Genomic DNA, 57,671 nt, shown 5'->3' on the forward strand with positions numbered 1-57,671 from the left:
GCTTTTTTAAATGGGCGAGTTTTGGATGCTGAGACATTAGAACCGGTTGTTTTTGCTACAATACGTATCAAAGGAAAATCCTTGGGAGTCATTTCAAATATGGATGGGAGTTTTAAAATACCTTCTTTTTTCAAAAAGGAAGGTGACACTCTTGAAATATCCTCTATGGGATATGCTTTGACTCCTATTGCACTGTTGGATGTGTCAGATAATATAACCAATATAATCACTGTAAAACCCAATGTGATGAAGTTGGATGAAGTGGTGGTGAAGGCAAAAAAACGTACAAGGGCTATACAAAATCTAAGTGCTGTCAAGATTGTTCAGTTGGCCATTGAGAGTCTGCCTAAAAATCTGCCACAAAATCCATATTCCTATGTAGGATATTATAGGGATTATCAACTTAAAGACAGTAATTATGTAAATCTGAACGAAGCGATATTGAAGATTTTTGATAAAGGTTCGCAAGCAAAGGATTTTGAGACTACCAACGTTAGGATATTCGACTATAGACAAAATACTGATTTTCAAAGAGATTCACTTGGAGCGCTTCCTTACGACTATGAAAACAAAAGGAAAATGATTTCCGGGGCTTTTCTGAATAATTATGGAGGAAATGAATTTGTTATCCTTAGAGTTCATGATCCCATTAGAAATAGGAATGTAAATACTTTTGATTTTGTAAATGTATTGGAGAACGATTTTATAACTCATCATGTTTTTGAAAAAGAAGAGGACGTACTTTTTGAAAATGACAACTTCTATCATGTCTCTTTTAAAAACAAACAGCCATTTAAGGGTTTGGGCGTACAGGGTGATATGTATATTAGTAAAAATAGCTTTGCTATAAGAAATTTCGAATACGCCATTTATTATTCAAAGAAGAAAAAAAGTAAAAAGAAAAAAGGAATTGATGAAGTGCTCTTTGAAACAAAGTTGGAGTACACTCAAAAAGACGGGTTCATGTATTTGAATTACCATTCAATGGATAATAGTTTCAAGGTTGTTTTGCCACCTAAATTCATTGTGGAGAAAGCCGTTTTTAACCCCGTAAAGAAATGTTTTGTTATTCGCTTCAATAATGATCTGAAAGAGAAAGAAGCTTTAAAGAAATCAAATTATAAAGTTTTATTTAAAGGAAAGAAATTGAAGTTTAAAAAACTTGTTTTAATCGGTGATGAAGTACTTCTTTTCCCTGATATGGAAAAAGAACAAAATGTGTTGTTGTATAATGAGATTGAAGCTGTTATGAAAGAAAGCAGTATTTGTGACAATTCATTAAAAATCTATGTAAAAAATCTAAAAGACGTAGATGGAAATGAAATTTATAAAAAAACATATTCCACCAGAAGACAGTTTAGGCAATTTTTTGTTCAACAATTGGAAACAAATGCCATGGCAATTCCTTCGGATACTTCGTTAATGAAGAAAAACGCACCTATTTTTAAGAATCAACCTATTATAAAACCTGATAACTTTGACGACTATTGGATGAATACTCCGTTAAGAAAAACTGAAAACTAAAAAACGCCTTGGGAAGTCCAAAGCGTTTTTATGATCAACAATTAATTTAATTTATACGTCTGCCGTTTTTACCGTTTTTACAATTCTAGCAGCAATTTTATATGGGTCTCCATTAGAAGCAGGTCTTCTATCTTCCAACCAACCTTTCCATCCTTTTTCCACGGTGATAATGGGAATACGGATAGAGGCACCTCTGTCGGAAACACCATAGCTAAAATCATGTATGGAAGCTGTCTCGTGAAGCCCGGTCAAACGTTGGTCGTTAAACTCTCCATAAACTGCAATGTGCTCTGCCGTTACGGGTCTAAAAGCCTCGCAGATTTTCTCATAAACTTCTTTGGAACCACAGGTTCTCAAAGTAGTATTGGAGAAGTTGGCGTGCATGCCGGAACCGTTCCAATCCCCTTTGACCGGTTTAGGGTGGTATTCAATATAGTAACCATAACTTTCTGTCAATCGGTCCAATAAATATCTCGCGATCCAAATTTCATCACCGGCTTTTTTGGCTCCTTTTGCAAATAATTGAAACTCCCATTGTCCACTGGCCACTTCTTGGTTGATTCCTTCAAAATTCAATCCGGCAGCGATACATAGGTCTGCATGCTCTTCAACAAAATCCCTTCCATGAGTGTTTTTTCCACCTACGGAACAGTAGTACATTCCCTGTGGCCCAGGATAACCTCCCACAGGAAAACCTAAAGGTAATTGCGTGGCGGTATCCATAATAAAATATTCTTGTTCAAAACCGAACCAGAAATCGTTGTCTGCATCGTCAATAGTTGCTCTGGAGTTGCTCTCGTGTGCCGTTCCATCTGCATTTAATACCTCTGTCATTACCAAATATCCATCTTTTCTAGCTGGATCAGGATAAATGGCGACGGGTTTCAATAAGCAGTCAGAGGAACCTCCCTCGGCTTGTCTTGTTGAACTTCCATCAAAAGACCATATTGGGCAGTCCTCTAACTTTCCGCTAAAATCTTCTTCAACTTTGGTCTTGCTTCTAAGGTTTGCGGTTGGTTTGTAACCATCCAACCAAATGTATTCTAACTTGGATTTACTCATAATTTTTGGTCGTTATATTTTCGAATTAAAAAGACCATCAAAAATATGTTATTTCTTGTTTTCTATGAATTTTTTAGGGGGTAAATACTGTAATTTTCAACTTATTTTTATTGAACCCTAATTTTAAGTGGGTATTTTACGAAATATTGAATTTATCCTTTTAATTTTGTCAAATTAATAATATTATCATCTGTTATGTCAAATACAAGATTTTCAGCGGTCAAGGAAAGCTATGGAAGAAGCGCAATAGCTATAGAGGAAAAGGGAAGACGGTCAGATCTCTTTGGTACCAATGTCTTCAATGAAAAAAAGATGCTGCAATATTTGACTAAAGACGCTTTGGAAACGGTGAAAGGGGCTATTTTTTCAGGTAAAAAAATTGATCGTAAGATAGCGGACCAAGTCGCTGAGGCCATTAAAGGATGGGCAATCTCCATGGGTGCTACGCATTACACGCATTGGTTTCAACCCCTTACGGGAGCAACAGCTGAAAAGCACGATGCCTTTTTTGATTTATTGACCGATGGTACCGCACTGGAAAAATTTGGTGGGGGACAATTGGTACAACAAGAACCGGATGCGTCCAGTTTTCCAAGTGGCGGCATCAGAAACACGTTTGAGGCACGTGGCTATACGGCGTGGGATCCTACATCACCGGCTTTCATTTATGGAACAACACTTTGCATTCCCACAATTTTTGTATCCTATACGGGCGAGGCTTTGGACAATAAAGCACCGCTATTAAGAGCGTTAGGCGCAATAGATGAGACTGCTACGGCAGTGGCCAGGTATTTTGATAAAACGGTCTCCAAGGTCAGTGCCACTTTGGGTTGGGAGCAGGAATATTTTTTGATAGATAAGGCATTGGCGCATTCAAGACCGGATTTGGTGTTGACGGGAAGGACATTGGTCGGTAATGCCGCGGCCAAGGGGCAACAGCTAGATGATCATTATTTTGGCGTTATTCCAAATAGAGTGCTAAGTTTTATGAGCGATCTGGAAAAAGAATGTACCAAATTGGGCATCCCGGTCAAGACACGCCATAATGAAGTAGCTCCAAACCAATTTGAACTGGCCCCTGTCTTTGAAGAGGCAAATTTAGCAGTGGACCACAATTTATTGTTGATGGATGTTATGGAGAAAATTGCGGACAGGCATTATTTTAAGGTTTTGTTCCATGAAAAACCATTTGCGGGAATTAACGGTTCGGGAAAGCATAATAATTGGTCGTTGGCCACCGATACGGGAGTAAATCTTTTAAGTCCGGGTTCAACACCCATGAAAAACCTTCAATTCTTAACCTTTTTCATCAATACGATAAAAGCGGTGGATACCTATGAGGAAGTGCTGCGCTCCTCTATTACATCTGCTAGCAACGACCATAGATTGGGGGCAAACGAGGCACCACCTGCCATTTTTTCAATTTTTGTAGGCTCACAATTGAGCAATGTCCTTGATGAATTGGAAGGCGTTTCAAAAGGGAAACTGTCACCTGAAGAGAAAACGGAATTGAAATTAAACGTGGTGGGTAAAATTCCTGAAATCCTTTTGGACAATACCGATAGAAATAGAACATCACCTTTTGCTTTTACGGGCAATAAGTTTGAGATGCGAGGTGTTGGGGCAAAGACCAATTGTGCCAAACCTATGACGGTCTTGAACACTATTGTTGCCAAACAATTGAAAGATTTTAAGAAAGAGGTAGATGCATTAATAGATAAAAAGAACCTTAAAAAGGACGAGGCCATTTTTAACGTGCTCAGGGAATACATCAAGTCTTCCAAAAGGATTCGATTTGATGGTGATGGGTATAGTAAGGATTGGGAGTCCGAGGCCAAAAGAAGAAAACTAAGTCACAATAGAAACACTCCGGATGCATTAAATATATTGACCTCGAAGGAAAGTCTTGAACTGTTCCAATCCATGAACGTGATGAGTGCAATTGAAGTGACCGCACGCCATGAAGTGGAATTGGAATCCTATATCATGCACTTACAGATAGAAGGTAGAGTGTACAAGGAATTGATTTATAACCATATTATTCCTGCAGCGGTGGCATATCAAAATAAATTGATTAAAAATGTAACGGGACTAAAGGAGATTTATGGAGCGGCACACAAAGGTTTTTCAGAAGGTCAATTGACGATGATAGAGGAAATTGCCGAACATTTGGTCGAGATCAAAAAAATGACCGATGCCATGACCGAAGCTCGCAAAAAAGCCAATACGCTTAAGGATACTAAAAAGAAGGCAATAGCGTATTGCAATAACGTGAAACCCTATTTTATTGATATTCGTAAGCATTGCGATAAGCTTGAACAATTGATAGATGACCAGTTATGGCCATTGACTAAATACAGGGAGCTGTTGTTTATCAAATAGATTACTGTTAAAACTTTTTGTAATAGTTCTACCCATATGTTGTACATCAATTTCAAGTATTCCGTTATTTTTGCCCAAAATTCAACCCATGTCCTCAGACACCAGTAAAAGATATGCCCAACGTGGCGTTTCCGCATCTAAAGAAGATGTGCACAATGCTATTAAAAACATAGATAAAGGGCTGTTTCCCAAAGCATTCTGTAAAATAGTCCCTGATTATTTAACGGGTGACGATGATTATTGCTTGATCATGCATGCCGATGGTGCCGGAACCAAATCCTCTTTGGCCTATATGTATTGGAGGGAAACAGAGGACATTTCCGTTTGGAAGGGAATTGCGCAGGATGCCTTGATCATGAACATTGATGATTTGATCTGTGTAGGAGCTACGGATAATATTATATTGTCCTCGACCATAGGCAGAAATAAGAATAAAATCCCTGGAGAGGTGCTTTCCGCGATTATAAATGGAACCGAGGAATTAATCTCCGATTTGGCAAAACACGGTATTATAATTCATTCAACCGGTGGAGAAACTGCGGATGTAGGTGATTTGGTTCGTACCATAATCGTGGATTCAACCGTAACCGCTAGACTCAAAAGGAGCAAGGTTATTGACAATGCCAATATTCGGGCCGGAGATGTCATCGTTGGTTTGGCTTCTTTTGGTCAATCTACCTATGAAAAAGAATATAACGGGGGTATGGGCAGTAACGGATTAACATCTGCTCGTCATGATGTATTCTCAAAATATTTAGCGGAAAAGTTTCCCGAGAGTTTTGATGCAGAGGTTCCTGAGAATTTAGTGTATTCGGGCAACGTTAAACTAACGGACGAAGTGCCCGGATCACCTTTGGATGCTGGAAGGTTGGTGCTTTCGCCTACAAGAACCTATGCGCCGATAGTAAAACGAATTTTAGATAAATATTCGAGCACTCAAATACATGGAATGGTGCATTGCAGTGGTGGTGCGCAAACTAAAATTCTCCATTTTATAGATAATCTTCACGTTATAAAAGATAATCTCTTTGAAATTTCGCCTTTGTTCAAATTAATACAGGAACAATCCGGAACGGATTGGAAAGAAATGTACCAAGTATTCAATTGTGGTCATCGTCTTGAGCTTTATGTAAAACCGGAAACGGCACAGGACTTGATAAGTATTTCCAACGAATTTGGAGTAGATGCTCAAATTATCGGGAAAGTAGAAGCTTCCACTTCTAAAAAACTGACCATCAAAAGTGAGTTTGGCACCTTTATTTATTAGAGCATACGATTAGGTCATTTATAGCGTTATTTAAATAAATAAACTTGTTATGGAAAGAAAGCAATTTTTGAAAAGCTTAGGCGCAGGAGCGGCCTTTGCGATTACCTTTCCTTGTCTTGGAGGTTGTTCTAAAGATGGTGATGAAATAGATGGTGATATCGTAAAACAGCCCACCGGTATTGACTTTACGATAGATTTAGATAGTGCCGAAGCTGCTAATTTGGCCAACGATGGAGGATTTATACTTAAAAACCTTGTTGTCGTTGCCAAAAATTTAGAAGGCGAATTTGTTGCGGCCACACAAGTGTGCAGTCATCAACAGTATGATCAAGTACGGTTCGTAAGTGAACAAGGTGGTATTTTTTATTGTGATGTGCATGGTTCAAGATTTGGTCAAGATGGAGCACCATTGAACAGTATATCCAACAGTACACCAAAGCCTATCAGAATTTATAATATAGAACAAGAAGGTAGAATGCTTCGCATTTTTGAATAGTTCTTTAAAGTACCCCTAAACCCTTATCCTTGAAAGCGCAATTTTCCATTTTATTTTTTCTTATATCCATTTTTGTATTTTCGCAGGAATGGGAGGAAACGTATGAGGCTGCCGAGGAAAAGTTGGAAGGTTCCGGTAAAAATTTGTTATTGGTTTTTTCTGGTTCTGATTGGTGTGCACCCTGTATTCGTATGGAGAGGCAATTTTTTGAAACAGCAGATTTTGAAGATTACGCCAATGAAAATCTAATCCTATATAAAGCGGATTTCCCACGGAAAAAGAAGAATCAACTTGCGCCGGATTTGGTCGAGACCAATAAAAAGCTTTCGGAGAAATTTAACCCGAAAAGTTATGTGCCCCTTGTTGTTCTTTTAAACAAAAAACAAGAAGTTCTAGGTGAATTTGGTTATCGGAACAAACCGCCAGCTTATTTTATTTCACTTTTAAATTCTTTTCAAAAGTGAAGCCCTTAATTACATCTATATTTTTTCTTCTATCTATCTTGGCAATAGGTCAAAGTCAAAATTACGTAACGCTCAAAAAAGAACTCAAATTGATGGGTAGTCAATTTGAGATTACAGTAGTTTCCGAAAATGAGGATTTAGGCTACATAAATATTCAGGAGGCCATAGGAGAAATCCAAAGAATTGAGAAGCTGATTTCCTCTTGGGACGAGGAGTCGGAAACGTATCAAATAAATAAATATGCGGGAGTAAAACCTGTAAAAATCTCCCAAGAACTTTTTAAATTGATAGAACGTTCCAAACAAATTTCTGAATTAACGGATGGGGCTTTTGACATTTCCCATGCTTCAATGGACAAAATTTGGAAATTCGATGGTTCAATGACCAATATGCCATCGAATGCCAAAATAAGAGCTTCCGTGGCTAAAGTGGGTTACAAAAAAATCATTTTGGATGCTACTGAAAGTACCGTATTTCTTGAAGAGAAAGGAATGAAAATTTCTTTTGGCGCCATTGGGAAAGGATATGCGGCCGATAAGGCAAAAGAACTTTTGGTTTCCAAACAGGTAGTTGCCGGAATCATTAATGCATCTGGAGATTTGACTACGTGGGGAACTAAAGCAAGCGGCGAAAAATGGCTCATCGGCATAGCCAATCCATTAAGCAAGGATAAAATTTTCTCTTGGCTTCCTATTTTGGAATCTTCCGTAGCTACTTCGGGCAATTATGAAAAATACGTTATCATCAACAATAAGAAATATACGCATATCATTGATCCGAGAACAGGGTACCCGTCTTCGGGAATAAACAGTGTTTCTGTTTTTGCAAAAAGTGCCGAACTGTGCGATGCCTTGGCTACGGCTATTTTTATAATGGGCAAAAATGCAGGGCTCTCACTTATAAATCAGTTGGGCGGTACCGAGGTTATTATCGTGGATAAGGATAATAAAATACATAAGAGCAGTGGAATTTTATTCGATAGTAATCCTTAAATTGGAGTTATGAAAAGTCTAATACTATTCTTCTTAGGTCTCTTATTGTGTACTTCATGTGTTGCCGTAAAAGAATATGACAAGGTTTATTTGAACGATGAGGAAATGCTACTTTCTGCAAGGGGAGCCGAACGTTTTGAGACTAATTTTCAGATATATAGAGAAGCTTCTGCGGGAGCCAACGGAGGCAAATCAGGAGGTGGTTGCGGTTGTAATTAATTTTGGCCTTTGTCCAAAATTACCCTGAGCTTAGTCAGTCTCTTTTAATATCTAATCTAACTGAACACATGTCCAAGGGACTTTCTTTATTTTTTTTCTGCTGTATTGTTTTTTGCTTGAAAGCACAGGATGCCGGCAGTACGGCTTACCAAAAAAGAGTGCTGGAAGCTGCGGAGATTGATTTGCTTTTTAGTTATTATGGTCAAAATGGTAACAATGCGGCCGTGACCGGTGGCGAAGGAACCGAAGAGTTGACGGATGCCACTTCTACAATCGTCGTAAAAATTCCTTTGAATCCTGACGATGTACTGACCGTGGATACCGGAATTTCAGCCTATACTTCTGCTTCAAGTAGTAATGTAAATCCTTTTGACGGGAATCCGGCCAACAATACCAGCCCATTTAGCGCTTCTTCGGGGGCTTCCCGGCAGGATGTTCTGGCCTATTTTAATCCATCTTATCAGCATAGTTCGGAAGATAGAAATTCAATCGTGAGTGCCAATGCCTATGTTTCTTCGGAGTATGATTATTTTTCCATAGGTTTTGGTGCGGGTTATACAAAATTGTTCAATGAAAAAAATACGGAAGTATCCATCAATGGGAATATTTTTTTGGACAAATGGAATCCACAATATCCCATTGAGTTAAGAAATGGATTTTTCGATAACAGAACCACCGGGAACGGAGTTTACTCGCCAAATTTTGTTCCTTTTGAAAATGAGAACCGGAACTCTTATTCCGTCTCATTGGCTTTGTCCCAAATATTGGGCAAAAGATTACAAGCTTCTGTTTTTATGGATTTAGTAAGTCAGCAAGGACTTTTAAGTACGCCTTTCCAAAGGGTTTATTTTGGGGATAGCGAAGATTTCTTTATTGAAGATTTTCAGTTGGCGGACGATGTGGAAAGACTGCCGGACAACAGGTTTAAAATCCCTGTTGGAGCGAGATTGAACTATTTTCTTTCGGATGCTTTTGTAGTCAGGTCTTATTATCGGTTTTATACTGATAATTGGGGAATCAATTCACACACCGCAAGCATAGAGGTTCCCATTAAAATCAACGATTCATTTACCATTTATCCAAATTATAGATATTATAACCAAACCGCCGCAGACTATTTTTTTGAAAAAGAAAACGCCTTATCTACGTTTGATTTCTATACTTCCGATTATGATTTATCCGCTTACAGTGCCAATCAAATTGGATTGGGTTTTCGTTATAAGGATATTTTTACCAAAGCAAGAATTTTTCTGTTCGGTTTAAAGGCGATAGATCTTCGTCTTAATTCGTACAACAGGAGCGATGGGTTAAATGCATTTATCGTTACGTTGGGAACTACTTTTGTGTTGGATTGACTTGAACGGGATTAGTTCAATTATTTGATTGGGCTTTGAGCACATCTCCTCAACTATTGTTTTGGTTTTTTGGACCAGTTTTCAAGATTTCAATCTTTATATTTATTGTAAATTCGCAAGACAAGTGAATAACCCATATGATAGATAAGTTAAACATTGTTAAGCAACGTTTTGATGAGGTTTCCGACCTGATTATCCAGCCGGATATCATTGCCGATCAGAAGCGATACGTGCAATTGACGAAAGAATATAGTGACCTAAAGGCATTGGTCGTTAAACGTGATGAGTACGTGGCGTTGACTAACAATATTTCCGAGGCGGAAGAAATAATTGCCGATGGTAGCGATGCGGAAATGTTGGAGATGGCAAAAATGCAGTTGGAAGAAGCTAAAAGCGCGCTTCCAAAATTGGAGGATGAAATCAAGTTTATGCTTATTCCAAAAGACCCTGAAGATGCCAAGGATGTTGTCGTGGAAATTAGAGCGGGTACAGGCGGTGACGAGGCCAGTATTTTTGCGGGCGACCTTTTCAGGATGTATACCAAATACTGTGAATCCAAAGGTTGGAAAACCAATGTAATCGATTTAAGCGAAGGCACCAGTGGAGGATATAAAGAAATTCAATTTGAAGTAAACGGTGCAGATGTTTATGGAACTTTAAAGTACGAGGCAGGTGTACACCGCGTGCAACGCGTTCCACAAACGGAAACACAGGGTAGGGTACATACCAGTGCCGCCACGGTAATGGTTTTGCCTGAGGCGGAAGATTTTGACGTGCAAATTGACCCAAAAGACGTTCGTATAGATTTTTTCTGTTCCTCGGGTCCCGGTGGACAATCCGTTAACACAACATATTCAGCAGTTCGTTTAACACATATCCCTACCGGATTGGTCGCGCAATGCCAAGATCAAAAATCACAACATAAAAATAAGGATAAGGCTTTCCGGGTTTTACGTTCTAGGCTATATGATTTGGAATTGGCCAAAAAACAGGAAGAGGATGCCGCCAAGAGAAATTCCCAAGTCAGTAGCGGTGATCGTTCCGCAAAAATTCGTACCTACAACTATGCACAGGGTAGGGTAACTGATCATAGAATCGGTCTAACTCTATATGATCTGCAAAATATAATCAACGGAGATATTCAGAAAATAGTTGATGAGCTTCGTGTTGTGGAGAATACGGAGAAATTAAAAGAGGCTTCCGAGATTTTTTAGTGATCGTATATGAAGATTGAAGATTTAATTGCCCAAATCCATGAAAAACAGTCATTCTTATGTATTGGTCTGGATACGGATTTAGAAAAGATTCCGTCTTTTTTACTAAAAGAAGAAGACGCCATTTTTGAATTCAATAAAAGTATTATTGATGCCACACACCATCTTTGTGTTGCCTATAAGCCAAATATCGCATTTTATGAGGCCTACGGAATAAAAGGGTGGAAGGCCCTGGAAAGGACCATTCGTTATCTCAACGAAAACTATCCGGAACTATTCACCATAGCGGACGCCAAACGGGGTGATATAGGAAATACTTCAACAAGATATGCAAAGGCATTTTTTGAAGATTTGGCTTTTGATTCCATCACCATAGCACCTTATATGGGAAAGGATTCCGTAGAGCCTTTCCTATCATTCCATCATAAACATACTATTTTGTTGGCATTGACCTCTAACGTGGGTGCCTATGATTTTCAAACTAAAAAAATAGAGGGTTCGGAACTGTACAAAGAGGTTCTTAAAACCTCATTGACCTACAAAGGTTCAGAAAACTTAATGTATGTTGTGGGAGCCACCAAAGCGGAATATTTATCCGAAATACGGACACTTGTTCCTGATAGCTTTTTGTTGGTGCCAGGTGTGGGAGCCCAAGGAGGTAGTTTACAAGAAGTTTGCAAATACGGCATCACAAAGGACGTAGGTCTACTTATAAACTCTTCCAGAGGAATTATATACGCTTCCAATGAAAAAGATTTTGCTTTGGCCGCCAAGAGCAAGGCCGAAGACATACAGCATCAAATGGCTGAAGAACTTAAAAAATTAGCCTAAGCCTACTTAAACTAGATTTTCAAGCGCTTTTTTTAACTTTTGCGCCTTAAGCTCAAAAAATTCACCTAATTGTGTGTTCGAGTATTTAATATTGGAAGCTTTATCCAAAAAATTCTGATACTGATATTCCAATACGGTGATAGCATCTGCATTCGCAGCCATTGGGGTCACGGTTCCTACTTTACAATATTGCTTTTCCATAGTAATAATTTGTTCTAACAAATATACGTTGAGAATCAAGATTTAGATGTTGCCTGATCAAGCTATACAACTAATAATCAGGTAATTTGTCTTTTTTTTAACAAAAACCTAATGAATCTTTTAAAAATGAGGGATATAGCGCTTAATTTTTAAGCAAATTGATTTAGAATTAGAAAAGATTCAATACATTGCTACTTGCTCTCAAAAAGAGTATAGAGAACACATTGCTAAACTATACCAAATACAAACATCCAAATGCTACATCTTGGGTTACTTTCGTGCATGGTGCCGGAGGTAGTTCCTCTATTTGGTTCAAACAAGTGCGGGAATTCAAAAAACACTTTAATGTGCTTTTGTTGGATTTGAGAGGACATGGCAATTCCAAACCCAACTTAAAAGATGCTTTTGACGAGCAGTATACCTTTGACTCCATAACCAATGATATCGTTGAGGTCATTGATTTTGAGAAAATCGAAAAATCCCATTTTATCGGTATATCCCTAGGAACTATCTTGATTAGGAATTTAGCGGAAAAATATCCCGAAAGAGTGGAAAGTATGATCATGGGCGGTGCTATCATGAAATTGAACCTACGTTCCCAGATTTTAATGCGGCTCGGGGTTTTCCTCAAATCTATGGTGCCATATCTGTGGTTATATAAGTTTTTTGCATTTGTTATCATGCCGAACAGAAATCATAGGGAATCTAGATTGTTGTTTGTAAGGGAAGCCAAAAAGCTATATCAAAAAGAGTTTATACGTTGGTTTAAACTAACCTCTGAAATAAATCCATTGCTTCGGTTTTTTAGGGCGGCCGATATCAAAATACCCACATTATATGTAATGGGCGAAGAAGATTATCTATTTCTCCCTACGATAAAGAAAGTAGCGGACGCCCACGAATACTCCAATTTATTTATCATTGAAAATTGTGGTCATGTTGTAAATGTAGAAGAGCCTAAACTTTTCAATAATATGGTCATCGGCTATTTAAACGGAATGAAATAACATCAAGTCTCAACAACATGCGATATCGAATTTTAGCAGTACTGCTATTAATTATCGGACACTCTGTTTCCGCTCAGAGTGACAATTGTCCTTGTTGCACTGAAAACCATGGCTCCTTTGACTTTTGGTTGGGTACTTGGGAAGTCACCAATGCAAATGGTACAAAAGCGGGGAACAATACCATTACCAAACTACAGCAAGGTTGTATCTTAAAAGAGGAGTGGATAGGTATTGACGGAAAAAACACGGGTACTAGTTTAAACTTCTTCAATCTTAAAACTAAGCAATGGGAGCAATTGTGGGTAGATAACTCAGGAACACACTTGAAGCTAAAAGGTAATAGATCGGGGAATCAAATGATATTGACCTCTGATTCTTTTGAACATAAAGATGGAAACATGTACGTTGATAGAATTACTTGGACCAATAATCCCGATGGTACCGTACGCCAACTTTGGGAAGTTTTACAAGGGGAAAAAGTTGTTTCAGTCGCTTTTGATGGACTCTATAAAAGAGTGAAAGAGTAGTGGAGATAGTAATTGCAGCCCTGAGAGGTATTTATTGATAGCTAATTCAAATAACCACTCTAAAAATAAGACAGAAGTTCTTTTTTTGAAGATTGTCTCAGAGCTGCCTCATAATTACTATTGATTAGATTATTTATTCAAAGAAAGATATGTGCGCCTATATAACGGGTAATACCTATAAACATTTCCTTTTCCGATGATTGTTTACTGAATATTTACGTAAAACGACTGTGTTTTATCAGAATTATCTGGTATTACGTATTTAATTTCAATATAATAAAGGTCAGTCGTGAAGTAGATACCTTTTTATTGTTTACAAAATTGATCCACAATTTATTGGTGATAAAATTAATGTCCGTTCGAGCGTAGTCTAAAACTATTTATCTGTAAAAAGGGTATTTGCTTTAGTATATCTTGGACTTAGCTGCAAGACTCAACCTAACGCTTACCAGAAATGATAAACTTTATTAAGTAGTTACCTGTTGACCCCTATGATTTAAAATTAAATCTCATTGAATAATTGAATTTGGAGAGTACACATATTGTCCCATAAAAAAAGACCGAATGAAGGAACATTCGGTCTTTAGTATTTGGTTTAGCTATACTTAACCACCGTATCCTGGGTTCTGCATCATTAGCTTATTGGTGTCCATCTCTGATTGTGGAATTGGAAATACCAATAAAGGATCATTGTAAGGTAGGTCATCAACATTCCTTTCGGTTCTTTTGATGTCATGAATCAAGAAGCCTTCAAAAGCAAGTTCCAGTTGTCTTTCATTGAAAATCAACTCCTCCGTAAGAGGGCCTGCCAATGGCGCAGCTAAGGAACGGGCTCTTAATGCATTAATTTCGGTCAATGGATCCAAACCAATGGATGTTCCTTCCCTAAAATTACTCTCCAATCGTATCAAATGCATTTCCGCTATTCTGAATGTGGGTATATTTCCAAATTGATTAGTGTATTTTAAAGTAAGTCTACTTTCGTTAACCGGGTTGATATAATTGAAACTAGCTCTTACATCGTTTTCATCATCAAACAAGGCCAAATACCCATCTTCAATAGCAATGTCATCTCCTCTTCCTCCGTCATCTTCAGAGGCATAATGTACTACAAGGTCGTTAAAGCCTGTTTGGCTCGTGACTTGGAATGCAAAAATATCTTCAACACTATCGGTATCATTGTTAAAAGCCTGTCTAAACTCATCATTTAGCGCATGGCCACTATTGGTCAATACATCGTCTGCCGCATCCCTGGCATTGGCATAGTCGCCTTGTTGAAAGTAAACCCTTGCAAGTAACGCCTGTGCTGCATATCTATCAGCATAAAAACCATTGGAAGCCGGTAGAATATCGTAAGCTCTAGCAGCATCTGACAGTATAAGGTCATATACCTCCTGAACGGTATTTCTGGCCGCATCTAAGGGTACTAGATAATCAATAATCCCAGTATTTCTGATTGGAACGCCCGGTTGATCGTTGATTTCCCCAAATTCATAGGGCAATCCAAAGTTCCTGACCAAATCAAAATAGAACAAGGCTCTGAGAAATCTGGCTTCCCCTTCAATTCTATCTCGCTCTGCTTCGCTACTGGTCACCAAATCCAAACGTTCAAGGATTAGATTGGTTTGATTTATACCTTCGTAGGCATTTCCCCAAACATCCCTAACCCATACATTATCTACCAAAAAGTTTTTGGAAAAAGCCTGCCTAGGCTGTACAAAAGTACCGTTCCAGATTACCTGATCCGTGGTGCCAAGGAGATCTACCAATATCTGTAATTGACCTCCGTAAGAATCATCTTGACCGGCTTCCTCATATACACCTACCAATACGCTCACAATATTTTCTTCTGTTGCAAGAGCATTTTCACCGGGTAAGTTATCTATTGGGTCAAATTCAAGCTCGCTTTCACATGCAAAAGCGGCAAAGACTAAAAATGCAATTACTATTTTCTTATATATTTTCATCTTTATGCTTTTTAAAAGTTAATGTTAAGACCAATGGTTACTGTTTTGGCAGGAGGAGCGGAATAAAACGCAATACCCGGTTGTGCAGGACCATTTACATCTATTGTGGATTCAGGATCCCATCCTTGCTCAAAGTTGGTAAACGTAAGCAAGTTTAATCCTGAGACGTAAACCCTAACACTGGAAAGTCCGGTTTTTGCAATGGATTCTCCCGGGATAGTATAGCCTAGTGAAATATTTCGTAGACGTATAAAATCCGCATTATCCAAATAACGGGTTGATCTAGCCGTCCCGTTGGCATCAAACAACCTGGCTTGTGGAACATCTGTTATATCACCTGGCTGTTGCCATCTGTTTAATTGATCTCTTGTTTGGTTATCAAAAAAGTCCCCGTTGGCAGATTCAAAGCGACCGGCATCATTGAAGATACTGGCACCCCATTGTCCCTGAAAAGTAAACGTGAAATCAATATTTTTATAGTTGATGTTACTTGTAAGTCCTGCGGTCCATTCTGGATATGGATTTCCTGCCACAATTCTTTGTGCCTCGTTTGGATTGTTGGTAGTTGTTTTATCCAATGTACCATCCGCATTTTCCGTGTTTAAAAAATACAATGCATCTCCGTTATCGGGATCAACGCCTGCATATTCTATCATATAAAAGGAATTCAGGTTTTCACCTACCCTTAGGATATTTCGTCCTGTTATCACATCGGCATTGTCATTTGCAAGTGCCGTTACTTCATTTTCATTTTTGGCGATGTTGAAATTGGTGGTCCATGTAAAGTTTTCAGTACTCACATTCCTAGTGTTCAAAACAAATTCAACCCCTTTGTTTACAAGCGTACCTGCATTGGTGTTTACCGTTGCGGCACCTGCACTTCCGGGCAAGGGCAGTGCAAATAGCAAGTTGTCCGTTTCTTTATTGTAGTAATCAATTTCACCGGAAATTGCATTGTCAAAGAAACCAAACTCTAGACCAATATCAGTTTGAACGGATTTCTCCCAAGTAAGCTCATTATTTCCGGGTTGTAAGGGAGCTAAACCACCCTGCTTGTTATAGGAAGCACTGGTAAACAAATATCTTGAAGGATAATCCCCAATTTCAGCATTTCCCAATTGTCCCCAACTGGCTCTTAGTTTTAAGAACGAAAGCGTTTCGGATTTGTTAAGGAAATTTTCTTCCGATAATACCCAACCCGCGGAGAATGAAGGAAAAGTACCGAACCTTACGTTGCTACCAAATCTGGACGAACCGTCCCTTCTAACACTTGCCTTAAAAAGATATTTATTGTCAAAAGAGTATGTGGCCCTGGCAAAATAGGAAAGAAAAGTACTTCTTCTCTGTATTCCCGTACCGGAAGTTACTTCTGCTCCGCTACTTACTACCGGGATGGCATCACTCGGGAACAGAATACTGGTAACACTGCCTATTCTTCGGTTTATTTTATTGAATTCCGTACCAAGGACAAAGTTAACATCATGATTTTCATTAAATGTTTTATCAAATGTGAGATAATTACTAAAGATGTAATTCTCAGAATAAATATCCGTTGCGATAGCTTGACCACTAGTTGACTGGAACAGTGCATTAAGCCCATCATAGTCATCCTCCGTTTGTGAAAAGAAATCATAGGCGAAATCAGAATTTATTTTAAGATAATCGGTGAACTTAAATTCACCATAAGCTTTCCCGGTAAGTCTTCTTATAATCGTTTTGAAGAAAGCATTGTCCAAATCGAATAAAAAGTTTCCATACTGCGTACTGGAATTAGGAGTTCCGTCTGGTAGGCGTGTCAATGCCAAGGGAGATTGCGCTATGGCCTGTAAAGGAGTTGAAAAGGCATTATCATTTGAAATACGGTCTATTTCCGCTCTGGAAAAACTTAAGTTCATTCCGGCCTTGAATCTATCCGTCAGCTGATGGCTTAAATTAATTCTTGCCGAAGCTTTTTCCAGTTCATTTCCTCTAATAATACCTGTAGAATTATTATAAGCTCCGGAAAAGAAATAAGATGTTTTGGCATCTGCTCCGGAAACGGAAAAATCTGCGTCCGTTTGGTAACCGTCTTGAAAGGACTCATCTTGCCAATTCGTATCTACCTCACCGGTTCTCCAATCCGTATCGCCAGCATATCTGTCAAATCTAGCTTCCACGAATGCTTGTCCTTCATCCGGAGTGAAAAACGGAGAGTTCCTACCTGCCTCGGTAAACAATTCTACGTATTCCGCCGCATTTAGATATTCTCTTCTGTTTGTAGGTTGGGAAAAACCTTGCGCCAGATTTATGGAGAAACTTGCTTTGCCCTGTTTTCCTCTTTTTGTAGTAATTATGACAACCCCATTGGCACCTCTGGCACCATAAATTGCAGCCGAAGATGCATCTTTTAAAATATCTATGGATTCAATCTCGTTCGCACTTAAAGTTAACAACGGATTTGTTGGTGCCCCGTTACCAGTGGCGTTATTTGCGGCCCCTGGTAGAAATACATCATTATCGCTCAATGGATCCAGTAGCGGAATCCCATCTACAACATACAAAGGCTGGGAATCACCACTGATACTGGCCGCACCCCTAACTCTAATGTTTATACCACCTTCAACTTTTCCATTGGTCTGTGTAATCTGTACCCCTGCAGCTTTACCTACCAACGCGTTTTGAAAGTTTGGATTTTGTACCTCCTTGATATCGTCCGAGGTTAGTTTCGCAACATTGTCCGTAAGGTTTCGCTTGCTTTGTGTTCCATAACCTACTACAATTACTTCCTCTAGTTGTGAAGCGTCCTCTTGCATGGTTACATTGATGATCGAGGTATTTTCTACCTTACGCTCAACTGTTTTTAGCCCTAAATAGGAAAATACCAATGTTTGCCCTTCCGAGACTTGAATGGCATAGTTTCCATCAAAATCTGTCTGAATTCCCTGAGTTGTTCCTTTGACCAAAATATTTACTCCGGGTAAAGGACCTGTTTCATCCGTAACGGTACCTGTTACTGTTTTTTCTTGTGCAAATGCCCCACAAATACCAATTAAGAAGAACATTAACAACCAAGTACATTTTTTTTTCATACGTTAAATTTTAAATGAGTTAGTTATGAAATTATGCATGTAAATAACAACTCCAAAACAGTTTAATTGTTTGAGTTTTAATAATTACGTGGTAAACGAAGTTTATAATTATTTGAAAATTATAATTGTTAAAGAGTTGTTTTACATTAGCTATGTTAATACAAAGTTAATAATTCCTGTTTAAGGGTATGTGTTCTTTTAGAGGAAAAGGGAAATACTTATAAACGTTTACTTATCCGAAGAAAGTTTACGCCTATTTTACCTTTTGTAACAATTCTGGGTAATGGCGTTATATTTTTGATTTATCTTAAATCGGCATTCAGAATTAAAAAAAACAAAAAATAGAGAAGCGGAAATTCATAATCAGTCAAAATAGGAATAGTCTAAATTGATTTAGAGTGGGGCGATTCCTTAAAAGTTCTAAAATGTAAATTGCAGCCCTGAAGTGGTCTGATGACTAATTCAAACGAAACTCTAACAATCAAAATGAAGGATTTAATTGAAGAAAATTTTTTTCAGAGCTGCTTTTACACTAGAAATGTATAAGCCAAAATAACATGCTCTTATTGTAAACTTGGGAAGAGCTTATAAACGTTTACGCTGCCGATAAATGATTACGTGATATTACCGTTAGATGTTCAAGGAGATTTTTTGATATTCGCTGGGCGTAATTTGCGTATCTTTTTTAAAAGCTTTGTTGAACGTAACTTTATTGTTGTAACCCACTTCATAGGCAACATCTATGATATTTAAATTTCTTTGATTGTCCTTTTCAAAGATTTCTTTGGCTTCCCTAATTCTATATTTGTTCACCAACTCGTGAAAGTTCATGTTAAAATGTTCGTTGATGACCTGTGAAGCATTATGTCTAGTGGTGTTCAGGCGAGTTGCCAATTTCTCTAGATTAATGTCGTTTTCTTTATAAATTTTTTCTTCGTCAAATAGATGTATCAAATTGTTTTTCAATTCTTGGGATAAACTGGATGTTAAACCAGATTTTTCATATTTGAAGAAAAGTTTGTCAAAACTAACGGAGCCGTTGAAAACGCTTGGTTGCACATTGGCACTATATCCTATATACATAACCATAAGTGCCATGCAAATAACTTGGGAATGGTATAAATATCCAGAAATAACATTGTTGCTGATTAAAATGCCATAGCCTGCATAACAGATAATGTATGTTATATGGATAATATAAATATTGCGTTGCCAAATTCTATTTTCTTTGCTAAGCCCCTCTTTTTTGTTTTTGGAGGCAATGTATAATTTCCTAATAAAAAATCCGTATGCGACCAAAGAGATGAATTTTAAGCTGACCAATAGAATGATATCTGGAGAATCACCGGGATTATGTCCGTTTTCTATTCTATTCAGCATGAGCTCCAATTTATCACTCGCAGGAAGTGCATAAACGGGGAAGTAGTATATAATGTAGAGTGCAGTGGGTATTAAGTGAATTAAGTCTTTTGCCTTAAACTTATAGCGTTGCGTAATTCTTTTAAAATAGAAATATAGTAACGGTCCATACAAAAAGGAAAAACCGGTAGACATTAAATAGGTATGTGGAAACTGATATTGATAATTTGTAATATTCAGGCAAATGTGAAGAATAAAGAAAGAGTGGATAAAAATAAAACTACTTATCAATATTCTTGCGACTAAATCGACCTTCTTGTTAAAATGGATTACCAATGCAACATAAAAGCCTATTAAGGCTACGTACAAATACATAAAAGACCACAGGCTAAATTTTGGAACATACTTTTTTGTTATCGCTTCAAACTGCGGAGTAGATCTAATGCCATCAAACCAAGAATCTGCCAAAACATCCGTATTGAAATCTAGATTTAGATATTCCTCGATATATTGTATACTTTTTATAGGTCTTTTTAATGCAGAATAGCTCTGCGCTACTTTTTTAAATACATAAGGATTAGGATTTTCCTTGTTCTGTAAGATGCGTTGGTATGTAGCAATGGCTTGTTCGTATTTCCCTACTTCAAACAAATCATCAGCAAGTTCCAAGTTATTATTATCATATAGTAACAACTTGTTTTTAATATTCTTTGAATCAGACTCAAAAGAATATGAAAAAGGCGATGACGCAAGAAGTAAGAACGTGATGAAGATTCTTAGATTTCTCATTAGGTTTTGATTGATGAATTAGCTCTACCGTTAAATTACTTATAAAAAGCTATGACAAATCTTAACAAACTCTTAAAACAGTAAGCCCCGATAATAATTTACCTTATTGATAGTCCGGTTTTATTCCAGAAAAGCAAAGTTAAGGCACAAAAAAACCGATGCTCCCACCGGTTTTTTTAAAACTAACTAACTAACTCAAAAATTACTAACTCAAAATTTTGACTAATATCTTGAAACGGAGATATTTGATGTTTAAAATTTTAACGTAGAATATGATGTAATATTGTTAAAGCCGTAAAAGAAATTTAATCTTGAAGTGAAAATACTTTTCGCAATAAATCCGTGGTTCTAGAAGAAACTTTTGTTCTTATTTCACGTTCTTCTACCGCAATCATCGTATATACACCATTAAGTGCCTCACCGGTAACATAATCGGTCAAATCTGGGTTTACATCGGCAGTCAATGGGATGGCATTGTACCTATTAATAAGGGAAGTCCAAATCTTATCTGCGCCCACTTTTTCAAACGAAGACTGTATTACCGGATTAAACTTGTCATAAAGCTGTGTTCGAGTGGTTTTTACCAAATAATCGGTTGCTGCGCTATCATTCCCTAACAATATGGTTTTGGCATCATTAAACGTCATGCCCTTTATGGCATTGACAAATATTGGCGTGGCCTCCGAGACGGCATCTTCCGCAGCTCTGTTCAACACTCTTAGACCCTCATCGGCCAGGTTTCCCAAACCAATGTCCCGTAATGTATTGTCAACCTTTTGCAGTTCTTCGGGCAAAAGAATCTTAACTAGCTGGTTTTTATAAAAACCGTCGGTTTTGGTCAATTTGCTAACTTGTTTTTCAATTCCTTTATCAAGGGCGGCTTTTAGTCCGTTGGCTATTTCTTCATTTCCAAGTGTTGTGCCGCTAGGTAGTTGGTTCACTACTTGCTGTAGTTCCGTACAGGATGTTGCTATAAGTATTAAAAATATGGCACTGACTTTTTTTATTATTTCCATTTTTCGTTCCGTTATCCGTTTATATTGTCTTTACGAGAAAATAACTGTTTTATTGTTGTAGACCATCGTTTTTCGCAATAGGTGCAATTTAATTGCCCTGGAAAGTACTATTTTTTCTAAATCCCTTCCTTTACTTATAAAATCGCTTATGGAATGTGTATGGGAAACTGTGGTCACATCTTGCTCGATAATGGGCCCTGCATCCAGTTTTTCCGTTACATAATGGCTTGTGGCACCAATAATCTTGACCCCTCTATCAAAAGCGGCATGGTACGGCTTTGCTCCTGCAAAAGCCGGGAGAAATGAGTGGTGTATGTTTATAATTTTATTGGGGAATTCATTGATTAGACTGCCACTAATAATTTGCATATAACGGGCCAGAACAATAAAATCTACTTCATGTTGTTTTAAAAGCTTCAATTGTTCTTGTTCTGCCTCTTTTCGTATTTCTTTCGTAAACGGAATATAATAATACGGAATTTCAAATTGATCTGCGATATATTTTAAATCGGGATGATTACTTAAAACAAAGGGTATCTCTACGTTCAATTCTCCAGAATTAAATCGGCTTAAAATATCATAAAGACAATGATTGTACTTGGAAACAAAAAGTGCCATTTTTGGTTTCCGATTGTCCATATGAAGGCTCCACTGCATTTGATATGTATCGGCTATGTTAATTTGGAATTTGTCCTTAAAAACTTCCGAATTGAATTTTTCCAAGTCAAACTCGCTTTCCAAACGCATAAAGAATACATTGGCGGATAAATCAACATGCTGGTCTAGATATATGATGTTACCTTTTTCCGAATGAACAAAATTGGTAACTGAACTGATAATGCCCGGTTGGTCGGGACAATTGATGAGGATGGTTGTTTTCAAGTTGATGTTTTTGCTACATCAAAAGTAAAACTTTAAAAAATAAAGGAAATAAAAGATTATGCTTTAAGCAAAATAGATTCAGGAGTTTAGCTGATGGAAAGTTTCCATTTTTTGTAGTGACCGCTAAAACTTTTTATTTCCCTGCGTAATAGGTTTAAATATTCTATTTCCTGAATACCATCTTTTTCCAAACCGCGGCAATAAGAGTTTATATTTCTGATCATAATATTGATGAACGAAATCTGACGCCTACGAAATACATTTGACTTTGAAAATTCTACCTCTGCAATTTTTTGAGGAATAAGAATGGCATCTGTCAATAGCGAATTTGCCATAATGTCCCTTAAGCTGTTGGATTCATAGAGCTTAAGCAAATCTTTGTTCAACGATACATAGGAAGCAATTTCCCTGCTCATTACGCAAAGCTCCAATGCTTTTCTATATACAGGAATATTTCTAAGATTCTTAGCGGACATTTTCACAGCTTAATACCATAAAGTTAGTATGTATTCAGCATAGTTTGCTTTTGATTCAAAGGATATTGTCTAAATTTACTTTAGAATATTAATTTTAATAAAAAAATAATTTGGATATTAAGATAGATGAGTTAAACTGGAAAATATTGAACCAATTACAAGGCAATGCGAGGACCTCTTTTGCTGATATTGGTCGCGCTATTGGCCTTACGGCACCTGCAGTGGCCGAGCGTGTCAAGAAGATGGAAGATGCCGGTGTGCTCATGGGGTATACGGCCATGGTCTCACATGCTTTGACCGGACATCAATTAAAGGCCATGGTTACTTTAAGGGCCTTCATGGGGAAATTGAAACCATTTCTTGCTACGGTAGATGCTTTTGATGAGGTCGTGAATTGCTACAGGATTACCGGGAATGAAAATATAGTGATGGAAGTGGTCTTGAAAGACCAATTCCATTTGGAAAAATTTATAGACAAATTAATCCAATATGGAGAAACACGAACGAATATTGTTTTATCACACATCATAAAAAATGCTCCTATTTATAAAGTTAAAAGTATATAAATTCTTTTCATTGAAAACGGATATAACGTATATTTCTATCGTTTCACGAGTGTTAAACAATATTCTGCAAATAAGAAGAATAATTTGGCCAGATTTTTGATGTCCTTTAAAAATGAGAAAAACCATACCCTTTCTGTTGTTAATCCTTCCTTTGATTACTTTGGCCCAAGAACTTCGATTGGCTAAAGGTGGTATTACGGACAATTTGATCGTCAACGATTCTTTAAAGGAAACTATGGCCGTTTACTTGCCCAGTAATTTTAAAACCTCCGCCTCTTGGCCGGTGCTTTTTGTTTTGGATATGGATGGGAAAGCAAAAGATGCACTGTCCGATTTTAAAATTGCCGCGGAGAACGAAGGATATATACTTGCGAGCTCCAACAACTTAAGAGATACACTTAAGCTGTCCCAAAATATATTGGTTGCCAATAGAATGTTCAATGCCGTGACAGACATTCTACCTATAGAAAGAGGACGTACTTATTTGGCAGGGTTCAATGGTGGTGCGAGATTTGCCACTGTCGTTCCCACTTTTGTGAATAAGATTACGGGCGTAATTTCGTATGGGGCATCCATTGGAAATCTAGAAGTACTCAATTCCAAAAAACCGTTTCATTACATTGGTATAGTTGATAGGGAGGATTTTAATTATACGGAATCCATTGATGTTCAAAAAGCACTTGATAGATTAAGGTTTCCGAATCAACTTATTGTTTTTGATGGTGAGGGAAATAACTCGACTACTAAAAACCTAACAACTGCATTGCGAATATTTACACTAAGTGCTATGGCAAAAGGGATTGTAGCGAAAGATGAAACTTTTATAGATTCGTCCTATAACGAGTTTTTGACGGAGGCAAATTCACTGTTCACTAAAAAGAAGCCTTTATTGTCCAATTATCTATTATCAAATATGATTCGGGCCTATAATCCTTTACGAAATATAGATTCCATAAAGACTACACAGAAGTCACTAAAAAGAAGTAAATCCTTCAGGGAAAATAATAGGGCAAAAAACAATTATTTTTTAAAGGAGTCTTTTACTAAAGATGATTATGATTACTATTTAGAGGAAGATGTACTTACATATAATTATAACAATTTAGGGTGGTGGAACTACCAAATGACCGAACTTGAAAAAATTGAAAAGAGCAACAATCCTTTTGAACAAAGAATGGGGAAAAGGTTGCGAAGTTATTTAAACGCCTTGATAGAAGATACGATTGACTTGATATCTGCTGAAAAAACTGTAGATGTAGAAGCTTTGAATTTTTTGCATCAATTGAAAACCATTACGGAACCTTTAAACTATGATTATTATTTAAAGATTATTTCAAATAGTTCAAAAATCGAGGATTTTGGTACGGCATTGTTTTATTTGGAAGAATTATTAAAAAAGGGGTATAAGGATATGGAAGAGTTATATGCCTTGGATCACACGGCATTATTTAGGATTACGCCCGAATTTAATGAAGTTGTTGAAAAATATTTGAAAGAAGCACGGTATGAACTCAATGAAGAATAAGGTGTGGTACTTCTTTTAAATCCCAATCAATGACCAAACCTTTTGCGAGGGATTTTGCAATTGCTTCGCCATATAAAACTTCGCAAAGGTATAACGCCGCTTCAAAGCTTTTTGCCCCGCCGGCCGATGTTATATATATTCCATCATGAACAAATAAAACACTATCACGAATGTCCAATTCCGGGAACATTTTTCTATAGGCGGCAATATCGCTTGGAAAAGTGGTAGAGGCTACCTTATCAAGAATTCCTGTCTTTGCCAAAACAAAGGCTCCGTCGCAATGGCTGGTAATGTATGCAGCCTCTTTGTCTACTTTTTTTATAAAATTGAGCATTATGGTATCTTTTAAATCGGTGTCTAAGTGATGTTCCGCACTGGGAACGACCAAAATATCGATTTGCGGAAGAGAATCTTTGGTATAATCGTAATCGGGCAAAATTCTTAATCCCTCAAAAGAAGTAATGGGTTTTAGGGTATTTGCCACGGTAAATGTATTCATTGCCTTTATATTTTTTCGGTATATGGTATGTTGAAAAATATCATAGGGCGCGGTAAATTCCGTATTATAAACACCGTCCATGATTAGAAAAGCAACATTATACCTGTTGGTTTCTAGTTTTGGAAATATTCTTTTTTCGGCACTTAAATCTTTAGCCGTGTGAGGCTCTTTGCAATTTAGAAATACAAACAATAACGGTAACAGTGTGAAAAGTCTATTCATAATGGGCTATTATAAAGTGCAAAGTACAATGAAAAGGGAAAGTTGAAAAGTGGTTAAGTTGTATTTTTGGAATAAAGTTTTTTAAAATGAAATTTTTTAAGCGAATCTTAATTATCGGGTTTCTAGTTTTCAATGCATGTAAGGGCGAAAAAAAATACCATGACTTAAAAAGCGAAACGATTCCGATTGTAAAAGACAACAGAATAAGCGATATAATCGCTTTTCAAGAAAAATTAAGCGAAGAGTTCAAGGATCCGGACATTTCTCCTTTACCGGACAGGTACCGAAAGAATTTTGAAAGTTTGGATTTTTTTGTTCCCGATACCAATTATGTCGTAAAAGCAAAATTTGTGAGAACTCCCGAGGCTGTTCCTTTTTTTATGCCTACCACCACTGACAGAAAATCTAAAGAAGTAGTTTTTGGTAAAGCTTATTTTCAATTGAACGGAAAAAAATTCAGTTTGGAAATCTATCAAAATCCAGAACTGATACTTGAAGAAGAATATAAAGATTATCTCTTCCTTCCTTTTACGGATAATACCAATGGAGAAGAAACGTATGGTGGTGGCCGTTACTTGGATTTAACTATTCCAGACAGTGATACAATTGTTTTGGATTTCAACAAGGCATATAATCCTTATTGTGTTTACAATAAAAAATACTCTTGTCCTTTAGTGCCTTCGGTAAATCATTTGAATACCAAAATTATGGCCGGAGTTAAAGCTTTTAAAAAAGATTATAATTAAAGAGCCCGGCAAATTTGCCGGGCTCCTTTCAGTTCAAAACACTATAACCAATTAATTTCTGTTGCCTTAGAATGAATAGATTGCCGCTATCAAGAAAGATGATAGACTCTTAGAGGCCATTCCGTCATTATCTAGGAAAGCTCCTAAATCATCAGACGCATTATCAAGTCTAAGTTCAGGTTTGATGGTAAAGTTTTCTATTGAATAGCTACCGGTCAATGTCACGGCAAAGACACTTTCATCTTCTACCGTTGGTCCAAAACCTATTGCATTATAGGCTCCCATTTCCTGAAAGTATTCACCTCTCAAACCAATGGTAAAGGAATCAGAAGTAGCTAATTGTGGGTATAACGCCGCTCCATAAAATCCAACACCGTCGTTATCCTGATATGCAGCATTTATACCTAGATAAAAACTGTCCGATAAATCAAAACCACCCGTATAATCTATCTCAAAACCAAGCTTGGCATTTCCATCGTAATAAAAATTCAGATATTGTCCTGCATATCCTAGTTGGGCACCTGCGGAATAAGCTCCTGGTACTCCCTGAAGTTGATTAAAATTTTCATCGGTAACATTCATTACCGCTAACATTAAACTAAAATCATCCGATAGTGCAAAATCAGCTTTTAATCCTACATGCGAGAACGGACCATAGGAAAACAAATAAGAAGTGCTGTAATTGAAATTTGCGGTTGGAGAAATAACCTCATAACCTAAATACGTGTTAAAACGTCCCAATGTAAGTGTAGTGGATTCAGAAACATTCCAATAGGCATATAATTGATTTACGAAAATACCGGCATCACCGCCAACAGCTTGTAGCCCTCTGGGACCAAATGCTAAATCTGCTACAGCTCCCGTTTTTGAGCCCTCATAGCTCGCTATAATATTCGCCATTCCCAGTGCGAAGCCTGTATCGGTTGCAAATGATGAACCCGGTGTCGCTCCTGCCGCATCCGATGAGCTTAAATTAGTTTTGAAATAAGCATCAACAGAACCTCCGAAAGTAAATTTTGGTTTTGTTTCCTCCTCTTCCTCTTGTGCAACAACCGAAACTGTTGCAAAAAGTAAAAATGTTAAAGTAAATAGATTTTTTACGAATTTTGTAGATATAATCGTTTTCATAAGTTTAGATTTTATCCCGTGAGGGATTGTTTAAGTGATTGATAAGCCTGCTATTTTGCAAGCGAGTTTAAATTTTGTGGAAAGATTATGTAACGGAGCGTTCTGCCAAACGCTCCGTTTGTGTTTCTTATTTTTGATTAATGTTGATTCATTCTGAAATCGGAATAAGCGTCCATTCCATGTTCGTGGATATCCAATCCTTCCAATTCTTCTTCTTTGGAGACTCTTAATCCTAAAGTGGCTTTTAGAACGCCCAATATAATTCCTGAAGTAATGACACAGAAGGCACCTACAATAAGGACCCCATAGAGTTGTGTCAGGAATTGGCCTGCGCCGGCCTTGTCTCCAAAAATACCTACTGCCAATGTTCCCCAAATACCACAGATAAGGTGAACCGCAACAGCACCTACAGGGTCGTCCAATTTTAATTTGTCTATCAGGGCAACTCCCAATACGATAATCAGACCGGCCAAGAAACCTATAACCACTGCTTCATTGGGGGACATTAAATCCGCACCAGCGGTGATTCCCACCAATCCACCAAGAATACCATTTAAGAACATGGTCAAATCCAAGTTTTTGTAAAGGATAGTGGAGAGGATGAAAGCTCCAAAACCACCTGCGGCAGCCGCTAAACTTGTTGTTACAAGCACTAACGAGGTCAATTCAGGGTCTGCGGATAGCACTGAACCACCATTAAATCCAAACCAGCCTAACCAAAGTACAAGTACACCTGCCGTTGCCAAAGGAATGTTATGGCCCGGTATTGCTTTGGGTTTGCCATCACTATCGAACTTTCCTATTCTAGCACCTAGCAAGGCAATGGCGACCAAGGCGGCCCATCCACCTACGGAATGCACCAAGGTAGAACCTGCAAAATCATAGAATCCCCAAGCATCCAAGAATCCGCCTCCCCATTTCCAAGCACCTACAATAGGATATACCAACCCAACATAGATTACGGTGAAAATCATGAAAGAGCCAATTTTGATACGTTCGGCCACTGCTCCGGAAACGATTGTTGCCGCGGTCGCTGCGAACATCCCTTGAAAAAGGAAATCGGTCCACCACGTGTAACCCCCATCGGCATAATCAGGTGTCATACCTCCTTCGGGAGCAGCAATACCAAAGCCCGCGAATTTTAAGAGTCCCATGTCTCCGTCTTCAAAACCAGGATACATTAGGTTAAACCCAAAGGCATAATAAAGTAAGAGACCTCCGGTGATGATAAATATATTTTTAAATAGGATATTGATTGTGTTTTTTTGTCTTGTTAAGCCTATTTCCAAAAAGGCAAAACCGGTATGCATGAAAAATACCAATGCGGTAGCTAACATCATCCATACATTATTCGCTGTAAATAATCCTGCGTCCATTTTCTTAAAGTTTTAGTTGGTTGTGTTTAGTTTATTCCTGCGTGTCCGCTCTCTTTCGTTCTTATTCGGTAAGCCTCAATAACATCGGAAACGAATATTTTTCCATCCCCGACATTTCCGGAGTAGGCAGATTCCAATATTGCATTTACCGTTTTTTCTAAAAACTCGTCAGATATTACAATGGATAAGTACCTTCTTTGAATATCTGCCGTACTGTAAGAAATACCACGATATACATGACCTTGTTTTTCATTCCCAACTCCGGTTACGTCCCAGTAACTAAAGAAGTTCACCTCAATTTGATGCAATGCCTCTTTGACATCGTCAAACTTGGATTTTCTAATAATTGCCTCGATTTTTTTCATTTGTAATTGGTTTTAATGCGTCAAATATATGTTAAAAAAATTAACACCCTCTTCAAATTTGGGGTATGTGGTTCATTTTTATGTTTATGGAAATTTAACCCCCTAAAAATTATAGGGATGAAATTTAAAGGGAATATTTTTTGAGATATTCGCTATAGCGTATTAAGAAAATGTGCTGAATATTGATAATAATTCAACAAAAACAGTTGTTATGATGAAAAATGTTTAAAAAACTACCAATTTGTACAATAATTTCTAAATTATAAGAAATATTGATTAGAATGTTGATATTATAACAATCGGCAAATATATAGTCCTAATGACACGGCAAAAACACCAACTGCAATACTCGCAATGGTATAAAAAGAGAAGTGAAGCAATGAAGCTTCCTTTAATAAGGTTTGTCCTTCCATTGCAAAAGAAGAGAAAGTGGTAAACCCTCCGCAAAAGCCTGTTGCTAAGAATAGCATTTGGTTTTGACCAATAAAATTTTGCTTTAGGGATATACCCAAAAGAATTCCAATGAGAAGACAACCGATAATATTAACGGCAAAAGTTCCTAGATAGAAATTTGGATAGTAATGGTTTAAAGATTTTGAAACCCAATAACGTAATACGCTACCTATACCACCACCAAAAAAAACGAGTAAAAATGGTTTCATACCTCGGTAAAGGTAAAAAACTAAACTGCTTTCTTATAGTTAGATGTGGCTAAATCCAATGGATAAATGACAGAAGCTGGTTTGTCAGAAATATTTTGTGCCGGTTTATTGGTTTTTTTACCAATACTTTTCATGCTAACAAGCATCATGGCTACATTTATTCCTATTAAAACCAGAAAAATTGTAAAAAAAGTCATCATAATTTGTTGCCCCTTATGGATGAATAACGCAAAATTACGTTATTTGGTATATTATACGTTCAAAATGGGCTTTTTGTTGTGAAAGCGGTAATTTTTGTGGTGTACGTAATTTTTTAGCTAATTTTTAAGGAAATACTTAATTAAAAACAAAATTAATAGGAAAATTGCGAAGAATATTCCTACCCATTTGACACCTTTATAATTTTTTTGGTGCAGTTTTAAATCCTTCTTATAGGAAAAGATGATTATTGTGATAAAAGAAATAGCAAAAAGTGCTGCGAATATGATTTGTCCAGTGCTGAACATATATTGTAAGTTTGTGCAAAATTAAAGGAAAAAGTATAGTTAAAATGAAAAATAAGATAGAAGCCGTAAAATTGTTCCATGAGTCTTTTGGTTTGGGAGTATCCAATGAAATGAAGGCAGATTTGGGAGCATCCAAAAATTTGCTACGTTTTAATTTAATGGATGAGGAGAACAAAGAATATTTTGAAGCTGCCAACAATAATGATATGGTTGAAGTGGCAGATGCCCTTGGGGATATGCTTTACATCCTTTGCGGTACTATCTTGGAACACGGTATGCAACACAAGATTGAGGAAGTGTTCAATGAAATTCAGCAAAGTAATATGAGCAAGCTTGGGGCTGATGGCAATCCTATATATAGGGAGGATGGTAAAGTGCTGAAAGGACCGAATTATTTTAAGCCGGACATTGCCGCCATATTGGATAAATAAAAAAGGCCCTCATCAGGGCCTTTTTTTAATCGGTGACTTTAAATCGCCATCCGTATTTATCTTCAGATTTATTGTATTGTATATCGGTTATGATATTTTTCAATTTACTGGCGTAATTATCCTTTACTTCGGGAAGGTCATAATCCGTACCGCGATAGCCAAAAGTTGAAATAGGGGACACAACGGCAGCAGTGCCTGCCCCGAACATTTCCTTTAACGTGCCATTCTTTGCCGCTGCTACCACTTCGGTAACGCTTATTTTTCTAACCTCGGTTTTTATTCCTAGGTCTTCCGCAATTTCAAGAATACTTTTTCGGGTGATGCCGTCAAGTATTCTATCGCTTGTGGGTCCCGTCAGCAAAGTATCGTTAATTCTGATGAAGATATTCATCGCTCCGGCCTCCTCAATATATTCATGGCTGGTATCATCGGTCCAAATTACTTGATTATATCCTTTTTGGACTGCTAGTTGTGTCGGGTAGAACTGCCCGGCATAGTTGCCGCCCGCTTTTGCATAACCAACACCGCCGTTAGCGGAACGGGAATAGGTTTCCTCTATCAATACTTTTACTTTTCCGGCAAAATAAGACCCGGAAGGCGCACAGGCTATGATAAACTTGTATTCATCGGCAGGTGAGGCATGAAACCCTTTGCCCGACGCGAATATGAACGGTCTTATATATAAGGAGCTACCGGATGCTTTTGGAATAAAGGCCTCGTCCATTTGCAAAAGCGTGGTCAGCCCGTCCATAAAGTATTCTTCCGGAAGCTCAGGAATCGCCATACGTCTTGCCGAGATGTTCAAACGTTTATGATTGTCCAATTGCCTAAAAAGGAAAATAGCATCGTTCTCGTCCTTATAAGCTTTCATGCCCTCAAAAATGGATTGCCCGTAATGGAAAATTTTTGAGGACGGTTCTAAGGTTATAGGCTGATAGGGAACTATTTTAGGGGTTTCCCAAGCTCCATTCTTATAATCACAGACCAACATATGATCTGTAAAAACCGAACCAAAGGCCAAATTGTCAAAATCTATCTCATTTATTTTGGAAGTTTTGGCCTTTTCAACAATAATATTTTTGGTAGAAGTATTCATTCAAATTCGTTTATGAGATTAAAATTAATCAAATATCCCAATCGACCCTTCTTTTTTCGTTCAAAAATGCCCAGTTTTGTAGGGTAAACGTAATTTTTAAAATATATGAAACGTTTTAACATTTTGCTTGTATTTATAGCATTCGGTTTTTCGGTCTATGCCCAGGAAAAAAATAATAATACAGATTTGGACTATAGTTCTTTCGGCGAAAAGATTACTGCTGAAAATGTTCAAAACGAAATTGGTAAAACCTATCAAACTATTGCGGTAACGGATACGGTAGTAACCAAATTCAGGGCTATAGTGAAAGAAGTGTGCAAGGCAAAAGGTTGCTGGATGAAGTTGGAACTTGCCGGAGGCGAAGAAGCAATGGTGAAATTCAAGGATTACGGTTTTTTTGTTCCAACGGATATAAATGGTAAAGAAGTTGTGGTCAATGGATTGGCTTTTGTGAACGAGATGAGCGTTGAAGAGCAAAGACATTATGCCAAAGATGGAGGTAAATCCGATACGGAGATTGCTAAAATCACCGAACCAAAAAGAACCTATAGTTTTGAAGCGGATGGGGTTTTGGTAAAAGATTGATTTGAAAAGGGAAATCATAACCACGGGAGATGGCTCCAAAACCATCCAAATAAAGGATTGGGACGAGCAGTACCATTCTAAACACGGAGCGGTTCAGGAAGCTTATCACGTATTTATTGCAAACGGACTTGACCTTTTCTCAGATGAGAAAATAAGTTTACTTGAAATCGGTTTCGGTACCGGTCTAAATGCTATTATAACATTGATAGAGTCCGAAAAGCGAAGCTTGGAGGTCCATTATCATGGGGTAGAGGCGTATCCCGTTATTTTGGATGAGGTGAAAGAACTGGATTATCTTTCTACATTAAATGCAGCCCATCTACAAAACGAATTCAATAAAATGCATAGTTCAGCTTGGCAGGAAGAAATAGCCGTAAATGCTAAATTTTCCTTGTTTAAGGATAAAAAAGATTTTAAGGACATTCAAGATAAGAATTCGTTCAACCTTATTTATTTTGATGCTTTTGGTGCGCGTGTACAACCGGAACTCTGGACAGAGGCCATTTTTCAAAAAATGTTCAACGCATTACAAAATGGGGGCTATTTAGTGACCTACGCTGCAAAGGGCAGCGTTAGAAGGGCTATGTTGGCGGTCGGTTTTTTGGTAGAAAGGCTTCCCGGGCCTCCGGGAAAGCGAGAAATGCTGCGTGCTAGAAGACCTATTTCATAAAATCTGTTACTTTTTTAATAATCATAAAATTTCTTAAAGTGCTCACTGCAAGTTAAACAACACTGTTAAATCCAAATTAAAGCGTATTACTATCCTGTTCAAAACTAATACCTTTAAACTATGAAAGTGTTGATAACAGGTGCTACGGGATTGGTTGGAAAGGAATTGGTGAAATTATGCCATTCCAAAGGCTATTGGGTAAATTATTTGACCACGAGTAAAAACAAAATTGTTTCAAAGGAGAATTATACCGGGTTTTACTGGAATCCAAAGGAGGGCGAAATCAATGCTGATTGTTTCAAAGATGTTTCCGTAATCATAAATTTGGCGGGAGCCAGCATATCAAAAAGATGGACATCCGAATATAAAAAAATAGTTCTCAAAAGTAGGATAGATTCTTTGAGGACGTTGCACAAAGCAATAGGATCACAGGCAAATCATAGTATCAAATCATTTATTTCGGCCTCGGCAATCGGTATTTATCCAAATTCTTTGGAAAATTTCTATTCTGAAAATAATAATGCTGTGGATGACAGTTTTTTAGGTGAAGTAGTAGCAGCTTGGGAAAAAGAAACGGATACTTTTGAGCAATATAGTTTTAGGGTTTCAAAAGTACGTATTGGTCTGGTGCTTTCCGATAAAGGAGGGGCACTTCCAGAGATGGTAAAGCCCATAAACAATTATGTTGGTGCCGCTTTTGGCAGTGGAGAGCAATGGCAATCTTGGATACACATTACAGATTTGGCAAGAATGTTTCTTTTCATTGCGGAAAATGATTTAGAAGGTACGTTTAATGCAGTTGCACCTAATCCGGTTACCAATAATAAAATGGTAAAGGAAATAGCCAAAGTTTTGGAGAAGCCTATTTTGCTACCCAATATACCAAGGTTCAGTATGAGATTATTGTTAGGTGAAATGTCTTATATCCTGTTTGCAAGCCAACGTGTAAGCAGTAAAAAAATAGAAGAAGAAGGCTTTAACTTCACTTTTCAGAACGTTTGTGCTGCCTTGGAAGCTATCTATGAAAAAAACGGGGAATGTAATCCTATAAAGCAAAACATGGAGGAAGAATATATTTCTTAAGATTACATCTCGCCAAGTCGATATTTATAGTATCACCCGCTAATAGCGGGTTTTTTTATTTTCTTTAATGACATTTTGACATTTTTAAAGAATTGGCAGTACTTTTGCCACCTTCAAATCGGCGATTAATTTATTAGGATATGAACAAAAAAGATAAAAATATAGAAGAAGAGTTATCGGAAACAATTTCTCAAGAAGATATTTTGGAGAATGGGAATGGGGAACAGGAAGAAGTTGTAAATGAAGAAAATGAATTGACCGAAGAAGAACAACTCAGGGAAGATTTAGCCAAGGAAAAGGATAAATTTTTAAGACTGTTCGCAGAATTTGAGAATTATAAAAGAAGGACATCCAAAGAGAGAATGGAACTTTTTAAAACGGCAGGTCAAGAAGTTATTGTATCGCTATTGCCTGTATTGGACGATTTTGACCGGGCGCTGAAAGAATTGTCCAAATCCGAGGATAAAGAAATGTTTAAAGGTGTGGAGCTCATAAACGGCAAGTTGAAAGAGACGCTCAAATCAAAAGGATTGGAAAACGTTGAAGCGAAAGCCGGAGATACTTTTGATGCTGAAATACACGAGGCGATTACGCAAATTCCTGCTCCTAGCAAAAAAATGAAAGGTAAGGTCATTGATGTTATTGAAAAAGGATTTAGACTGGGAGATCGTATTATTCGTCACCCCAAAGTAGTCGTTGGAAACTAAGAAGCAGGTATGAAGGAAGATTATTATGATATACTTGGCATAAGTAAAAGTGCCTCTACAGCCGAAATTAAAAAAGCCTATAGGAAAAAGGCGATTGAGTACCACCCAGATAAAAACCCGGGAGATAGCAAGGCCGAAGAAATGTTCAAAAAGGCGGCCGAGGCATATGAAGTATTGAGCGATGCCGATAAAAAAGCGAGATACGACCAATTTGGACATGCTGCTTTTGAAGGTGGCGGCGGCTTTGGCGGCGGAATGAATATGGATGATATCTTCAGCCAGTTCGGGGATATCTTTGGTAGTGCTTTCGGCGGCGGTGGAGGTTTCAGTGGTTTTGGAGGCTTTGGCGGTGGCGGTCAACGCAGGGTAAAAGGGAGCAATCTTCGCATCAGGGTGAAATTGACCTTGGAAGAAATAGCCAACGGGGTAGAGAAAAAAGTGAAGGTCAGAAGAAAAGTGCAGGCGGACGGGGTTACCTATAAAACTTGTACCACCTGTAATGGTCGTGGTCAAGTGACAAAGGTTCAGAATACCATTTTAGGTAGAATGCAAACGGCGGCCACATGTAGCAGTTGTAATGGTAGTGGTCAAATATTGGATGGAAAACCAGGTGATGCCGATGCGCAAGGGTTAAAGGTAGCGGAAGAAACTGTATCTATCAATATACCGGCCGGTGTGGAAGAGGGCATGCAATTAAAAGTTCCCGGTAAGGGTAACGATGCTCCCGGAAATGGTGTTCCCGGGGATTTGTTGGTGGCAATTGAGACACAAGAACATAATACCCTTAAAAGAGAAGGCGATAATCTTCATTATGATTTATACGTAAGTATATCCGAAGCGGTTTTGGGAACCTCTAAAGAAATCGATGCCGTAGGAGGAAAAGTGAGGATTAAACTGGAGCCCGGCATTCAGTCCGGTAAAATTTTACGTCTGCGCGGCAAGGGTATTTCAAGTTTGAACGGTTATGGTAGCGGAGACCTTTTGGTACATGTGAATGTTTGGACGCCAAAGGAATTGAATAAGGAGCAGAAAGAATTCTTTCAACGGATGCAAGGAAATGATAATTTTGAACCCAAGCCGGAAAAATCCGATAAGTCATTTTTTGAAAAAGTTAAAGATATGTTCTCTTAACGTCAAAATCTTTTGTTTTTAAATAAAAAACGTATATTTGAGTCAATATTGGGAGACCAATATTAATTTTCTTTTTCATAGCAATTTTTTTCCCATCCTTGATTCTTTGAGGGTGGGTTTTGCTTTTATAACCTTTAGTGTTGAACCTCAGATTGTTGAATCTATGAATTGGTTGTTTGAACAGTATTAGTTTTTAAACGCTTTTAAAACATTTCAATATCTTTGAATAAATTGCTTTCATGAATAAAATTTTGGTCGCCAACGAAGTCACCAAACATTTCGGAGACCATACCGCTTTAAAGAATGTTTCTTTAGAGATTCCCAAGAACAGTATCTACGGGTTACTAGGTCCAAACGGGGCCGGAAAAACCACTTTGATCAGGATTATCAATCAAATAACGTATCCTGATCAAGGAAAGGTATACTTTGATGGGGAGCTGTTAAAGCCCGAACATATTGCTCAAATAGGATATTTGCCCGAGGAACGCGGATTATATAAAAGCATGAAAGTTGGGGAGCAGGCACTGTATTTGGCCCAACTGAAGGGCATGACCAAAAAGGAAGCCAAGGCCAAATTAAAGTATTGGTTCGAAAGGTTGGATATAGGGGATTGGTGGAATAAAAAAATTCAGGAACTTTCCAAGGGAATGGCCCAGAAGATACAATTTATCGTAACCGTTTTGCATGGGCCTAAACTACTCATTTTTGATGAACCTTTCAGTGGCTTTGATCCCATTAATGCCAATATTATCAAGGATGAAATTTTAAAATTAAAGGAAGAAGGAGCTTCCATTATTTTTTCTACACATAGAATGGAATCTGTGGAAGAGTTGTGTGAATACATCGCTTTGATACATCGGTCGGAGAAAATTTTGGACGGAAAGCTTTCAGAAATCAAAAGGGCATATAAACAGAATATTTTTGAAGTAGGAATGGAAATCATTGCTCCACAAGAATTGCTGTCCAAGCTGGAAAATCAATTTAAACTCTTACAATCGGATTTTAATGAAGAAGAGAAGCAATTGAATTTTTCGGTACAGCTTCCTTCAAATGATGCTAATAGTTTATTGCAGTATTTGGGGAGTAAGGGCAGTATTAATGGTTTTGTGGAAACCATACCCACCGCTAATGATATTTTCATAAGTACGGTTAAAAATAAAGGCACTTCCCATGAGTAAATTACCGCTGATCATAAAAAGGGAATATTTGGCGAAGGTCCGGAACAAGTCTTTTGTAATAATGACTTTTCTTAGCCCTATTTTAATGGTGGGGATGATTTTGCTGATTGCTTATTTGACGCAACTCAACGACAATGAAAAAAGAGTCATCGCTATTTTGAACGAAAGCGATTTTTTTTCCAATGAGTTCGTTACTTCGGAGAGCACTTCTTTTGTCAATTTTAAGGACATCACGCTAGAAGAGGCCAAAGATTCTACCGCAAGTTTGGGCTATCATGGGCTGCTGTACTTGCCAAGTGAGGCAAGTTTGGAAATTGTGGCAAATCGTTCTTTTTTCTATAGCAAAGAGGCTCCTAATTCTAGTGTGCTAGAGCGGTTGGAACTAACGATAAAAGAACGCTTGAGACAGGAACGACTCAGGGAATTGGGGATTTCCACCGATGAATATGCGCAAATGGACAGCGACTATGAAATCAACATCTCCACTTTTGACGGGGTTCAAAATGTAAAGGGAATCAATGAAATAAAAGCTTTTATAGGAGGCGGATTCGGCTACTTGATAATGATGTTCATCATCATATATGGCGGTTTTGTAATGCGTAGTGTCATCGAGGAAAAAACTAGCAGGATCATAGAAGTCATTATATCATCCGTAAAGCCATTTCAATTAATGCTTGGGAAAATAATTGGCACCTCCTTGGCCGGTGTAACACAGTTCGCCATCTGGATAATTTCCGGTTCGTTGTTATTGTTCGTAGCATTGGCAATTTTCAATATAGACCCGGCTACGCTCTCAAAAGGTAGTGTAACGAGTGGAATGGGAGTTGGCCCCGATCAAGGAATTTCTGCCGTGGACATGACCATGCAATTGTATGCGCAGGAGTTGTTTGCCATTCCATGGGGGTTATTGTTGTTTTTCTTTTTGATTTATTTCATAATGGGTTATCTGATCTACAGCTCTATATACGCCGCTATTGGTGCAGCAGTAGATAATGAGACAGATACGCAACAGTTTATTTTTCCGGTGATACTGCCATTAATGTTGGCAATTTATGTGGGTTTCTTTTCCGTTTTCAGCAATCCCCATGGCCCAATAGCCGTTGGGTTTTCTTTGTTTCCATTGACTTCCCCGATTGTAATGCTCATGCGTTTGCCTGGCGGTATTGGCGAAGGCGGCGTCCCCGTGTGGGAACTGGTAACATCTTTATTAATTTTAATAACTACCTTTATTGGTATAGTATGGCTCGCCGCTAAAATTTATAGGGTGGGCATTTTAATGTATGGTAAAAAACCGAGCTACAAAGAGATTTTTAAGTGGCTCAAGTATTGATTATGATACAGGAGGAGCAAAGTAAAGTTGAGGAAATAATTAAGGAGGATATCTGGGGTTCCATCAAAGAATTTTTGAATCTGGGATTTCATTATGGGGAAGGAGATAAATCCATCCATGTAACGGTCGGCCTGCTACTCCTTTTGACCGTTGCTTTTATCCTTACGAGTTTTTTATTGAAATGGATACGCACTTTTTTTACCCGTAAAATGGAAACGGATGATAAATTAAAGTTCGTTAGCATTTTTAAGTTTATTAAATATGTAGTCTATATCGTAGTAATCCTCTTTACGATGAGTGCCGCAGGTATAGACATTACCATTTTGATTACGGCTTCTGCGGCCTTGTTCGTAGGGCTTGGCTTGGCCTTGCAAGAGTTGTTTCAGGACGTGATAGGTGGCATTTTTATTATTTTGGACAAATCGCTCAGGGTAGGGGACATTATTGAAGTGGATAATAAAGTAGGTAAGGTGTTTGAAATTAAGTTACGGACCACCAGGGCCATAACCAGGGATGATAAAATCATCATTATTCCCAACCATAAGTTTATTAGCGATATTGTTTACAATTACACCCAAAATCATAAAATGACCCGGGAGACGGTCAAGGTTGGTGTAGCCTATGGTAGCGATGTAAAGCTGGTCACTTCAATTTTGGAAACCGTTGTGCAAGAACAACGGGGAGTATTAAAAAATCCCAAACCCTTTGTACTGTTTGATGATTTTGGGGATTCTGCCCTTCTATTTTCCGTCAACTTCTTTATAAGTGATAGTTTTACGGACCCGAGAATAAAAAGTGAAATACGCTATCGCATAGATGCCGACTTCAGAAAGAATAAAGTTACGATACCTTTTCCGCAAAGGGATGTGCATATTTTTCAACAAACTCCGTTTAAACATAATAGTGTTCAAAATTCAGGAGAAGAATGAAGCTTAGACAACGTGCGGTAAATACTTCATTTTTATTGATTTTTTCTTTTATGACGGCTGGCTTTGCACAAACGCCCGATGTTTTCCGCGCGGAATATATGCTACTTCCAAGGAACGATTCCGGTGCGGAATTGTCCAGATTCAAATTAGTGGCGAATGTGCCTCTCAATGTAAGGGATTCAAGTAATATTGTCATTGGTGGAGAGTACAATCTTTTGGCATATGATTTGCAAAGAAATGATATAGTCATTAACGGTGAAGGGTTAAATTATTTTCATATTGTTGACCTTAATTTTGCATACGTTCATAAATACAATGAAGACTGGCGGTTTGTAGGGGTGGTTACCCCTCGTCTGGCATCTACGTTGACCAATCCTTTGGAAAATGGGGATTTTTCGGTCAATGCCACTGTTGGAGCGTTCAAGGACAGGCAAAATATTGATAAACCCATGCGCTTGGTTTTGGGGATTGCCTATAATTCCGCCGTGGCATTAAGAATCCCTTTGCCCATCGTGTACTATGAAAAAAGATTTCACCCAAATTGGGCATATGTGGTCGGTGTTCCAAAAACTGGCTTAAAGCATTATATTAAGAAGAAGCATATCCTACAGACAGAGTTCATTTTGGATGGTTATTTTGTAAATCTTCAGAATGATACCGCTTTACCGGATGCTGGCTTTGCATCATCAATTTCGTCATCGGCGGCATTGGTGACCTTGGGATATTCTTTTAATATTACAAAAGTGATGTCTTTTTACGCTTTTGCCGGGCACACGCTTTTTCAAGCAGGGGTTTTGAGGGACGAGGATAGAAATGATATTTTTACATTAAACGATGATTCCAGCTTTTATCTAAGAACTGGATTCAGAATAGGACTTTAAATTAGAAAAGATTATGTCTAAAATTTTAGTGATCGAAGATGAGGCAGCTATAAGACGGGTATTGGTCAAAATACTTTCAGAGGAAAATGATGCGTATCAAGTTGAGGAAGCGGAAGATGGTCTAAAAGGACTTGAAACGGTAAAGAACAACGATTACGATTTAGTACTTTGCGATATAAAAATGCCAAAAATGGATGGTGTAGAGGTATTGGAAGCCGCTCGGAAGATAAAACCCGAAATTCCTTTTATCATGATTTCCGGTCACGGAGATTTGGATACTGCCGTAAACACAATGCGCCTTGGGGCATTCGATTACATTTCCAAACCGCCGGATTTAAATAGATTGCTTACTACTGTCAGAAATGCGCTGGACCGAAAAGAATTAGTGGTAGAAAACAAGATTCTAAAAAAGAAGGTAAGCAAGAACTACCAAATGATCGGGGAAAGTCCTGAGATTGCCGCTATCAAGGATATGATCGAGAAAGTGGCTCCAACCGATGCCCGGGTGTTGATTACGGGATCCAACGGAACGGGAAAAGAACTTGTTGCGCATTGGCTCCATGAGAAAAGCCCCAGAAGTGCAGCCCCTTTCATTGAAGTGAACTGTGCGGCCATCCCTTCGGAATTAATAGAAAGTGAACTTTTTGGTCACGTAAAAGGAGCTTTTACATCAGCGGTTAAGGATAGGGCCGGTAAGTTTGAAGCAGCCAACAAAGGAACTATTTTCTTGGACGAAATAGGGGATATGAGTCTTTCGGCACAGGCCAAAGTATTGCGCGCGCTACAGGAAAGCAAAATATCCAGGGTGGGAACGGATAAGGACATTAAGGTAGATGTACGTGTGGTTGCGGCCACGAACAAAGATTTAAAGAAAGAAATTGAAGAGGGCAAATTTCGGGAGGATCTGTACCATAGATTAGCCGTAATCTTAATAAAAGTACCAGCACTGAACGATCGCAGGGACGATATTCCATTATTGATAGAACACTTTTCAAAAAAAGTAACAGAGGAACAAGGTGTTTCCCCAAAAAAGTTTTCGGACAAGGCGATAAAACTATTAAAAGGGTATGACTGGACCGGCAATATACGGGAATTGAGAAATGTGGTAGAACGGCTTATTATTCTTGGTTCGGATGAGGTGTCCGAAGATGACGTAAAGCTTTTTGCAAGCAAGTAAGTATCGGTAGGGAAACCGTTCAGTTGTCTTTTTACGTAACCTATTTCATATTCTCGGAAGAAGGGCATGTACCGATTTCGGCCAACGCTTCGGCCGTGATTTCTTTCGTCCTAAGATTATAATACTTTTTACCTTCCGTAAGGTTTTCTTTCAGCAGTTGTGCCTCGCAATGGTCAAATACCCTTTGCGCGAAAGCTTTTGCATCCTTACAGTCCACAGTATTGACAATTTTGAACAATGAGGAGCGATACTTTTCCAAGGATGCATCGATTTTCTCATGCATTGTTTTGGCTCTATATTCTTCCGTACTTATTTCTTCCTTGGGCGCATTAATCGTATTCAATACGAGCACATCATTGGCATATTTGCTTTTGTGGGAATCATGTTCCTCCAATAACCGGAGTGTGTTTTCGGTATGGATCAAAGCACTGTTCAACAATGCTCTGGTGTCGTGCAAGGTAGTGGATTTTAAAGCTTCTTTTAGGTCGTTGATACCATCGGCAATATCCTTTTCAGCATGTTCACAGGCACATTCGGCAAGTTGTTTTTTGGACTTTTCTATAGCATTCAAGGCTTTATAGGCATAAAAACGCGCTTGGTTGATATCCTCCTTGCTTATGGCATTTTTCGTCTGCGATTTGGCAAAATCAATGTTGGAACCGGCATATTCACAGGCTACACTCGTCTTAAAAGACGAAAATAGGAGTAATGCTATAACACAGAAGAAGATGTAGGTTTTATACATTATTTTAAGTTAGGGACGTAAAACTTGGGACTTTACATCTTGCAAGTTAACGTTGAAGTTGTACAGTTTTTATTTTTTTTCGATAGATGGGACATAATTGGCGATTAATTGTCCAATAACTGCGTTAATGAAAAAAATATTCACTTTTTTGGCATCCGTTCGTATTTCAACCATTAAAATTTTATATTTCAATATGGATTATGTAGACATTGATAAATATCGCGCGGAGAAAACCTTAAAAATCGCTCAAATCCCAACGAATGAGGATTTTGGCCGTTCGGAAAAGCAATTGAAAAAAGATTTAAAAGTAGTAAGGAGAGCGTTAGGGGAGTTTCAGGACACCGTATATGCCCACAATAAGTACAGTGTACTTATTTGTTTACAGGGTATGGATACTTCGGGAAAAGATAGCCTTATCCGAGAAGTCTTTAAGGATTTTAATGTAAGCGGGGTAGAGGTACATAGCTTTAAGGTGCCTACGGAACTAGAACTAGATCATGATTATTTGTGGCGGCATTACCTGGTTTTACCGTCAAAGGGCAAGTTTGGGGTTTTTAACAGAACCCACTATGAGAATGTATTGGTCACGAGGGTACATCCGGAATATATTCTGGGAGAACGCATTCCCGGTATTCATGGGGTGGACGATATAGATCAGGACTTTTGGGACAAGCGTTTTAGACAGATAAACGACTTTGAACGGCAGATGCATGAAAACGGCACTATCATTTTTAAGTTCTTTTTGCATTTATCCAAGGAAGAACAACGACAACGATTGTTACGAAGGTTGGCGATCAGGGAAAAACACTGGAAGTTTTCCCCCGGCGATCTAAAAGAGCGCAAACTATGGGACAAATATCAAGAATGCTACCAAGAGGCCATTGCAAAAACGACACAGGGTCATGCACCTTGGTTCATTATCCCGGCGGATACCAAAAAAGCGGCACGGGTCATTGTGGCCAGTATTTTATTGGAGTCGTTAAAAAAGTATAAAGATATTAGGGAGCCTGCCCTGGACGATAAAATATTGGCTAATTTAGGTACGTACGAAAACCAATTACAAAGTGAGGAATAGAATACTAGGGTGCATAGCACTATTGGCAGTGTTTGCAACGGCAAATGCTCAGAATACGGATGAAGTTCAACTTAAAAAGATTTACGATGAGGCCCTGACCAATGGGAAAGCCTATCATTGGTTAAATCACCTGTCCAACCAGATTGGGGGGCGTTTGTCCGGCTCCATACAGGCACAGCAGGCTGTTGACTATACGAAGATGCAATTGGACTCTTTAGGTTTGGACAAGGTTTGGCTACAGCCCGTTATGGTTCCCAAATGGGTAAGGGGCGTGCCGGAATTTGCATACTTTGAGACCACTCCGGGGATTACGACAGATGTTCCTATTTGTGCATTGGGAGGTTCCATTGCAACACCGCAACAGGGTATAAAAGCCAATATTATTGAGGTAAACGGTATTCAGGAGCTCTCCAAATTAGGCAGGGAAAAAATCGAAGGAAAAATCGTTTTTCTGAACCAGGCCATGGATGCTACGGAAATAAACACCTTTGCCGCTTATTCCGGTTGTTCCGGGAACCGTTATCTAGGGGCAAAGGAAGCCAGTGCCTATGGGGCGGTTGGTGTAATAGTACGTTCGCTTAATCTACGGTTGGATGATTATCCGCATACAGGCTCCATGAGTTATGACGATTTGCCCGTTGCCGATAGAATTCCCGCGGCGGCCATTAGTACCAACGCGGCCGAACTTTTAAGCACTTCCCTGAAATTAAATCCCGAGATAAAATTCTTTTTTAAGCAGAATTGCAAGCAGTTTGATGATGTTCAGTCTTTTAACGTAATCGGCGAAATCACCGGTAGCACCTATCCCGATGAGATTATTGTAGTGGGCGGGCATTTGGATTCTTGGGATTTGGGTGATGGTTCCCATGATGATGGTGCGGGCAGTGTGCAAAGTATGGAGGTCCTGAGCCTATTGAAAAAAACGGGGTACAAGCCTAAAAGAACCATAAGGGCGGTATTGTTCATGAACGAGGAAAACGGACTCCGTGGCGGTCTCAAATATGCTGAAGTGGCCAATACGAATAACGAAAAACACATTTTTGCCCTAGAAAGTGATGCCGGCGGATTTACTCCTAGAGGCTTTTCCTTTAGCTGTCCACCGGAAAACCTGAAACAGGCCCAAGGTTGGGCAACACTATTTGAACCATATTTTATCCACCTGTTTGTGGAAGGCTATGCGGGAGCGGACATCAACCCTCTAAAAAATGATGAGATTGTCCTTGCCGGATTACGCCCCGATTCCCAACGTTATTTTGATCACCACCATGCAGAGAACGATGCTTTTGAACACATTAACAAAAGAGAATTGCAATTGGGAGCGGCTTCCATGGCCAGTTTGGTGTATTTGTTTGATACCTATGGCATAACGGTTGCGAAGGATAAATAAGTTATTTTCTTAAGTCATGTTAAAGAAGAAATAAACGTAATGCGGACTTTAGGACTAAATTGAGAGGTCTGTGTATATTTATGAGGTCGCTAAATATTTTGGATTTGACTCTGGATAAAAAAAGAAAAAGCGAAACCAAAAGCTCTAGCTAGGAGCTCAGGCAGAAACATTTTTTTTCTTACCTACTTTTCTTGCCATAGTTGAAACCGTTGCCAATTATTTAAACTATAAACTACCAATGAAAAAAATCAATCGGATAATGACGAATATCTGTTCGGAGAATTTAACGGAAAGTCGGGATTTTTATACCAAACTGTTTGACTTCAAAGTGGATTATGATAGCGATTGGTTTGTTCATCTGATTTCGAAGGACAAAAAACTGGAATTGGGAATCATTGACCGGACAAATAAAATTGTACCAAAGGATTTTCAAAGTATTCCACAAGGATTTTATGTGACATTTGTAGTCGATAATGCGGACGAAGTATTTAAGGTTGCAAAATCGGAAAATTTTGAAATCATAAGTGAACCGGCTGATACGTTTTACGGACAAAGACGTTTATTATTAAAAGACCCTAATGGTACTTTAATTGATGTTTCTTCACCGATAAAAGATTTTGATTTTTAAATTGAATTGTAAATCTAAGTGGATATTTTTTTGAAGAAAAAACGCTTTTAGGAGCATCTTGTCATTTCGACGGAGCAAGGCACGAGCGACGAGAAATCTTTTAAACATGGAATTTCGCTAAGTACCTCATTCGGAACGACAATCTATTATAATAAAGAATTTTATTTTAAGATTATAGGTTTCAAATACATGGTGATTCATCTTCCCTTTAGTTTTAGGGTTATGCTATCATATATTCTTGGGTTGACTTCTCGGTCCAGATCGTTGGTTACATTCATCAACTCCTAACTTTTCGTTACCTTTGCCGCTCATAAAAAATAGCAGAAAATGCAAGAAGGAATCTACGCCAAATTCAATACCACAAAAGGCGAAATACTGGTAAAACTAACACATGATAAAACACCTGGGACGGTAGGTAATTTTGTAGCCTTGGCTGAGGGTAAAAAAGAAAATTCAGCTAAATCGACCGGAGAACCGTACTATAATGGTCTAAAATTCCATAGGGTCATTCCTGATTTTATGATTCAAGGGGGCTGCCCTCAAGGAACGGGAACGGGAGATGCGGGTTATAAATTCGATGATGAATTTCACCCGGAACTTACGCATGATGCACCTGGCGTATTGTCCATGGCGAATGCGGGACCCGGAACCAACGGGAGCCAGTTCTTTATCACACATGTCCCAACACCTTGGTTGGATAATAAGCATACTGTTTTCGGTCATGTAGCAGCAGGTCAGGAAGTAGTGGATGCCGTTGCTCAGGGAGATGTTATCCAATCTTTGGAAATCGTGAGAGTAGGTGATGAAGCTCAAAAATGGGACGCGGTGGCTGCCTTTGATACATTTGTTTCTTCAAAAGCGGAGCGCATAGCGGCCGAAAAGGCGGCACAGGAAAAAGCTTTGGATAAAATCTCGGATGGTTTTGAAAAAACAGCTTCCGGCCTGCGTTATAAAATTACGAAGCAGGGTAATGGTAAAAAGGCAGAAAAAGGGAAAACGGTTTCCGTACACTATGAAGGATCATTATTGGACGGAAAAGTATTCGATTCTTCGTTTAGCAGAAATCAACCTATTGATTTTCCATTGGGTATGGGGAATGTCATTGCAGGTTGGGATGAAGGTATTGCATTGTTAAATGTTGGTGACAAGGCCAAGCTTATTATTCCTTCGGATTTGGGTTATGGTGCAGCAGGAGCTGGTGGGGGTATCATCCCGCCAAATGCGACCTTGGTTTTTGATGTAGAGCTCGTAGATGTGAAATAGGTTTCAATTCTCAGTTATAAAAAAGTGCCCCGATATTTTCGGGGCGCTTTTTATTTGGTTTTGAGCAGACTTGCAATGAAGAGTGCTACGTTCACCAAAATAAGAATGAGTACTATTGCTAAAAAAGTTTTCATGGGATATGGGATTGTTTATAGTATAACCGCTAAGTATCCAAAAACCCTACTTTATTTTCCTTTTCAAAAGATATTATTTTTTCTCGATTATAATACTTGTCAAAAGCATAGCTATGTTTATCAAAATTAAAATGAGAAGGATTCCAAAAAAAGTGTTCATAAATACGGTTTTAGTTTTGGGGAAACTACGGTTGTTTAATATTAAGATGTAAAATGAATAAAAGGTTGCGTAAAACTTAAACAAAAATGATATTTTATGTAAAATATTTCCTACCCTTTTATTTATAAACATAAAAAAACCCGAACTATTGTTCGGGCTTTTGTTTTATAAAAAAGATAATTTGTTACCTAGTCAATAACTTTCACATTAACGGCGTTCAATCCTTTTTTACCTTGTTGTAGTTCAAATTCCACAACATCGCCTTCACGAACTTCATCGATTAAGCCAGAAATGTGTACAAAATGATCTGTGTTTGAACCATCTTCAGTGATGAATCCGTATCCTTTGGAATCATTGAAGAATTTAACTGTTCCTTTACTCATAATAAAAATATTAAATAATTAATTAAAGCGCGAAGATAGTCTTTAAATATTTAATCCGTTGTTTTTTACAATGTTATATTAACGTTAACGATAATTAGAAATTTTTTAATCGAAATAATTCCTCAACGGCTCCGCCTCGGGCCTGCCTGCCGCCAGACAGGATTTCTGGATTCATTTTCCCTTTGGGGAGGTCGGAATTGCTTTTGCAATTTCGGGTGGGGCAAAATAAAAATTTCTTGAAATTCTTATTTTGTTGGGTCGGGCGTCATTCTCAGATAGGGTTTTACCTCGGTTACTCCTTTATCGAACATTTCCTTGGCATCTTCCGTTGCTATTGCCGGACTCACCACCACATCGTTACCACTTTCCCAGTTTGCAGGCGTAGCTACTTTATGATAGGCCGTTAACTGTAAAGAATCTACCACGCGTAATAATTCATAAAAGTTTCGTCCGGTAGAAGCAGGATAGGTAAGCATCAACTTCACCGTTTTGTCCGGAGCAATAATGAATACGGAACGAACGGTAAGATTATTGTCCGCCTTCGGGTGAATCATATCATACAGATCCGATACCTTTTTGTCCTCGTCCGCAATGATCGGAAAGTTAACGGTAGTATTTTGGACTTCGTTGATGTCCTTTATCCATTCTGCATGGGACTCCGCACCATCAACACTTAAGGCCAACATCTTTACGTTTCGTTTATCAAATTCATCCTTAAATTTTGCTGCCGTTCCCAGCTCTGTGGTACACACCGGAGTAAAATCTGCCGGATGAGAAAATAGAATCCCCCAGGAATCCCCTAAATAATCGTATAAATTGATGGTTCCCATAGAACTATCCGCCGTAAAATCCGGTGCTTTGTCACCTAATCGTATTGTTGACATTTTTAATTTTTTAGTTATCCTACAAAATTAGTAGATTATTGAGTAAAATGTTTTTAAAGAGGTTAAAACTCTATTAAATTTTTCAGGAATACCATGACTTTTATCAATTCTTAGTCATAAAGTTTTTTATTTTTAAAGCATGGAAGAATTACGTTATCCCATTGGAAAGTTCGAAGTGCCCGAAACCATCACTACAGAGCAGATTGAAGAATGGATCACAATTTTGGAAGATTTGCCTGGAAAGTTGGAAAATTTGGTGAAACCATTGACGAAGGAACAGTTGGAAACACCCTATAGACCTGAGGGGTGGACGGTAAGACAAATGGTACACCATGTTTCGGACAGTCATCATCATAGTTACACTCGTTTTAAGTGGGCCATGACCGAGGACAACCCGGTTATAAAACCTTATTTTGAAAAGGAATGGTCCAATCTGTTCGATGCTAGAACGGCACCGATACAAATGTCCTTGGACCATTTAAAAGCCGTACATGCCAAATTGGTATATTTTTTAAGAGGATTATCCGAGAAAGCGTTGCAACGCAAGTTTACCCATCCAGAAGGAAATACCGAAACTACGCTCGCAGAAAATATTGGTAGATATGCATGGCATGGAAGCCATCATTATGCACACATAAAGAATTTAGTGGATAGAAGCGGTTGGTAGTTCAATATAGGCCGGTTATTGCTTTATTCAAGTTGTTTGGTCAGGATGTACATCGGCTTTTCTTTTTCGATAGCGTTTTCAAAGGGTAAAAGGCTATCACAATACATTTTAAATCCGTTTTTTAGATAGAAATGAAGCGCAAGTCCTTTCTGCATGGTATCCAACCATACTATTTTTTTATTCAGACGAAGAGCTTTATCGGTAACGAAGTCCAATATTTTTCTGCCGATGCCTTTACCGGAATATGCTCTTAAAATATAGATTTTATCAAGCAATAATGCTTCGGAACTATTGAAATTTTTTAATGGGGAATCGTGGATTATTTTCAGGATTCCAACAGCTTCTCCATCCGTATATATTATATAGAGTGATGTATTTTTATCTTTCTCCTCTTTCAGAAGTACTTCAGTAGTAAAACTGGTCTCAATATATGTTCGGGTATCTCCATTAGGCCATAAATGGCGATAGTGCTCATTATATGCTTTTTGACCTACTTTGATGTAAGTTTCATAGTCTTCAGGAACCAAGGGTTTTATTTCTATCTTAAGCATTATATGCCGGCATCGATTTTCATCAAGAATTTATGAAGTTTAAGTATTGATCCATTTAATATTACAACCAATACTTGGTTTTTGATGTTCCGTAATTTGTTTTCCCGCTAAAAGTGAATCCATGGCCGTTTTTAAATCTTCACCAGTTAGTGGTATACCGTTTTCAGGTCTGGAATCGTCCAATTGTCCTCGATAGACCAGTTTTAAATCGGCATCGAAAAGATAAAAATCCGGAGTGCAGGCAGCGTCATAAGCCTTGGCCGTTTCTTGTGTCTCGTCATAAAGGTAGGGAAAGGTGTACCCGACTTCTTTGGCTACTTTGGTCATTAAATGTGGCGCATCCTGCGGATAATTTTCTACATCGTTGCTCGAAATGGCAATAAAACCGATGCCTTTTTCTTGATACTGCCTTCCCAATTCCGCAATCATAGGATTCACATGGATCACGAAAGGACAATGATTACAGATAAACATGATGACCGTTCCTTTTTCTCCTTTTAGGGTGTGGAGATTTAGGGTTTTTTGAGTAACGGTATCCATTAGGCTGAATTCCGGTGCTCTGGTGCCTAAGGGCAACATATTGCTAGGGGTGCGTGCCATAAAAATGAAATTTAAGTATAAAGTTAAGTTTAATTCTGCTTTTGGGTCGCCCGATAGCGTTTAATTTTTGTCGGTTTTAAATCGAAACCACACGAACACTTAACATGGTCAAAATAACAGGACAGCCGCTTTATTTAAAACGGAAAGCTTTATCTTAGAACAAAATGGAAGAACTCATTGCCACTGTATTTTTCAATAGCTAATTGACCAAACCGATACATTCCTTGACCGAAAATACCCTAGATACAATCCATATAAACTTTGATAGCGGTGCGTTATGGACTATGAACATTGTGCTGGCATTTGTAATGTTCGGTATTGCTTTGGAAATTTCTGTAGCGGATTTCAAATTCCTATGGCGGCGGCCAAAAGCTATTTTGGTAGGTGTTCTAAGTCAATTTCTAGTACTTCCCATAATTACCTTTTTATTGGTTTTATTCATAAAACCTATTCCAAGTATAGCGTTGGGGATGTTTATGGTAGCAGCTTGTCCGGGAGGTAATATTTCTAATTTTATTTCTCATTTGGCCAAAGGTAACGCAGCACTTTCTGTTTGTTTAACGGCCATAGCTACGCTGCTGGCCGTAATCCTAACTCCTTTAAACTTTCAATTTTGGGGATCACTTTACGGACCAACTGCTACCTTATTACAGGAAGTGGCCATATCCCCTTTGGATATGATACAACTGGTCGCGCTGCTTTTGGGAGTACCCTTGGTCTTAGGAATGTGGGTAAACCATATAAAACCAATTTTAGCGTTGCGTATGGCCAAAATTTTTAAAGTGGTATCATTATTATTTTTCATACTTCTTGTGTTTTTAGCGCTGTTCAATAACCGCATTATTTTTATGGAATATATCTTTTATGTTTTTTGGATCGTTTTGATTCATAATCTGTTGGCCTTTACCACGGGATTTTCGCTTGCCAAGCTTTTTGGATTAAGTTCGGAGAATACCAAGTCTATTACTATTGAAACGGGAATCCAAAATTCTGGACTGGGACTTTTACTTATATTCACTTTTTTTGATGGTTTGGGCGGAATGGCATTACTGGCCGCTTTTTGGGGAATATGGCATATCGTGTCAGGACTGCTATTGGCAAGTGTATGGGGTTTTAAACCTGTGAAAAACGAAAAAGTAGCTTGAAAAACGCATTGTACCAACTGCTTAGGCTCATCGTAAAATCTGCCTTATACCTCTACTATAAACGTATAGAGGTACACGGTATGGTAAATATTCCAAAGGATAAACCCATTATTTTTTTACCCAATCATCAAAATGCCCTATTGGATGTTCTTTTAATCGTAGTGAATTGTAATCGAAAACCTTATTTCCTTACCCGATCGGATATTTTTGGAAAGCCACTTTTGAATTCTTTTTTTGAATTTTTACGAATGATACCCATCTATCGTATTCGAGATGGTAGAAATTCACTGGCAAAGAATGAAGCTGTTTTTGAACAATGCGCACATATTCTTGGCAGGCATGAGGCTATAGTAGTGTTCCCGGAGGCCAATCATAATTTAGAGCGGCGTGTGCGCCCATTGAGCAAAGGGTTTACGAGAATTATAAAAAATGCTTTGAATGAAAATCCGAAGCTGGATTTACAAGTGATTCCGGTAGGATTAAATTATAGAATGGCAGAAATCTTTCCTGACAGTGCAGCCGTTTATTACGGTAAACCCATTCCTGTACGTGCTTTAGAGACCGAAGCTCTCATAGAAGAAGCAAGCAGCGGTTTAAAGAAATTGACCACACACATTGAAACGGAAAATTATGAAACCATTGTTGGAGCTTTAAATGGGCTACAACCTGATTATTTAAATCCAAAAGAGACGAATAAATTATTGGAAACTATCAACTTGAAAAAAGCAGTTGTTCCCAAGACAAATATTAAAAAAATCTCTTTCTTAAGTCCCATATTTTGGGTATTGAATTTTCCAATGTTGTTGCTATGGAGGTATATAATAGCCAAAAAAGTACCCGAAAAAGAATTCACGAGTACCTTCCGCTTCATGACCTGTTTATTGCTGTACCCTCTATATTATGGACTTTTATGTTCCGTTCTTTCTTTTGTCATCGGTTTTGAGGGTGCAATGTTGATACTTCTAGGAATTTTCACCTTCAACTTTGGTTATGTTAAAAAAGCATAATCAAGGAAAATAAATTTTTTACATCATCTCTCCAAAGAAAATAGCATTCATCAGCAATTTATTGGTACCGTACCAAAAAGCCCTAAAATTGGTATTGTCCGTAAAAGCCATTACGCGACCTTTACCCAAGCGTTGTACTTGAAAAGGAACTGAATTCTTTAGCAGTTCCAAATTCTCTTCCGAAATATAGCCGCTTAATAGCGGATCTTTAGTGTACTGGATGGGGTTATTGTAACTATCGGTATCGGGCGTTATGTAAACATTTGTATTTCTGAACATTGCCAAAGTATTATTTTTATATCCAAAATTAATAGGATGTGAGCGGTCTATTTTCGTCTGGAATATAGCACCTCCGGTCACTTGGGCACCGCTAAAATCTCTTTTTTGTTCAAAAGAAACATTCTTTGCGGTCAAAGTATCCGATTTAAAGGTCAGGTCCATAAATTTATTTTTGTTGAACCATTGCGCCATACCTCTGTAACCAATAAGGGTTCCGCCATCTTTTACCCAATCCTTGAGCTTTTCGGTATTGGGCTTGGAAAGAGCACTATTATTGGCACTTGGTATAATAATATCGGTATAACTGCTTAAATCCACTGAACTTAAATAGCTTACATCTATTTTGGTAATATTCATATCATAGCGAGTGTCGAACAAATGCCAGATTTCACCGGCATCATAAGAGCGAATGCCGTTCCCTACAAGAATAGCTACCTTTTGTTTTTTGATCGGGTCAAAATCATTACTTCCCAAATCGATTCCCTTTGTAAGTCCCGTTCCTACGGAAGTAATAGTTAAACCGCTATCGTCGGCTACTTTTACCATAAAATCATATAAATCCGAAGCGTTTAATTCCTGATTTTGAACAGGTACCATAATGGTCCCGTAATCATAGGTTTTGCCTTCAAGTGTAAAAGGGGACTTTGCTACTTTGGCTCTTAATCCTTCTTCCGTAATTGTATTCAATGCTTTGGGCGTGTAATATTCATTCCATTCAAATAAGTAGGCATAATTGCTTTTGCCGCTAACAGTTCCTTTTAAGGGTTTCAGTTTTTCAATGGCCGGTCCGGCGCTGGTAAGCGAAGAAACATTAGTGTAATCTACATTAAAAGCGAGCGGAAACGTCCAAGCGGAAATATCGTAAAAAAGACTGTCCGCGAACGTGGTACGCTTTTCGAACATGGCTTTTACCAATCGCGGGTTTTTTTGCGCCATGGGCACTACGTAACTTTTTCCTTTTACGAATGATTTTCCATTTAGTTTGATGTCATCGGCCAATTCATGCACCTTAATCTTATGTCGCTTTAAAATTTCTGCCAAATGCCATGCTTTTGCACCATCTTTACTATCCCCAAAAACAATCCCTTTGGTTTTGTCCCTAGCGGCTTCTTGCTGAACATCTGTATAAAAATCTTTCTGATAGTTCAATATTTTTTCGCGCATGTTCTTAGCGGCCTCCACGGTAGATAGGGCTGTGGTAAATTGGTTGCGAATGGTAAAGGGGAATGTGAGCGTTCCATTTTCACTTTCTTGGATGTGGCCCCTAGAGCTTCCTTGTTCGAACAAGATTCCGATACTTCCGTTCACATCGGGGAAGGTGGAGCCCTTACCGTAATAATAATCATCATAGCCTTCCTCGGAATAATAAAGCGACCCAATTTTATCCAAGGCCTTGGCGTGATAGGTCCCTATTTCCGCCGTTAACTGTTGGTTCATTTTAGGGGTTAATGGATTTACGCGCATGGGTTCCCCGGGCTGAAAAAAGAAGGTAGAATTGGTTCCCATTTCATGATGGTCTGTCAGGATGTTGGGCAGCCATTTATGAAAGGTTTCGATTCTTGCCCTACTTTCGGGCAGTTGTACGGGCAGCCAATCCCTGTTCATATCGAACCAATAGTGGTTGGTACGTCCTCCCGGCCACACTTCATGATATTCCCGTTCGTTATTATCCGCATTCAGGTTCATACTTCTGTTCGTATTTGCCCAATAGGCAAAACGTTGTAAACCATCCGGATTATAGGAAGGATCCAAAAGAATAATTGTTTTGGCTAACATGGCCTCTATTTCAGGACCCTGTGCCGCAGCTAGGTAATAGGCATAGGCCAAGGACGCATTGGCACCGCTAGGTTCATTGCCATGAATGGAAAAACCTTGGTAGACAATAATGGGCATTTCAGAAATATTGGTGCTATTCCCACTTTCCGAAAGCGAAATATGTTCGGTCCTGATTTTTTCTATGTTTTGGTGATTGGTAGGCGTTGTAATGGTGAGCAATAAAATAGGTCTCCCCTCAAAAGTTTCTCCCCTATTTTCGATGGTTATACGGTCGCTTTCCTTTGCCAGAGTCTGCATGTAGAACATTAATTTATCATGTGTCACATGCCATTCCCCAACTTCATGCCCAATAATTTCTTTTGGGGTAGGTATAGATTGGTCGTAGGAAATTCCCTGAGGCAGATAATAATTTAAATCCAAGGATTCTTGGGCAAAAGTTGTAAAAAAGATTACGAATGTTAAAAGGGGTAATAGTTTTCTCATTGGAGTTTGAATTAGCTATTTATAAAAATAGAAAACGACCCTAAGAAAAGGGTCGTTTTTCATTATTTTGTTATGGGTTTTTTAGATATCATCAAAATCAACATCGGTGAAGCTTTCCGTAGTCGGCTCCTCCGCTTCTGAACCAATGGTTTCTTCTTCTTTCTTAAAATCTTTTTGATGCCTTTCAGAAATTACCTCGGAACCTTTTTCGGTAATGATAAAATTCATCATCTCTTCAACATTTTCCTTAAAAGCATCAAAGTCCTCCTTGTAGAGGTAAATTTTGTGTTTTTTGTAGTGAAAGGAACCATCTTCGTGTGTGAATTTTTTACTCTCCGTGATTGTGAGATAGTAATCTCCGGCCTTTGTACTGCGTACATCAAAAAAGTACGTTCTTCTTCCTGCCCTTAAAACTTTGGAGTGAATTTCTTCTTGATCTATTAAATCTCTACCGCTCATGTGCTATTGTCTGAATATTCTATCAAAAATGAAAAAAAAAACGTTATTCGACAACAATTTTCTAGTTTTCTTTCTCCGCAAGTTGATTCTCATAAAGCTCTTTGTAATATCCCTCAATAGCGTTTAGTTCCTCGTGGGTGCCTTCCTGTAATAGCTTACCATCATCAAGTACCAATATTTTATCCGCATTTTTTGCGGAAGAAACCCTGTGACTAACGATCAGCGTTGTACGATTGTTAGATGCTTTTTTTAAATTGGAGAGTATTTCTTCCTCGGTTTCCGTATCAACGGCGGACAAGCAATCATCAAAAAGATAAATCTTAGGATCCTTCATCAAAGCTCTTGCTATGGAGACACGCTGTTTTTGGCCACCGCTCAGCGTAATTCCACGCTCTCCCAAGATGGTATCGTATTTTTTGGAGAAGCCTTCAATATTTTCATGCACTACGGCATCTTTTGCTACTTTGACTATTTCGGCATCGGTAGCATTGTGTCTTCCAAATTTTATGTTGTTTTTTATGGAGTCCGAGAATAGGAAAGCGTCTTGCGGTACCGCTCCAATAGCTTCCCTGAGTGTGGTCAGCCCTATTTTTTTTATCGGTTTGTCATCGATTAAAATCTCACCATCGGAAACATCGTACAGTCTTGCCACCAAATCTAGAATAGTGGATTTTCCTGAACCTGTTTTGCCCAATATGGCCGCGGTCTCCCCTTCGTTTATGGTAAAGGATAAATTTTTAAGTGCGGTAATTTCCGTATCGTCATATGTAAAACTTACATTTTTAAATTCAATTTTACCTCTAATACTGTGAGGCTCTGCCAGTGTTTCCTTTAATTCGGGCTCCTGTTCCAAGAATTGATTGATTCTTTTTTGGCTGGCTTCCGCCCTTTGGATAATGGAAGTTAACCAACCCACGATGGCCACAGGCCACGTAAGCATATTTACATATAGAATGAACTCTGCAATAAGGCCTACACCAATTTTTCCGTTGATGTACTGTATGCCCCCAATATAGATGACCAAAATATTGCTTACACCGATCAATAAGATCATCAATGGAAAAAACCAAGCGTTTACTTTGGCCAAGCTCATACTTTTATCCTTTCCTTCGTTTGCCAAAACTTGTAGTTCTGCATTGGTTTGAGGTTCCAAAGCATACGCCTTTATTACAGATACCCCCGAAAAAACCTCTTGCGTGAAAGTAGAAAGTGAAGAAAGATATTCCTGAACGGCCGTACTTCTCTTGTGAATGATTTTACTGATTTTATATATTAATACCGATAAAATGGGCAAGGGCAATAAGGTATATGCTGCCAAAGTTGGGGCCTTGATGAACATTAAAGGAATCAGACATGCAAAAAGGGTCAATGTCTGTATACCGTACATGATTGCAGGGCCCGCATATAAACGTACTTGGTTGACATCCTCGCTAATACGGTTCATAAGATCGCCCGTTCTGTTCTTTTTATAAAAATTAAGATTGAGCACTTGATAATGGTCAAACACTTCATTTTTTAGGTCATACTCAATATATCTAGATACATTGATAATGGTCTGCCGCATCAAAAAGGTGAAAAAGCCGGACAATAATGCTGCACCGACAATAATCAATATATATTCCGTTAAGAGCGATTTTGCGTCTCCCTTGGCAATTTCCGATTTAATGAATTGCTCGACAACGGTTATGGTTTTATTTACATAGGAAGGCATCACCAATTGAAAAAGCCTGGCGATGATAGTTATGATGATCCCGATCAAAAGCTTTCCTGAATATTTTTTAAAGTATTTATTAAGATGCTTAAGTTCCTTCATTTAAGGTTGGCGAGATTGGTTTTTATTCTGAAAATTCAAAGATAGTCCATTGCCCAAGAAACAAATGTTATAAAATACCTAAGATAAATCAGGATTGTCTTTGTTGAAGGCTTTTTAGATGCTTACTTTTGCCCTCGTAAATCAATCAATTTTAAAACGTTCTTTTAGATGCTTACAAGAAGACACATTAGGGTGAAGGTAATGCAATGTATTTACGCTCTTATCCAATCCAAAGATGATTCTTTGGAAAAGCAAAAGAAGTTTTTGAAGGTAAGTATAGAAAACACTTATACGCTTTATCTTTTGTGGTTGAGCCTTTTGACAGAAGTACACCAAAGAGC

57 protein-coding genes (1 of these 57 running past the window's edge) are annotated in these 57,671 nt (G+C 38.2%); 34 read left to right on the forward strand and 23 right to left on the reverse strand.

The genetic code is table 11. The annotated features are described in order from the left end of the window. Positions 1–21 precede the first annotated feature (21 nt). Positions 22–1,524 carry a carboxypeptidase-like regulatory domain-containing protein gene (locus ACKWBX_RS05630; RefSeq protein WP_413967672.1) on the forward strand — a complete coding sequence of 501 codons (1,503 nt, stop codon included), beginning with the start codon at positions 22–24 and terminating at the stop codon, positions 1,522–1,524. A 51-nt stretch (positions 1,525–1,575) separates the two neighbouring features. On the opposite strand, the gene ACKWBX_RS05635 is transcribed toward ACKWBX_RS05630, so the two are convergent. Beyond that, complete coding sequence (locus tag ACKWBX_RS05635; protein ID WP_413967673.1) at positions 1,576–2,586, reverse strand: glutamine synthetase beta-grasp domain-containing protein; 1,011 nt, start codon at positions 2,584–2,586, stop codon at positions 1,576–1,578. 195 nt (positions 2,587–2,781) lie between these two features. On the opposite strand from ACKWBX_RS05635, the gene ACKWBX_RS05640 reads away from it, so the two are divergent. From ACKWBX_RS05640 to pyrF, 9 genes are all read left to right on the forward strand, one after another. Then, entirely contained in the window at positions 2,782–4,968 is a 2,187-nt protein-coding gene (locus ACKWBX_RS05640; RefSeq protein WP_413967674.1) for a glutamine synthetase III family protein, read from the forward strand. Positions 4,969–5,056: 88 nt separating this feature from the next. Then, complete coding sequence (locus ACKWBX_RS05645; protein ID WP_413967675.1) at positions 5,057–6,235, forward strand: AIR synthase related protein; 1,179 nt, start codon at positions 5,057–5,059, stop codon at positions 6,233–6,235. A gap of 49 nt (positions 6,236–6,284) precedes the next feature. Further along, positions 6,285–6,731, forward strand: a complete 447-nt coding sequence (locus ACKWBX_RS05650; protein WP_413967676.1) for a QcrA and Rieske domain-containing protein — start codon at positions 6,285–6,287, stop codon at positions 6,729–6,731. Between the two features lie 29 nt (positions 6,732–6,760). Next, a complete protein-coding gene (locus ACKWBX_RS05655) occupies positions 6,761–7,195 on the forward strand; it encodes a thioredoxin family protein (RefSeq protein ID WP_413967677.1) in 435 nt (144 codons plus the stop codon). Then, a complete protein-coding gene (locus tag ACKWBX_RS05660; protein ID WP_413967678.1) occupies positions 7,192–8,187 on the forward strand; it encodes an FAD:protein FMN transferase in 996 nt (331 codons plus the stop codon). Before ACKWBX_RS05655 ends, ACKWBX_RS05660 begins: the two co-directional genes overlap by 4 nt. Before the next feature lie 9 nt (positions 8,188–8,196). After that, positions 8,197–8,406 (forward strand): DUF4266 domain-containing protein, encoded by a 210-nt coding sequence (locus tag ACKWBX_RS05665; RefSeq protein ID WP_413967679.1) that lies wholly within the window; start codon positions 8,197–8,199, stop codon positions 8,404–8,406. Positions 8,407–8,474: 68 nt separating this feature from the next. Beyond that, on the forward strand, positions 8,475–9,761 hold the full coding sequence (locus ACKWBX_RS05670) for a DUF3570 domain-containing protein (protein WP_413967680.1): 1,287 nt from the start codon (positions 8,475–8,477) through the stop codon (positions 9,759–9,761). A 137-nt stretch (positions 9,762–9,898) separates the two neighbouring features. Next, on the forward strand, positions 9,899–10,975 hold the full coding sequence (gene prfA, locus ACKWBX_RS05675; RefSeq protein WP_413967681.1) for a peptide chain release factor 1: 1,077 nt from the start codon (positions 9,899–9,901) through the stop codon (positions 10,973–10,975). A gap of 9 nt (positions 10,976–10,984) precedes the next feature. Continuing rightward, positions 10,985–11,806, forward strand: coding sequence for an orotidine-5'-phosphate decarboxylase (gene pyrF, locus ACKWBX_RS05680; protein WP_413967682.1), 822 nt, complete (start codon positions 10,985–10,987; stop codon positions 11,804–11,806). Between the two features lie 6 nt (positions 11,807–11,812). Here the strand turns inward: pyrF and ACKWBX_RS05685 are convergent, their stop codons facing one another. After that, a complete protein-coding gene (locus ACKWBX_RS05685) occupies positions 11,813–12,007 on the reverse strand; it encodes an SH3 domain-containing protein (RefSeq protein WP_413967683.1) in 195 nt (64 codons plus the stop codon). Positions 12,008–12,231: 224 nt separating this feature from the next. Between ACKWBX_RS05685 and ACKWBX_RS05690 the strand changes: the two genes are divergently transcribed. Both ACKWBX_RS05690 and ACKWBX_RS05695 read left to right on the forward strand, forming a co-directional pair. Further along, positions 12,232–13,014, forward strand: a complete 783-nt coding sequence (locus ACKWBX_RS05690; RefSeq protein WP_413967987.1) for an alpha/beta fold hydrolase — start codon at positions 12,232–12,234, stop codon at positions 13,012–13,014. A 17-nt stretch (positions 13,015–13,031) separates the two neighbouring features. Continuing rightward, positions 13,032–13,541, forward strand: a complete 510-nt coding sequence (locus tag ACKWBX_RS05695) for a hypothetical protein (RefSeq protein ID WP_413967684.1) — start codon at positions 13,032–13,034, stop codon at positions 13,539–13,541. Positions 13,542–14,146: 605 nt separating this feature from the next. Here the strand turns inward: ACKWBX_RS05695 and ACKWBX_RS05700 are convergent. The 6 genes from ACKWBX_RS05700 to ACKWBX_RS05725 all read right to left on the reverse strand — a co-directional run bounded on the left by ACKWBX_RS05700 (position 14,147) and on the right by ACKWBX_RS05725 (position 23,098). After that, positions 14,147–15,508 (reverse strand): RagB/SusD family nutrient uptake outer membrane protein, encoded by a 1,362-nt coding sequence (locus ACKWBX_RS05700; protein WP_413967685.1) that lies wholly within the window; start codon positions 15,506–15,508, stop codon positions 14,147–14,149. A gap of 11 nt (positions 15,509–15,519) precedes the next feature. Continuing rightward, on the reverse strand, positions 15,520–18,576 hold the full coding sequence (locus ACKWBX_RS05705; protein ID WP_413967686.1) for a SusC/RagA family TonB-linked outer membrane protein: 3,057 nt from the start codon (positions 18,574–18,576) through the stop codon (positions 15,520–15,522). A 630-nt stretch (positions 18,577–19,206) separates the two neighbouring features. After that, positions 19,207–20,724 carry a helix-turn-helix domain-containing protein gene (locus ACKWBX_RS05710; protein WP_413967687.1) on the reverse strand — a complete coding sequence of 506 codons (1,518 nt, stop codon included), beginning with the start codon at positions 20,722–20,724 and terminating at the stop codon, positions 19,207–19,209. A 305-nt stretch (positions 20,725–21,029) separates the two neighbouring features. Next, a complete protein-coding gene (locus ACKWBX_RS05715; RefSeq protein WP_413967688.1) occupies positions 21,030–21,740 on the reverse strand; it encodes a DUF4197 domain-containing protein in 711 nt (236 codons plus the stop codon). Positions 21,741–21,770: 30 nt separating this feature from the next. Further along, a complete protein-coding gene (gene purU, locus ACKWBX_RS05720; protein WP_413967689.1) occupies positions 21,771–22,622 on the reverse strand; it encodes a formyltetrahydrofolate deformylase in 852 nt (283 codons plus the stop codon). Between the two features lie 86 nt (positions 22,623–22,708). Beyond that, positions 22,709–23,098, reverse strand: coding sequence for a hypothetical protein (locus ACKWBX_RS05725; protein ID WP_413967690.1), 390 nt, complete (start codon positions 23,096–23,098; stop codon positions 22,709–22,711). Between the two features lie 110 nt (positions 23,099–23,208). On the opposite strand from ACKWBX_RS05725, the gene ACKWBX_RS05730 reads away from it, so the two are divergent. Together ACKWBX_RS05730 and ACKWBX_RS05735 are read left to right on the forward strand one after the other, a co-directional pair. Beyond that, entirely contained in the window at positions 23,209–23,664 is a 456-nt protein-coding gene (locus tag ACKWBX_RS05730; RefSeq protein ID WP_413967691.1) for an Lrp/AsnC family transcriptional regulator, read from the forward strand. A 112-nt stretch (positions 23,665–23,776) separates the two neighbouring features. Continuing rightward, positions 23,777–25,189: an alpha/beta hydrolase family protein gene (locus tag ACKWBX_RS05735; protein WP_413967692.1), complete on the forward strand. Its 1,413-nt coding sequence runs from the start codon at positions 23,777–23,779 to the stop codon at positions 25,187–25,189. On the opposite strand, the gene ACKWBX_RS05740 is transcribed toward ACKWBX_RS05735, so the two are convergent. Continuing rightward, a complete protein-coding gene (locus ACKWBX_RS05740; RefSeq protein WP_413967693.1) occupies positions 25,176–25,910 on the reverse strand; it encodes a DJ-1/PfpI family protein in 735 nt (244 codons plus the stop codon). The genes ACKWBX_RS05735 and ACKWBX_RS05740 overlap by 14 nt on opposite strands. A gap of 86 nt (positions 25,911–25,996) precedes the next feature. Here ACKWBX_RS05740 and ACKWBX_RS05745 point away from each other — a divergent pair, with 86 nt between their 5' ends. Then, the gene (locus tag ACKWBX_RS05745) at positions 25,997–26,656 is read left to right on the forward strand and encodes a DUF1684 domain-containing protein (RefSeq protein WP_413967694.1); all 660 of its coding nucleotides are present in this window, start codon (positions 25,997–25,999) and stop codon (positions 26,654–26,656) included. 66 nt (positions 26,657–26,722) lie between these two features. Here ACKWBX_RS05745 and ACKWBX_RS05750 read toward each other — a convergent pair whose 3' ends face one another. From ACKWBX_RS05750 to ACKWBX_RS05770, 5 genes are all read right to left on the reverse strand, one after another. Then, entirely contained in the window at positions 26,723–27,784 is a 1,062-nt protein-coding gene (locus ACKWBX_RS05750) for an outer membrane beta-barrel protein (protein ID WP_413967695.1), read from the reverse strand. 137 nt (positions 27,785–27,921) lie between these two features. Next, the gene (locus ACKWBX_RS05755) at positions 27,922–29,160 is read right to left on the reverse strand and encodes an ammonium transporter (protein WP_413967696.1); all 1,239 of its coding nucleotides are present in this window, start codon (positions 29,158–29,160) and stop codon (positions 27,922–27,924) included. A gap of 26 nt (positions 29,161–29,186) precedes the next feature. Further along, entirely contained in the window at positions 29,187–29,525 is a 339-nt protein-coding gene (locus ACKWBX_RS05760) for a P-II family nitrogen regulator (RefSeq protein WP_413967697.1), read from the reverse strand. A 290-nt stretch (positions 29,526–29,815) separates the two neighbouring features. Further along, positions 29,816–30,187, reverse strand: coding sequence for a fluoride efflux transporter CrcB (gene crcB, locus ACKWBX_RS05765; protein ID WP_413967698.1), 372 nt, complete (start codon positions 30,185–30,187; stop codon positions 29,816–29,818). Positions 30,188–30,207: 20 nt separating this feature from the next. Beyond that, on the reverse strand, positions 30,208–30,387 hold the full coding sequence (locus ACKWBX_RS05770; protein ID WP_413967699.1) for a hypothetical protein: 180 nt from the start codon (positions 30,385–30,387) through the stop codon (positions 30,208–30,210). Positions 30,388–30,737: 350 nt separating this feature from the next. On the opposite strand from ACKWBX_RS05770, the gene ACKWBX_RS05775 reads away from it, so the two are divergent. Beyond that, positions 30,738–31,124 (forward strand): pyrophosphohydrolase domain-containing protein, encoded by a 387-nt coding sequence (locus ACKWBX_RS05775; RefSeq protein WP_413967700.1) that lies wholly within the window; start codon positions 30,738–30,740, stop codon positions 31,122–31,124. 25 nt (positions 31,125–31,149) lie between these two features. On the opposite strand, the gene ACKWBX_RS05780 is transcribed toward ACKWBX_RS05775, so the two are convergent. Continuing rightward, entirely contained in the window at positions 31,150–32,220 is a 1,071-nt protein-coding gene (locus ACKWBX_RS05780) for a branched-chain amino acid aminotransferase (RefSeq protein WP_413967701.1), read from the reverse strand. Between the two features lie 105 nt (positions 32,221–32,325). On the opposite strand from ACKWBX_RS05780, the gene ACKWBX_RS05785 reads away from it, so the two are divergent. From ACKWBX_RS05785 to ACKWBX_RS05830, 10 genes are all read left to right on the forward strand, one after another. Then, on the forward strand, positions 32,326–32,805 hold the full coding sequence (locus ACKWBX_RS05785) for a DUF4920 domain-containing protein (protein ID WP_413967702.1): 480 nt from the start codon (positions 32,326–32,328) through the stop codon (positions 32,803–32,805). 1 nt (position 32,806) lies between these two features. Then, positions 32,807–33,475: a tRNA (5-methylaminomethyl-2-thiouridine)(34)-methyltransferase MnmC2 gene (gene mnmC2, locus ACKWBX_RS05790; RefSeq protein WP_413967703.1), complete on the forward strand. Its 669-nt coding sequence runs from the start codon at positions 32,807–32,809 to the stop codon at positions 33,473–33,475. Positions 33,476–33,595: 120 nt separating this feature from the next. Further along, on the forward strand, positions 33,596–34,558 hold the full coding sequence (locus ACKWBX_RS05795) for a TIGR01777 family oxidoreductase (RefSeq protein WP_413967704.1): 963 nt from the start codon (positions 33,596–33,598) through the stop codon (positions 34,556–34,558). A gap of 140 nt (positions 34,559–34,698) precedes the next feature. Next, positions 34,699–35,265, forward strand: coding sequence for a nucleotide exchange factor GrpE (locus ACKWBX_RS05800; RefSeq protein ID WP_413967705.1), 567 nt, complete (start codon positions 34,699–34,701; stop codon positions 35,263–35,265). Positions 35,266–35,274: 9 nt separating this feature from the next. Continuing rightward, on the forward strand, positions 35,275–36,396 hold the full coding sequence (dnaJ, locus tag ACKWBX_RS05805) for a molecular chaperone DnaJ (RefSeq protein ID WP_413967706.1): 1,122 nt from the start codon (positions 35,275–35,277) through the stop codon (positions 36,394–36,396). A 239-nt stretch (positions 36,397–36,635) separates the two neighbouring features. Beyond that, positions 36,636–37,574, forward strand: a complete 939-nt coding sequence (locus ACKWBX_RS05810; protein ID WP_413967707.1) for an ABC transporter ATP-binding protein — start codon at positions 36,636–36,638, stop codon at positions 37,572–37,574. Next, a complete protein-coding gene (locus tag ACKWBX_RS05815; protein ID WP_413967708.1) occupies positions 37,567–38,904 on the forward strand; it encodes an ABC transporter permease in 1,338 nt (445 codons plus the stop codon). Before ACKWBX_RS05810 ends, ACKWBX_RS05815 begins: the two co-directional genes overlap by 8 nt. A 2-nt stretch (positions 38,905–38,906) precedes the next feature. Then, complete coding sequence (locus ACKWBX_RS05820) at positions 38,907–39,833, forward strand: mechanosensitive ion channel family protein (RefSeq protein WP_413967709.1); 927 nt, start codon at positions 38,907–38,909, stop codon at positions 39,831–39,833. After that, on the forward strand, positions 39,830–40,714 hold the full coding sequence (locus ACKWBX_RS05825; protein WP_413967710.1) for a DUF6268 family outer membrane beta-barrel protein: 885 nt from the start codon (positions 39,830–39,832) through the stop codon (positions 40,712–40,714). The genes ACKWBX_RS05820 and ACKWBX_RS05825 overlap by 4 nt, the downstream gene beginning before the upstream one ends. A gap of 13 nt (positions 40,715–40,727) precedes the next feature. Further along, positions 40,728–41,891 carry a sigma-54-dependent transcriptional regulator gene (locus ACKWBX_RS05830; RefSeq protein WP_413967711.1) on the forward strand — a complete coding sequence of 388 codons (1,164 nt, stop codon included), beginning with the start codon at positions 40,728–40,730 and terminating at the stop codon, positions 41,889–41,891. Positions 41,892–41,931: 40 nt separating this feature from the next. On the opposite strand, the gene ACKWBX_RS05835 is transcribed toward ACKWBX_RS05830, so the two are convergent. Next, positions 41,932–42,636, reverse strand: coding sequence for a hypothetical protein (locus tag ACKWBX_RS05835; RefSeq protein WP_413967712.1), 705 nt, complete (start codon positions 42,634–42,636; stop codon positions 41,932–41,934). A gap of 193 nt (positions 42,637–42,829) precedes the next feature. Between ACKWBX_RS05835 and ACKWBX_RS05840 the strand changes: the two genes are divergently transcribed. The 4 genes from ACKWBX_RS05840 to ACKWBX_RS05855 all read left to right on the forward strand — a co-directional run bounded on the left by ACKWBX_RS05840 (position 42,830) and on the right by ACKWBX_RS05855 (position 46,989). Further along, positions 42,830–43,711 (forward strand): PPK2 family polyphosphate kinase, encoded by an 882-nt coding sequence (locus ACKWBX_RS05840; RefSeq protein WP_413967988.1) that lies wholly within the window; start codon positions 42,830–42,832, stop codon positions 43,709–43,711. Then, on the forward strand, positions 43,701–45,098 hold the full coding sequence (locus tag ACKWBX_RS05845) for a M28 family peptidase (protein ID WP_413967713.1): 1,398 nt from the start codon (positions 43,701–43,703) through the stop codon (positions 45,096–45,098). Before ACKWBX_RS05840 ends, ACKWBX_RS05845 begins: the two co-directional genes overlap by 11 nt. 238 nt (positions 45,099–45,336) lie before the next feature. After that, on the forward strand, positions 45,337–45,726 hold the full coding sequence (locus ACKWBX_RS05850; protein ID WP_413967714.1) for a VOC family protein: 390 nt from the start codon (positions 45,337–45,339) through the stop codon (positions 45,724–45,726). A 327-nt stretch (positions 45,727–46,053) separates the two neighbouring features. After that, a complete protein-coding gene (locus ACKWBX_RS05855) occupies positions 46,054–46,989 on the forward strand; it encodes a peptidylprolyl isomerase (protein ID WP_413967715.1) in 936 nt (311 codons plus the stop codon). A 482-nt stretch (positions 46,990–47,471) separates the two neighbouring features. Here the strand turns inward: ACKWBX_RS05855 and ACKWBX_RS05860 are convergent, their stop codons facing one another. Next, on the reverse strand, positions 47,472–47,666 hold the full coding sequence (locus tag ACKWBX_RS05860; protein WP_138257532.1) for a cold-shock protein: 195 nt from the start codon (positions 47,664–47,666) through the stop codon (positions 47,472–47,474). A 245-nt stretch (positions 47,667–47,911) separates the two neighbouring features. Next, positions 47,912–48,550, reverse strand: a complete 639-nt coding sequence (locus ACKWBX_RS05865) for a peroxiredoxin (RefSeq protein WP_413967716.1) — start codon at positions 48,548–48,550, stop codon at positions 47,912–47,914. A gap of 139 nt (positions 48,551–48,689) precedes the next feature. On the opposite strand from ACKWBX_RS05865, the gene ACKWBX_RS05870 reads away from it, so the two are divergent. Further along, positions 48,690–49,217: a YfiT family bacillithiol transferase gene (locus tag ACKWBX_RS05870; RefSeq protein ID WP_413967717.1), complete on the forward strand. Its 528-nt coding sequence runs from the start codon at positions 48,690–48,692 to the stop codon at positions 49,215–49,217. 23 nt (positions 49,218–49,240) lie between these two features. Here ACKWBX_RS05870 and ACKWBX_RS05875 read toward each other — a convergent pair whose 3' ends face one another. After that, positions 49,241–49,768, reverse strand: coding sequence for a GNAT family N-acetyltransferase (locus ACKWBX_RS05875; protein WP_413967718.1), 528 nt, complete (start codon positions 49,766–49,768; stop codon positions 49,241–49,243). A 39-nt stretch (positions 49,769–49,807) separates the two neighbouring features. Continuing rightward, positions 49,808–50,368: a thioredoxin family protein gene (locus ACKWBX_RS05880; RefSeq protein ID WP_413967719.1), complete on the reverse strand. Its 561-nt coding sequence runs from the start codon at positions 50,366–50,368 to the stop codon at positions 49,808–49,810. Between the two features lie 224 nt (positions 50,369–50,592). Here ACKWBX_RS05880 and ACKWBX_RS05885 point away from each other — a divergent pair, with 224 nt between their 5' ends. Together ACKWBX_RS05885 and ACKWBX_RS05890 are read left to right on the forward strand one after the other, a co-directional pair. Next, the gene (locus ACKWBX_RS05885) at positions 50,593–51,513 is read left to right on the forward strand and encodes a bile acid:sodium symporter family protein (protein ID WP_413967720.1); all 921 of its coding nucleotides are present in this window, start codon (positions 50,593–50,595) and stop codon (positions 51,511–51,513) included. Next, complete coding sequence (locus ACKWBX_RS05890) at positions 51,510–52,520, forward strand: lysophospholipid acyltransferase family protein (protein ID WP_413967721.1); 1,011 nt, start codon at positions 51,510–51,512, stop codon at positions 52,518–52,520. The genes ACKWBX_RS05885 and ACKWBX_RS05890 overlap by 4 nt, the downstream gene beginning before the upstream one ends. A gap of 18 nt (positions 52,521–52,538) precedes the next feature. Here the strand turns inward: ACKWBX_RS05890 and ACKWBX_RS05895 are convergent, their stop codons facing one another. From ACKWBX_RS05895 to ACKWBX_RS05905, 3 genes are all read right to left on the reverse strand, one after another. Then, entirely contained in the window at positions 52,539–55,058 is a 2,520-nt protein-coding gene (locus ACKWBX_RS05895) for a M14 family zinc carboxypeptidase (RefSeq protein WP_413967722.1), read from the reverse strand. An 81-nt stretch (positions 55,059–55,139) separates the two neighbouring features. After that, positions 55,140–55,517 carry a PUR family DNA/RNA-binding protein gene (locus ACKWBX_RS05900; RefSeq protein WP_413967723.1) on the reverse strand — a complete coding sequence of 126 codons (378 nt, stop codon included), beginning with the start codon at positions 55,515–55,517 and terminating at the stop codon, positions 55,140–55,142. Between the two features lie 61 nt (positions 55,518–55,578). Beyond that, complete coding sequence (locus tag ACKWBX_RS05905) at positions 55,579–57,330, reverse strand: ABC transporter ATP-binding protein (RefSeq protein WP_413967724.1); 1,752 nt, start codon at positions 57,328–57,330, stop codon at positions 55,579–55,581. A 168-nt stretch (positions 57,331–57,498) separates the two neighbouring features. Here ACKWBX_RS05905 and nusB point away from each other — a divergent pair, with 168 nt between their 5' ends. Next, a protein-coding gene (nusB, locus tag ACKWBX_RS05910; protein WP_413967725.1) for a transcription antitermination factor NusB crosses the window boundary here: on the forward strand, positions 57,499–57,671 show its 5' portion. 775 nt of this gene lie beyond the right edge of the window; 173 of the gene's 948 nt are visible here — the first part of the coding sequence; it begins with the start codon at positions 57,499–57,501; its stop codon lies off the right edge, out of view.

This window comes from Maribacter algae, from assembly GCF_047345745.1.
Classification (GTDB): Bacteria; Bacteroidota; Bacteroidia; order Flavobacteriales; family Flavobacteriaceae; genus Maribacter.

What these genes read in the sequence shown, in the direction of transcription:
- ACKWBX_RS05685 (WP_413967683.1), bottom strand. Translation starts at nt 12,007, where the DNA reads ATGGAAAAGCAATATTGTAAAGTAGGAACCGTGACCCCAATGGCTGCG.
- ACKWBX_RS05800 (WP_413967705.1), top strand. Translation starts at nt 34,699, where the DNA reads ATGAACAAAAAAGATAAAAATATAGAAGAAGAGTTATCGGAAACAATT.
- ACKWBX_RS05905 (WP_413967724.1), bottom strand. Translation starts at nt 57,330, where the DNA reads ATGAAGGAACTTAAGCATCTTAATAAATACTTTAAAAAATATTCAGGA.
- ACKWBX_RS05640 (WP_413967674.1), top strand. Translation starts at nt 2,782, where the DNA reads ATGTCAAATACAAGATTTTCAGCGGTCAAGGAAAGCTATGGAAGAAGC.
- dnaJ (WP_413967706.1), top strand. Translation starts at nt 35,275, where the DNA reads ATGAAGGAAGATTATTATGATATACTTGGCATAAGTAAAAGTGCCTCT.
- ACKWBX_RS05785 (WP_413967702.1), top strand. Translation starts at nt 32,326, where the DNA reads ATGAAACGTTTTAACATTTTGCTTGTATTTATAGCATTCGGTTTTTCG.
- ACKWBX_RS05645 (WP_413967675.1), top strand. Translation starts at nt 5,057, where the DNA reads ATGTCCTCAGACACCAGTAAAAGATATGCCCAACGTGGCGTTTCCGCA.
- ACKWBX_RS05850 (WP_413967714.1), top strand. Translation starts at nt 45,337, where the DNA reads ATGAAAAAAATCAATCGGATAATGACGAATATCTGTTCGGAGAATTTA.
- ACKWBX_RS05855 (WP_413967715.1), top strand. Translation starts at nt 46,054, where the DNA reads ATGCAAGAAGGAATCTACGCCAAATTCAATACCACAAAAGGCGAAATA.
- crcB (WP_413967698.1), bottom strand. Translation starts at nt 30,187, where the DNA reads ATGAAACCATTTTTACTCGTTTTTTTTGGTGGTGGTATAGGTAGCGTA.
- ACKWBX_RS05780 (WP_413967701.1), bottom strand. Translation starts at nt 32,220, where the DNA reads ATGAATACTTCTACCAAAAATATTATTGTTGAAAAGGCCAAAACTTCC.
- ACKWBX_RS05740 (WP_413967693.1), bottom strand. Translation starts at nt 25,910, where the DNA reads ATGAATAGACTTTTCACACTGTTACCGTTATTGTTTGTATTTCTAAAT.
- ACKWBX_RS05745 (WP_413967694.1), top strand. Translation starts at nt 25,997, where the DNA reads ATGAAATTTTTTAAGCGAATCTTAATTATCGGGTTTCTAGTTTTCAAT.
- ACKWBX_RS05670 (WP_413967680.1), top strand. Translation starts at nt 8,475, where the DNA reads ATGTCCAAGGGACTTTCTTTATTTTTTTTCTGCTGTATTGTTTTTTGC.
- ACKWBX_RS05710 (WP_413967687.1), bottom strand. Translation starts at nt 20,724, where the DNA reads ATGAGAAATCTAAGAATCTTCATCACGTTCTTACTTCTTGCGTCATCG.
- ACKWBX_RS05635 (WP_413967673.1), bottom strand. Translation starts at nt 2,586, where the DNA reads ATGAGTAAATCCAAGTTAGAATACATTTGGTTGGATGGTTACAAACCA.
- ACKWBX_RS05700 (WP_413967685.1), bottom strand. Translation starts at nt 15,508, where the DNA reads ATGAAAATATATAAGAAAATAGTAATTGCATTTTTAGTCTTTGCCGCT.
- ACKWBX_RS05820 (WP_413967709.1), top strand. Translation starts at nt 38,907, where the DNA reads ATGATACAGGAGGAGCAAAGTAAAGTTGAGGAAATAATTAAGGAGGAT.
- ACKWBX_RS05715 (WP_413967688.1), bottom strand. Translation starts at nt 21,740, where the DNA reads ATGGAAATAATAAAAAAAGTCAGTGCCATATTTTTAATACTTATAGCA.
- ACKWBX_RS05840 (WP_413967988.1), top strand. Translation starts at nt 42,830, where the DNA reads ATGGATTATGTAGACATTGATAAATATCGCGCGGAGAAAACCTTAAAA.
- ACKWBX_RS05860 (WP_138257532.1), bottom strand. Translation starts at nt 47,666, where the DNA reads ATGAGTAAAGGAACAGTTAAATTCTTCAATGATTCCAAAGGATACGGA.
- ACKWBX_RS05900 (WP_413967723.1), bottom strand. Translation starts at nt 55,517, where the DNA reads ATGAGCGGTAGAGATTTAATAGATCAAGAAGAAATTCACTCCAAAGTT.
- ACKWBX_RS05735 (WP_413967692.1), top strand. Translation starts at nt 23,777, where the DNA reads ATGAGAAAAACCATACCCTTTCTGTTGTTAATCCTTCCTTTGATTACT.
- ACKWBX_RS05725 (WP_413967690.1), bottom strand. Translation starts at nt 23,098, where the DNA reads ATGTCCGCTAAGAATCTTAGAAATATTCCTGTATATAGAAAAGCATTG.
- pyrF (WP_413967682.1), top strand. Translation starts at nt 10,985, where the DNA reads ATGAAGATTGAAGATTTAATTGCCCAAATCCATGAAAAACAGTCATTC.
- ACKWBX_RS05760 (WP_413967697.1), bottom strand. Translation starts at nt 29,525, where the DNA reads ATGAAAAAAATCGAGGCAATTATTAGAAAATCCAAGTTTGACGATGTC.
- ACKWBX_RS05695 (WP_413967684.1), top strand. Translation starts at nt 13,032, where the DNA reads ATGCGATATCGAATTTTAGCAGTACTGCTATTAATTATCGGACACTCT.
- ACKWBX_RS05775 (WP_413967700.1), top strand. Translation starts at nt 30,738, where the DNA reads ATGAAAAATAAGATAGAAGCCGTAAAATTGTTCCATGAGTCTTTTGGT.
- ACKWBX_RS05665 (WP_413967679.1), top strand. Translation starts at nt 8,197, where the DNA reads ATGAAAAGTCTAATACTATTCTTCTTAGGTCTCTTATTGTGTACTTCA.
- ACKWBX_RS05870 (WP_413967717.1), top strand. Translation starts at nt 48,690, where the DNA reads ATGGAAGAATTACGTTATCCCATTGGAAAGTTCGAAGTGCCCGAAACC.
- ACKWBX_RS05810 (WP_413967707.1), top strand. Translation starts at nt 36,636, where the DNA reads ATGAATAAAATTTTGGTCGCCAACGAAGTCACCAAACATTTCGGAGAC.
- ACKWBX_RS05880 (WP_413967719.1), bottom strand. Translation starts at nt 50,368, where the DNA reads ATGGCACGCACCCCTAGCAATATGTTGCCCTTAGGCACCAGAGCACCG.
- ACKWBX_RS05705 (WP_413967686.1), bottom strand. Translation starts at nt 18,576, where the DNA reads ATGAAAAAAAAATGTACTTGGTTGTTAATGTTCTTCTTAATTGGTATT.
- ACKWBX_RS05795 (WP_413967704.1), top strand. Translation starts at nt 33,596, where the DNA reads ATGAAAGTGTTGATAACAGGTGCTACGGGATTGGTTGGAAAGGAATTG.
- ACKWBX_RS05865 (WP_413967716.1), bottom strand. Translation starts at nt 48,550, where the DNA reads ATGTCAACAATACGATTAGGTGACAAAGCACCGGATTTTACGGCGGAT.
- ACKWBX_RS05825 (WP_413967710.1), top strand. Translation starts at nt 39,830, where the DNA reads ATGAAGCTTAGACAACGTGCGGTAAATACTTCATTTTTATTGATTTTT.
- ACKWBX_RS05830 (WP_413967711.1), top strand. Translation starts at nt 40,728, where the DNA reads ATGTCTAAAATTTTAGTGATCGAAGATGAGGCAGCTATAAGACGGGTA.
- ACKWBX_RS05835 (WP_413967712.1), bottom strand. Translation starts at nt 42,636, where the DNA reads ATGTATAAAACCTACATCTTCTTCTGTGTTATAGCATTACTCCTATTT.
- ACKWBX_RS05770 (WP_413967699.1), bottom strand. Translation starts at nt 30,387, where the DNA reads ATGATGACTTTTTTTACAATTTTTCTGGTTTTAATAGGAATAAATGTA.
- ACKWBX_RS05875 (WP_413967718.1), bottom strand. Translation starts at nt 49,768, where the DNA reads ATGCTTAAGATAGAAATAAAACCCTTGGTTCCTGAAGACTATGAAACT.
- ACKWBX_RS05755 (WP_413967696.1), bottom strand. Translation starts at nt 29,160, where the DNA reads ATGGACGCAGGATTATTTACAGCGAATAATGTATGGATGATGTTAGCT.
- ACKWBX_RS05650 (WP_413967676.1), top strand. Translation starts at nt 6,285, where the DNA reads ATGGAAAGAAAGCAATTTTTGAAAAGCTTAGGCGCAGGAGCGGCCTTT.
- prfA (WP_413967681.1), top strand. Translation starts at nt 9,899, where the DNA reads ATGATAGATAAGTTAAACATTGTTAAGCAACGTTTTGATGAGGTTTCC.
- ACKWBX_RS05750 (WP_413967695.1), bottom strand. Translation starts at nt 27,784, where the DNA reads ATGAAAACGATTATATCTACAAAATTCGTAAAAAATCTATTTACTTTA.
- ACKWBX_RS05895 (WP_413967722.1), bottom strand. Translation starts at nt 55,058, where the DNA reads ATGAGAAAACTATTACCCCTTTTAACATTCGTAATCTTTTTTACAACT.
- ACKWBX_RS05815 (WP_413967708.1), top strand. Translation starts at nt 37,567, where the DNA reads ATGAGTAAATTACCGCTGATCATAAAAAGGGAATATTTGGCGAAGGTC.